The organism is Neolewinella aquimaris (assembly GCF_014197245.1).
In the GTDB taxonomy this organism is placed as follows: domain Bacteria; phylum Bacteroidota; class Bacteroidia; order Chitinophagales; family Saprospiraceae; genus Neolewinella; species Neolewinella aquimaris.
The window spans coordinates 430,148-487,818 of record NZ_JACIFF010000002.1; the positions used below are offsets into that span (position 1 = coordinate 430,148).

Below are 57,671 nucleotides of genomic sequence, written 5' to 3' on the forward strand. Positions count from 1 at the left end.
TCTGCCCGTGGGCAAAGTCGTAGAGGGGATAGATGCACCAGTCTTCGCCCGTGCGGTGGTGTGCCTCGTGCTTGATGCGGTAGAGGACGGGGTCGCGCAGCAGCAGATTCGGGTGCGCCATATCAATTTTTGCCCGCAGGACCCGGCTACCGTCCGGAAATTCGCCCGCGCGCATGCGCTCGAACAGGTCGCGGTTTTCCGCCGGACTGCGATCACGGTAGGGGCTATTGGTGCCCGGTACGCCGATGTCTCCCTTCTGGGCTTCGATCTCCGTGGCAGTCGACTCGTCTACGTAGGCCAGCCCCTTGTCGATCAGTTTGAGGGCAAGCTGGTACAACTCTTCAAAATAGTCGGAGGCATACCGGGTTTCTCCCTCCCATTCGTAGCCGAGCCAACGGATGTCGTGCTGGATGTTGTCGACGAATTGCGTCTCCTCGGTACTCGGATTGGTGTCGTCCATGCGCAGGTTGGTCCTCCCACCAAATTTCTTGGCCGTCTCGAAATTGATCACGATCGCCTTAGCGTGGCCGATGTGCAGGTAGCCGTTCGGCTCGGGAGGGAAGCGGGTATGGATACGACCGCCGTGCTTGCCGTTGTTGAGGTCCTCAATGATGGATTCCTCAATGAAGTTATCGGCGGTGTGAGAAGGGCTGGACATGGGTATAAATAATTGAAGGGGCAAAGGTACTAACCGCCCGGCGTGCAGGCCACCAACCCTACTGCCAACCCTCCCGCTCCAGCCGATTATATTTCACCTCCACCGCGGCCCGCAGCTGCTCCTGGTAATCCGCCATCTTCCGGCGAATGTCCTCGTCCTGGGCCCCGAGAATGCGCGCGGCAAGGAGGCCGGCGTTTTTGGCCCCGTCGAGCGCTACGGTAGCGACGGGAATGCCCCCCGGCATCTGGAGGATGGAGAGTACGGAGTCCCAGCCGTCGATGCTGTTGCGGCTTTTGATGGGTACCCCGATCACGGGCAGTGGAGTCAGGCTGGCCACCATGCCGGGAAGGTGTGCCGCGCCGCCTGCTCCCGCCACGATCACTTGCACCCCGCGCGCCGCCGCCCCCTTGGCATACGCATAGAGCCGGTCTGGGGTACGGTGTGCGGAGACGACGGTCACTTCCACTTCGATCCCGAAATCGGTAAGCACTTCGGCGGCTTCCCGCATCACCGGAAGGTCGGAATCGGAGCCCATAATGATTGATACCATGGCTGAATCTTTAGGCGGGCAAGGTACGCCACGGGCCACTACCCCCCGACCCGGCGCGCCGCTTCCTCCAGCCCCGTATTCCGCTTGCGACTTTTAACCTTTTGGTTGCCAAAGGAATAGCTGAGACTCAGGGCGATCCGGCGGCTGTCCCAGTTCCCGCTGCCCTCACTGTAGAGTCCGTCGAATTCGCTGTAGCCGTCCCAGCCGGCAGTGTAGAAGAGATCGTTGCCGCTGAGCTTCACGTTGAGCTGGTCGTTCAGGAATTTGCGCTGCAAACCGACGTTCAGTGCACCCAGTTCGTTGTAGCGGAACACGCCACCCCACACGCCGGGACCGGAGAAGTAGCCGCCGATCTCCGCAGTGAAATCGCCCGGCAGGTTGATGGTATTCTGTACGTAGAAGTTGTAGCTAAACACCCGGACGTCAATCGTGGCCCCGTCGCCGTAGTCGGCCTGGTTATTGATGTGGCTCGCCGAAGCATTCACGTAGAGGTTCCATTTTTCGGTAAGCTGGGCCGGAACGCTCGCGTTGAAGGAGTAGACCTGCTGGGAAGCCAGGTTGTCCCAGCTCACGAAGCCCGCTCGGGGATCCTCATCGTCGGGCCCGATGAGGCGGGTGATCTGATTTGCCGTATTGCTGTACGCCAGTTTGAAGTTGTAGCGGTACTTGTGGGTGTAGCCGAGTTCAAGATTGTCCACGATCTCGGGATTGAGGAAAGGATTGCCGCGCTCGTAACTCAGCTGACTGATCTGCTGGCGGAAGGGGTTGAGCACGTTGTAGTCCGGCCGGTTGATGCGGCGACCGTAGGCGAGGTTAATGGTGTTTCCCTCCTGAGCATTCAGGCTGTACGTAAGGCCGGCGTTCGGAAACAGGCTGACGTAGTCGATCTCGACCGGAGGCTCCTGCAAATCGGCGCGGAAGGGAGAAAGCAAACCGGTGGCATCGGTGATCTCGGTGCGCAGGCCGGCGGTGTACTTCCAGCGCTCGCCCAGACTTCCGCTGTAACTCACGTAAGCGGCGTAGACGTCCTCTGAGTAGTCGAACTGGTTGCTGCGGCGGTCGTCCAGTATTCGCTCTCCCGCGGCATCGGGTACCACTTCGTAAAAGAGGAAGGTATTGTAGGTGCGCACCCGCGAGAACTTACCTCCGGCGCTCAGGGTACCGCCCGCGAGGGGCTGCTCGTAGTCGGTCTGGGCCGTATAGATATCAATGTCGGTCGGCGTATCGAAGTAGTTGTAAAGACTGGTGAGCGGCGATCCATTGGCGGTGAAGTAGCGGTTGGACTGGTCGGCAAGGTTGTCGTTGCGGAAGCGGCCGTAGTCGAGATCGACGTTCAGGGTCTGCCCCTCGCCGATGACGTAGCGATAATTGAGGTTGACCGTGCTCTGATTACGGCTCCCGTTGCGCAGGCCGCGCGCCCGCAGGGTGCTGTCGAACACTTCCCTACCGGCTTCCTGGTCGTAGATGTCGATGTCGTCGATGGTTCGCGACCGGGAGTCGTTAAACCGCCCACCCACCAAAATGCCCAGCGTATGGTCTTCGTGGAGCGAAACATCGGCGCCCAGGCGGTAGGAAAGCGTGTGGGAATTGCTGATGCCGTGGATGTATTCGTCCATGCGCAGGTCGTTCTGGAAGGCGTTGAGGAGCGTCGTATTGTAGTACGAACCGTCGTTGTAGCCGGCATTGCCGAAGACGTTGAGCCAGCGGTTGCGGTAGTTGCCGTTGGCGTCCAGGCTTCCCCGGAAGTAGCGTCCCTGGCTGCCGTTCAGGCTGACACTGCCGTTGGCCCCCTCATCCTCGGCCTTCTTCAGGCGGATGTCGATGATGCCGGCGTTGCCTTCAGCCTCGTAGCGGGCACCGGGATTGGTGATGATGTCGATGCGGTCGATCTGCTCCGCATTCAGGTTGCGCAGGTAATTGCTGAGGGCGTCGCCGGAAAGGGGCAGGCGGCGGCCGTCGACGTACAGCAGCACGCCGGAGCGACTCAGTACGTTGATGTTGTCGTTGTTGTCCACGGTTACGCCGGGAGCTTTCCTGAGTAGGTCCAGGCCGGTATTGCCCGCGGCATTGATGGTGCCCTCTACGTTGAATACGGTCCGGTCGGGCTTTACCTCCACCAGGGCGCGGCGGGCGGTCACGGTCGCTTCGGCGAGTTCCACCGCGGCGGGAGCCATTTTTAGGATACCAAAGTCGGCGTCCTCATTCAACGACAGCGCGGACCGGCGCAGTTCCGGGGCCCCGAGGAAAGTGACGGACAGGTCGTACGTATCGGACGGGACATTCTCCATGCGAAAAAGTCCGGATTCATCGGTCGTTTCCACCTTCACGAGACTGGAATCGGCGGATAGGTACAGGGCCACGTTAGCAAAACCGACGGGGGCGCCTTCGGCATCCTGCACCTGACCGCGCAGACTGATTTGGGCGGGTACGCAGGTACAAAGAAAAAGGGCAAGTGCAAGGGTAAGTTGGTATTTCATAGATCGATTGTTGGTCAAGTCGTTGATTACCACAAAATTAGAATTACCGTCTACGGCCTGCACAAAGCATTCGATGGACGGCCACCAGCGGTAGATGAGTGTATAATTCAGGGACGATTAAGTGCGGGCATGGTTGCTCGACCCGTTCAATTGGCTGTTCGTCGGACCACCCCGACACGGTCCCCACCGAAGACCGTATCATTGTAGGCATGAACTTCGGGCGCAATTGGCCGTGGCGGGAATTACTACTGGTGGCCGGACTGTATCTGGTCTTCGGAGGCTTCTACATGCTGGCCATTTATTACTCCTCCCCGCCGGAATACCGGGGCACCCTGAGCTACCGGATCCTCTACCTCGATTATCCGCTAAAGGCCCTTTATACCCTGCCGGTGTGGTACCTGACCTTTCGGGTCTTCGCCCGGTGGAGTCTGCTGAGCAAGGTCGCGCTGAACGTGGTCCTGCTACCGGTGTGGGTCAAGGGATGGCAGTGGACCTACTACTGGCTCTGCGATACCTTCTTCGGCGGCGGCCACTTGGTTGGTTCCGGGGAGTGGTGGGACGTCTACATTCCCGCCCTGTTTTACGTGCTGCAGTTCGGCATCTTTCACTCGTGGACGTACTATCAAGACCTGCGGGTAGCGGAGGTTGCCCGGGCGGAGGCTTCGCGCATGGCCCTGCACAGCGAACTCAGCGCGCTGAAGGCCCAGCTCAACCCCCACTTCCTCTACAACGCCTTCAATACCATCAGCGCCTCCACGGGGCCGGGGCAGGAGCGCACCCGCGATATGATCGCCCAGCTGAGCGACCTGTTTCGCTACCAACTGCGCGCCAACCGGGAAAACCAACTGCCGCTACGGTCCGAGCTACAATTCGTGACCGACTACCTGGCCCTCGAACGGGCCCGCTTCGGCGACCGCCTGACCTACGAAATTAGCGTAGGGGACCCCAAGCTTTATGACGCCCTCCTGCCCCCGCTGTTGCTGCAGCCGCTCGTGGAAAATGCCGTACGCCACGGGCTGTTGCCCCTCATGGAGGGAGGTAGCATCCGGATTACTGCACGTATGGAGTCCGACCGACTGAGCCTGTCCGTGACCGACGACGGGGCGGGCTTTATTTTGGAGGAAGTTAGTTACGGCTACGGCATCCAGAATACCCGGCGGCGGCTCGCTTTGCTGTTTGACGCCGATCTGATCATCTCCAGTTCCCCCGGTCGGGGTACCACCTGTACGTTCTCCATCCCCATTGCCCATGCTCCACAAAGCTCTCGTGATCGACGACGAAGCGCCCGCCCGCAAGCTGCTGCAGGAATACCTGAGTGACTTTCCCGAACTGATCGTGGTGGGTGAGGCAGCCAATGGAGTCGATGCCCTCAGGCTGATCGCGGAACACGAACCGGAGATCATCTTCCTCGATATCCAAATGCCCGGATTGACCGGACTGGAAGTACTTGCCCGACTGGACGAACTGCCCATGATCATCTTCACGACGGCCTACGATCAGTATGCACTGGAAGCCTTTGAACTCCACGCGGTGGATTATCTGCTCAAGCCGTACTCCAAATCCCGCTTCGCCCGGGCGGTAAATCGCCTGTCCCTACGTAGCCAGCCGGCGCAACCGAACGTCGCCCGCCTCGCCCAGCAACTGCGCGACGACAGCACCCGCTACCCCGACCGCATCATGGTACCCCGGGCCAATAAGTACGTCGCCCTTCCGGTAGCCGAAATCCTATGTATCCGGGCCGAAGGGGATTACTCCACGATCGTGACGCCGGAGCGCACTTTCCTTAGTCAGTACAGTCTGAAGGAAACCGAGCAGCGGTTGGACCCGGCCCAGTTTTTACGGATTCACCGGTCGACGATCATCAACCGTTCCGCCATCGTAGAAATTTACCGGGAGGGGCACGGGTACGACCTGGTGCTATCAAACGGAGAACTGGTCCGGGCCAGCCGCGGATTCGCGGAGGTAGTGAAGGACCTGCTGTTCTGAATTTGCCCGGACGTTGGCTTACTTTACTCGACCCGCGGCCTCGTCCAGTCCGGTATCGCGGCGACGACTTCTCACCTTCTGATTCCCGAAATCGTAACTGAGGCTGAGACCCGCGCGGCGGCTGTCCCGGCGAATGACTCCCTGGGTGTACAGTCCGTTGAAATCGCTCTCTCCCCGAATGATTGCCGTGTAGAAGATGTCGTTGAGCGTAAGCTTGGCACTGAGCTGATCGCCGAGAAAGCGGCGCTGGAGCCCGACGTTGACCACCCCAAGGTCCTGGTACTTAAAGGTACCGCCCGAGATGCCCGGTCCGAGGTACTGTCCGGTGAGCTCGGCGGTGAACTGACCGGGCAGCGTGAAGGTGTTCTGAAGCACGGCCCGGTAATTGAACTGCTGTACGTCGACCACCCCATCTTCGCCGTAGTCCGCTTGGTTGTTGATGTAGCTGGCCGAAGCGTTGGTGTAGGCGCGCCACCAGGGCGTCACCTGCACCGGAGCACTGGCATTAAGGCTGTACACGACCTGTTCCGCCAAGTTAGCGTAGGTAATGAAGCCGGCCTGGGGGTTGATGGGATCGGGGTTGAACAACTGCGCGATCTGGTCGGTGGTGCGGCTGTAGGCCGCCTTGAAGTTGTAGCGTTTAGCCAGGGTAAAGGCCAGCTCCAGGTTGTTGGCGATCTCGGGCTGCAGGAAGGGGTTGCCGCGCTCGTAACTCAGTTCGTTGAGCTGTACGCGGAAGGGGTTAAGGACGTTGTAGTCCGGGCGGTTGATCCGGCGGCCGTAGCGCAGGCTAAGGGTGTTTCCCGAGGCAAAGGCGTAGGTCAGTCCGGCATTAGGGAACAGACTGAGGTAGTGAAAGGCTACCGGCGTCTCCGGATCGACGTTCGCAAACGGGAACAGCTCCCCGGTGGCGTCGGTCATCTCCATACGCAGCCCGGTGTTGTAGCTCAGGTTTTCGTTGAGGTTACCGGTGAAGGCCAGGTAGGCCGCGGCCACGTTCTCCATGTAACTGAACCGGTTGCTGTTGGGGGAAACGAACTCCCGGTCGCTGCCGAACACATCGTAAAAGAGAAAGGCATTATTGGTGCCTACGTGGGTGAACTTTGCTCCCGCGCTCGCCGCCCCGAAGCTTACGGGAAAATTGTAATCCAGCCGTGCCGTGTAGATGTCGATATCGATTGGGGTGTCGAAGTAGTTGTCGGAGACGCTGAGCAGTTCGCCGTCGGGACTGAAGTAGCGGTTGGGCTGATCGATCAGGTTGTCGTTGCGGTAGCGGCCGTAGTCGAGATCGACGTTGAGGCCGTGGCCGTCCGCGATCGCGAAGTTGTAGTTGAGGTTGAAGGTATTCTGATTGTGGTCTTCCCGGTCGTACACGGAGGCCCGCAGGATGCTGTCGGGGCGAATACTGGCGATCATATTCTGGCGAAGGGTATACACTTCGGTGCTGTTGACCACCCGGCGCCGGCCGTCCTGGTACTGGCCCGTAAAGAGCAGCCCCAGGGTGTGTCGCTTGCCGAGGTAAAAATCAGCACCCGCCCGCAGGGAGGGAGACTGGGTGTAGGGACGGCTCAGCAACGCATCGACGAGGTAAAATCCGTTCTGCGCACTCCGGAAATCGTTGTCGGTATAGCTGTCGTTCGATGTGTAATTGACGCTCCCGAAAATATTCATGCGGCGACTGCGGTAGTTGCCGCTGGCGGTGAGGGAGTAAACCGTATAGCGGCCCTGGCTTCCGGAGGCAGCAAGCGAACCGTTGGTGCCCTCGTTTTCCGCTTTCTTCAGCCGGATGTCGATGATACCGGCATTGCCTTCGGACTCATAGCGCGCGCCCGGACTGGTGATGATCTCAATGCGGTCCACCCGCTCGGCCGTCAGGTTGCGGAGGTAGCTGCTGAGCTCGCTTCCGCTGAGCGGGATGCGCTTGCCGTCAACGTACAGCAGTACACCGTTGCGGCCCAGGACACCGATGTTGTCGTTGATGCCTACGTCTACCCCGGGGGCCTTGCGTAGGAGGTCGAGGGCGTCATTTCCGGCGGCGTTGATCGTGCCCTGGACATTGAAGATGGTGCGGTCCGGCTTCACTTCCACCAGGGTCCGGGTGGCGGTTACGGTAGCTCCACTGAGGTCGATTCCCCCCGCAGTGAGTGACAGTGTGCCCAGGTCCAGGTCCTGGTGGATGGCCAGTCCGGCGCGCCTCAGATCGGCAGATCCCAGGTAGCTGATGACCACGGTGTAGGTATTATCGGGTAGGTTATTGATGCGGAAATCCCCGTCGTTGTCCGTCGTTTCCGCCTTAAACAGACTGGAATCGTTGGCTAAGTAGAGTGCCACGTTGGCGTAGGCTATGGCTTCACCTTCGGCATTCTCTACGTGGCCCGTCAGACTGAATTGGGCGTGGACGCAGGAGCAAAAAAGTATGGCAAAAGCAAAAAAAACGGTGGTTTTCATGTTGGGTTAGGTGTCAACGACCGGCGGCTAGGGGCCTAAAGATAGACGATCCGACGTTGGTGGTGGGTGGCATCAGGGGTGGCAATACAGCGATTTACCTACTTCCCCGATATTTGTTACGCTAACAAACCCGATGATGTCGGTTTCTTGACGAAATGACAAAAAATTGGTATAAACTATTGATTATATAATATGAGGGCGCGGCGCCCGGATCAGGAACAATTACCGACATAGCCCCGGACCGGCGGACAATTACACATCGTTAAAATCGCAAAGTATGATAACGGCAACCTACCTTTAGTTGGTGGACCTTAACACGTTTCTTACCTACTGCCTTGCCAAACCAGGCGTCACCGAAACCCTTCCTTTCGGACCCGATACCCTCGTGATGAAGGTAGCCGGTAAAATGTTTGCCCTTACTGGCCTCGACGAAACCGACTTCCGCCTCAACCTCAAGTGCGACCCCGAACGATCGCTGCAACTGCGCGACCGCTACCCGGACGTCATCATTCCCGGCTGGCACATGAACAAGAAACACTGGAATACGGTGTACGTCGAGCAAGGCGGGCTTCCCGATAGCCTGGTGACCGAGCTGATCGATCACAGCTACGCACTGGTGGTGGCCTCACTCCCCAAAAAGACCAGGGAAAGTCTGGAGTGATGCACCCGCCCCCGCCGCAGTACAACGCTGCCTCCCCGATAGCTATCGGGGCGCTAGCACAAAGCGGCCTCCGGCCGCGCTCATTACCGTCTCACCCCAAACACTTCAATCAGTCTATGTCACACCTCTACACCAAACTCATCGGCGAAGCGCTAAATCCCGACCTGGTGGTGAGATTTCCCGAAATCAAAAAGATATCGAAGTACAAGAACGTAGATAAATACAATGCCAACTGGTCGCCGGTCATAGATAATGCTCCGCATCTACACGCAGCCATCGATCAACACCTTGATGAGTTGCTCAGGGCTCACGATACCCTAACGCAGCTGGGCGTGACCGAGCGCGTTTTATACGTCACGGTGACCGAGAGTCTTCAGGGAAACTTTGAGCTAAGTGAGGAGCAGGTACAAAAGCTTGCCAGCTTGAATGCCGCACTAGCGGTGACGGTGGTTTACCGCAAAGCGTAATCGACCAGATTCGCTCGCTCCTCCCCCATCCACCTTGATCCCGCGCTCCGCCGCCCAAACGTCGCTCTCCTACCCCAGTTTTCCCAACTGCTTTACCATGGCCCGCATGTCCTTCGGCAGTTCCGCTTCGAAGTGCAGCCATTCTTCCGTAACCGGATGGGTGAAGCCGAGGCGGGAAGCGTGGAGGGGTACCCGGGAAAGTAAGGGGCGCTCGACCTCGTGCTTGCCCTTGTTGTAGCGCCTGCCCTTTATCTCGGAGAGCATAAACTCGGTGCGTTTGCCGTAGAAGGGGTCCACGATGAGCGGGTTGCCGATGTAGGCCAGGTGGACGCGGATCTGGTGGGTGCGCCCCGTAAAGATCTGGACGCCGACCAGGCTGAAGCGGCCGAAGGTTTCCATCACCTTGTAGTCGGTGCGGGCGAATTTTCCGTTGCGGTTGGTGACCATCATTTGTCCGACCTTGCTGGGGTGCGGTGCGATGGGTTCATCGATGGTTGCCTCGTCGGGGTCGGGGGTGCCGTCGACCAGGGCCAGGTACACCTTCTCCACGTCCCGCGCCTCAAACTGCATGCTCAGCGACCGGTGGGCCTCCGGGGTACGCGCGAAGACCAGCACCCCGGTCGTCGGCCGGTCGAGGCGGTGAACGGGGATGATGTGGCCGTACTTTTCGGCCAGCATATGCTTCAGGTTCGGCAGTTCGGGGTCGTGGCGATCGGGTACGGTGAGTACGTCGGCGGGCTTGTCGACTACGACGAGGTGGTCGTCCTGGTGGAGGATCGGAAGTTTCATCGGCGCAAGGTACGGTCGGACGGGTATAGCGGTCGGACGGGTATAGCGGTCGGACGGGTTTAGCGGTCGGACGGGGTGACCCCGTCCGGAATTCGAAATCGCCGACGGGGTCACCCCGTCCGACGGCTTAAGCGGTCCCACCGCTAAAGCCGTCGGACCGCTCCCGCAGCAAAGACGATTGGCTTCACCGCTTCGCTCGTCCTGTCACAATTTACCAAGCATCCGCAGCCAGTTCCCCGAAAAGATCTTCTCCCGGTCTGATACAGAGTAACCCCGCCGCTCCAATAAGGGACCAAGCTTCTGCAAATCGGCGATGGTATCGAGGTCACAGGGCGACTGCTCCGTACCAAAGAGGCCATCCAGGTCGCTGCCGATGCCAATGTGGTCGCAATTACCGGCCAGCTGACAGATGTGCTCGAAATGGTCGATGATTTTTTCCAGCCCGATTTTCAACACATGCGGGTCGTCTTTTCCCCGGACAAAGCCGGGTTGCAGCATCCACACATCGAGGGCACCACCGATCACGCCGCCCCGCTCGATGACGCGTTTGAGCTGATCGTCGCTGAACTGCCGCTCCCCGGCGACCAGGGCACGGCAATTTTGGTGACTGGCAATGACCGGCCCGTGAAAAACATCCAGGGCTTCGTAGAATCCCCGATCCGTCAGGTGAGTCAGGTCGAGCAGGATATCGAGGTCGTTCATCTCCCGCAGCAACTCCCGGCCCGCCGAGGTCAGTCCGCTACCGTCGTGGTGGGTACCAGCGGCATAGCGGCCCGGACCGAAGTGCGCCGGCCCGATCGACCGCAATCCCCGCTCATAAAACCAGTGGAGGTGATCGAGCGTGGCAATCGAATCGGCCCCCTCCAGGGCAAGCACGTAACCCACGGGCAGCTGGGTGGTATCTTCCTCACGCCCCCACCGGCTGACGTGGGCAGTCAGCTCCGTGGCGTTTTTAATTTGCACCATCTCTCCCTGCGCCTCCATCTGGCGGTACCACGCCAGCTGCCGCCGGGCGTCGGCGAAGGCCTGAGCGGGAGAATGCCAGCCGGGCAAGCGTACCGTAGAGGGTTTAGAATCCGGCGGCTGCACCCGGGCAATCATGGTGGCAAACACCAGCCCTACCCCACCCCGCCGAAGATCCGGTAACGCAACGGTGCCCCGACCGCGATCGGGGTGGTCGGTCCAGCCGAGGGCGCGCTCCCGTTCCCGGATCGCGTGGACCGGCTGCGTAAGATCCCGGTTGTACGCCATGGCATTGGTGGCCAGATCGAGGTGGGCATCGACGATCATTAATCAGACGGTGATTCTGCGGTTGCGGGCCACTACCGACCAGGGCTCTTCTACCTTACCGTCAATGACCGGTAGCAATTCTTCGTACAGGTTGACGGTAGGACACACGTGCCACGGGATGGCATAAAACGCCTGACCCACCCGGTACCTACGGCTATCGGGCACGGTCAGCACCAGGTGTTCCTCCGACTGCAGCCGAATCTCGTAGTGGTCGATCTTCGGAAAGACCACCCGCGGCTGGGGCGGATCGGCGGCCACCGCCTTCGACCCGAGGTCAAAGCAAATGGTGTGCTCATCGATGATCGAAATGATGCGCGATAAAATAAGCGCAGCCGGCTCGAAGGGCAGCTCCGGAAACTGCTTGCCGTAGCCCGCATCCCATAGATAAAAGGTGCCCGGACTTACCGTCGTATTCGGCTTACCGATGTAGTAAGGAAAGGTAGGAGAGCCGGCCATGACCAATTCCAGATCTCCCAATAATGGTCCCGCCTCTTTGCGCAATGCATCAACTTCCCGGTAGACCGCCGCCGTCCGCACCTCCCGCACTTCGGTCTCCGTATCCCGAATGTGGCCGTCGTAGACGTGCAGTCCGCGCACCCGAATACCGGATAGGGCTACCACCTGTTCGAGCAGTTGCATCACCTCCGCAGGCCTGATGCCCGTACGGTCCATGCCTACGTTGACATCAATGTAAACGGATTGTGGATGGGCGAAAAACAGGTCGGAAAGCATCCTCGCGGTCACCGCATTATCGATCAAGCTGGCAAATTCGGTAGCCGGATAAAGGCTACACAACTCCCGCCACCGCCGCGCCTTCACCGCCGAGAGCTGGTAACTGAGTAAGACTTCCGCCGCCCCCGCCGCGCCGAGCATTTCACCCTCGCTTACGGTACTGCACTTGAAGCGCGTGATGTTCCGGGCCAGCGCCATATCGACAATCTCGCGGCACTTTACCGTTTTGATGTGGGGCCGCAGGCAGTTTCCCTGGGGGGTATCCGTCATGGCGACCGCCCGGTCGATGTTCTGGGCGATGACCTCCGGAAAGACCAGCAGGGCCGGAGAGTCGACTTCATCCAGTACGTCCAGTCGGTAGCGTTCGTCCAGCCCTACGGTCATGATACGTCGAGTTTCGCGATCACGTCGATCTCGACCTTGATGCCGTTCTTGAGTCCCGACTGTACGGTCGTCCGGGCGGGCCGCACACCGGTAAAGTAAGTGGCGTACACCGCATTAAAGCGGTCGAAGTCGTCGCTATCGGCCAGGTGGACGGTGCTCTTCACTACGTTCTCCATCGACGCCCCACCGGCTTCCAGGATGGCTTTGATGTTATTAAGTACCTGCCGGGTTTCCTCCTCGATGGTGCCGAGGGCGTAGGTGGAAGTGGAAAAATCCATCGGCGTCTGTCCACTTACGAAGAGCAGGTCGCCGACGATCAGTCCGTCGGAATACGCGCCGGTACTAAAATCTTCCTTCCGCTGTGGGTGAGTGATGCGTTGCTTATTCATGATTAATTCTTCTGATATGCTTTCACTTCCTGGCGGGAGGTGCCGAGTCCGTCGATGCCCAGTTCGACCACGTCGCCGGCCTTCAGGAAGCGATTTGGTTTCATGCCGAGCCCGACGCCGCTGGGGGTACCGGTACTGATCACGTCACCCGGCAGCAGGGTCATGAAGCGGCTGATGTAGCTGATGCACTGCGGCAGATTGAAGATGAAGTCGGCCGTGGTGCTGTCCTGCACCTTCTCGTCGTTCACCTTCAGCCACAGGCGCAGGCTGTGCGGATCGGAAATTTCGTCGGCCGTCGCGATCCAGGGGCCGAGAGGCGCGAAGGTATCGGCACTTTTGCCCTTCACCCACTGTCCGCCCCGCTCGATCTGGAAGGCGCGTTCGCTCACGTCGTTGTGCAGTACGTAGCCGACCACATGGTCCATGGCTTCTTCCTCCGTCACGTAGCTAGCACGCTTACCGATCACGACGGCCAGCTCGACCTCCCAGTCGGTTTTCGTGCTGTCCTTCGGCAAAACGATCGGATCGTAGGGGCCCGTGATCGCCGAAGTAGCCTTCATAAAGATCACCGGTTCGGTGGGCGGCTGCGCACCGGTCTCGGCGGCGTGGGCGGCGTAATTCATCCCTACGCACACGATCTTCGACGGCCGGGCACAGGGCGCTACCAGGCGGGCCTCGGCGCTTATTTGCGGACAATTTTCCTCGTGGTCGGTCAGCCACTCGGCCAGTCTGCGGGGGCCGTCCGTGCCGAAGAAATGTTCGTTGTAGTCTTCACCGAAGCCGGAAACGTCGATGCGGCTGCCGTCGGCGCGCTGTACGCCTGGTTTCGGCGCCGCGGAGGGTAGTTGGAAGCGAATTAATTTCATGGTGCGAAAGATAGCATTCCCGCGGTAACCCGACTTAGCCCGCTCATCCCCAATTGCCTGGCACCCGCGTCCCCGCCAAACATATGGGAGCATTGGGCGGTAACGCAGGAGCAACGAACGCACTAAAAGCAATGCACCCATGGTAGAAACCCTGATCCACTCCACCCTCAATGCCCTGGCCCAGCCCGCCAACCGTAAAAACGGCATCCAAAAGGCTATCCTCGAATTCCTCCGACCCGCCTTCTCCGACGAAGAAGAATACGCCACCATCTCCGCCGACCCCACCGACGAAGAAGCCGTAGACCTCATCCACGAACGCCTCGACGACTACCTCACCGGTGAGCCCGACCGCATCGAAAAGCTGGAGGATATTTTGGATAGGCAGGATGGGTTGTAGAGGGTTAGTTCGTTGGTCGGTTAGTTCGTTAGGCTTTTAGTACGGAAGGCATACGGAATTAGGATTCACTAAGTGGCCAATCGACTAACGAACTAATTAACTAATGCACTAACCGACTATTCTGTGGATAACTTTTTGTTTGAAAACCTTGTTTTCTGGGTACCTTGCCGGGGCCGAAAAGTCCTACCGAAATGCCCGAATTTTGCCACTTACATTGCCACACTCAGTATTCCTTGCTCGACGGAGCGTCCGAGATCGGGGTGATGATGGACAAGGCGGTGGCGGATGGGCAGAAGGGCGTCGCGCTGACCGATCACGGAAATATGTTCGGGGCGTTCAAGTTTGTGGCCGAGGCCGATAAGCGGGGCATCAAGCCGATGGTGGGGTGCGAGTTTTACCTGGTTGATGATCGGCACAAGAAGGCGTTTAGTCGGGCCAACGGTGAGCGGGACAAGCGGTATCACCAACTCATGCTGGCTAAGAATAAGCAGGGGTACCAGAACCTCGCTAAACTGTGTAGTCTCGGGTACATTGAAGGGCTGTACGGTAAGTATCCGCGCATCGATAAGTCGCTCATCGCACAGTACAGTGAGGGGGTGATCGCCAGCAGTTGCTGCATCGGGGCGGAGCTTCCCCAGTTACTGATGCAGGGGAAGGACGATGAGGCCGAGACCGCCCTGAAGTGGTGGCTCGACATCTTCGGCGAAGATTACTACATCGAGCTGCAGCGTCACCGGGGACTGGACAACATCGACAACCTCGGCGTGAGCCAGGAGGACATCAACCAGAAATTGCTGCGACTGGCCCGTAAGCACAACGTCAAGGTCATCTGCACCAACGACAGCCACTACGTAGAGGAAGAAGATTACCTGCCCCACGACATTTTGCTGTGCGTGAATACGGGTAGCCTCATGGAAGACATGAGCCGCTTCAAGTTTCCGAGCTCCGATTTTTACTTTAAGTCGCAGCGCGAAATGGGTCAGCTGTTCCAGGACGTACCGGAGAGCGTGGCCAACACCATGGAGATCCACGACAAGATCGAGCACCTGAAGTTGACCAGCGACGTACTGCTGCCCAACTTCCCGATGCCGGCCGGATTCAAGACCCAGGACGACTACCTGCGCCACCTCACCTACGAGGGAGCCAAGAAGCGGTACGGAGAACTGACGGCGGTGGTCACGGAGCGACTGGATTTCGAGCTCGAAGTCATTAAAGCCTCCGGTTACCCCGGCTACTTCCTGATCGTGCAGGACTTTACCGATGCTGCCCGGAAAATGGGTGTGAGTGTTGGCCCGGGTCGTGGTTCGGCGGCGGGGTCAGCGGTGGCCTACTGTACCGGAATTACGAACATCGACCCCATTAAGTACGACCTCCTCTTCGAGCGATTCCTGAATCCGGAGCGGGTGTCCATGCCCGATATTGACATCGACTTCGACGACGTGGGCCGCCAGAAGGTGATCGATTACGTGATCGATAAGTACGGCCAACAACAGGTGGCGCAGATCATCACCTACGGCACCATGGCGGCGCGTTCCTCCCTGCGTGACGTGGGCCGGGTAATGGACGTACCATTGGGTGAAGTGGACAAGGTAGCCAAATCCTTCCCCGTCCAACTGGGGGCCACCCTCCGGGACGTGCTTGCGCCCAAAGACATTCACCCCAAGCTAAAGAGCAAGCTCAACGGCGACGACAAGGAGAAGGCCTACCGCTTTCGACAGATGGCGGAACAGGACGACCAGATCGGTGAGATGATCCGTACGGCCGGTAAGCTGGAGGGCAGCATCCGCAACACGGGCGTACACGCCTGCGGCGTAGTGATCACGCCTACCCCGGTGACCGACCACGTACCCGTAACGGCGGACAAGGACACGGGGATGTACATCAGTCAGTTCGACAACTCGGTCGCGGAAACCGCCGGTCTGTTGAAGATGGACTTCCTCGGCCTAAAGACACTCAGCATCATCAAGGATGCGCTGGTGATGGTGAAGGAAAACCACGGCATCGACATCGACATCGATGCCATTCCACTGGACGACGAACTGACCTACGCGCTCTTCCAGCGGGGCGAGACGAACGGCATCTTCCAGTACGAGTCGGGGGGGATGCAGAAGCACATGAAGAACCTCAAGCCGACGACCTTCGACGACTTGATCGCCATGAACGCCCTGTACCGGCCCGGCCCCCTTGAGTACATCCCCGAATTCATCGAACGAAAGCACGGGCGCAAGCCGATCGTGTACACCCTCGAAGCGGAGGAACAGTACCTGAAGGAGACCTTCGGTATTTACGTCTACCAGGAGCAGATCATGCTGCTGTCGCAGTCGATCGCCGGATTCTCCCGCGGACAGGCCGACGTGCTCCGCAAGGCCATGGGTAAGAAGCAGAAGGCGGTACTCGACAAGATGTACCCCACCTTCATCGAGGGCGGAAAGGCCAAGGGCCACCCCGAAGACAAGCTCGGCAAGATCTGGAAGGACTGGGAAGCCTTCGCCTCCTACGCCTTCAACAAATCGCACTCCACCTGCTACGCCTTCGTGGCTTACCAGACTGCCTACCTGAAGGCCCACTACCCCGGCGAGTATATGTCGGCGGTACTGACCCACAACAAGTCGGACATCGGCAAGCTGACCTTCTTCCTCAAGGAATGTAAGCGGATGAACGTACCGGTACTCGGGCCCGACATTAACGAAAGCCAGTCGGAGTTTGCAGTGAATAAGGCCGGCGCCATTCGCATCGGCATGACGGCCCTCCGGGGTGTCGGTGAGGGGCCAGTAGAAGAGATTTTACGCGCCCGGGCGGAGAAAGGCCCGTTTCAATCGGTCTTCCACCTGATGCAGCGCGTAGAGCCCGGCACGGTGAACAAGCGGGTACTGGAAGCCCTGGTCGATGCCGGTGCCTTCGACTGCTTCGCGTCGGTGCACCGCGCCCAGTATTTCGCGCCCAGTGAGAAGTACGACAGCTACCTGGAGCACGTAACGAAGTACGCCAACGCTTACCAGAGTCAGTTGGCTTCGGCAGCCTCGTCGCTCTTCGGCGCGATGCAGGAGGAAGTATTGCCCGACGAACCCTCCCCGCCGGAAGCGCGCGAGTGGAACTTGCCCGAAAAGCTGATGCGGGAAAAGGAGGTGACCGGCATTTACGTCAGCGGTCACCCGCTCGACGGCTACAAGCTCGAGATCGACAACTACGTCACCTGCTCCCTGGGCGAGCTCGACCCGCAGAAGTACGGCAAGATCACCCTCCGACTGGCCGGAATGATCAGCGGCGCCCGCCACATGGTGAGCAAGAACGGCAACGGCTGGGGAATCTTCGAACTGAGCGACTTCGACGAAATGATCGAGTTCAAACTCTTCGGGGAAGATTACGAGAAGTATAAGCACGTCCTCAACCAGGGCAAGGCCGTTTTCGTAAAGGCCAACTACCGTCCTAAATGGAACAGCGACGAAGTAGAAATTAGCGTGAGCGAGGTCAAACTTCTGGAGGGCATCGGTCGGGAAATGACGGAAGCCATTATCCTAAAATTGCCCCTGCGCGACCTCAGCACCGAACTCGTCATCTCCCTCGACGAACTGTGCCAGAAGTACCAGGGCCGGCAAAAGCTGCGGATGGTCTTCTACGACGCCGAAGACGACCTAAAGCTGAAGATGTACAGCCTCAAGCGAATGGTGGATGCGGATACCGAGTTCATCAACGAGATCGAACGGTTGGGGATCAAATACCGGGTCGCGTGACCAACAAATTCGTGCGAAAACTGCCTATCCCAGACTCATCCGGTAATACGGACCGAGCAAGCGATTTGCCCTGCGATTGTTGGTGATTCTCTCCGTCTTCGGATCCCAGACCAGCGGCTTTCCGAGACGGTAGGCGATGTTAGCCAGGGTACACACCGATGCGGTCCGGTGACCCGTTTCGACGGGGCAGTTTACCGTTCCTTCACCGCGTATGGCGGCAAACCATTCGGCAAAATGGGCTTGGTTGGCACCTCCGGGAATGCGCTGGGGTCCGTCGCCGAAGCCGATCAAGCCTTCGATGCTGCTATCCAAAATGCCCCGGCTTACGTCCAGGGTTCCCTCACTTCCCACGAAGCGGACCGCATTGCCACGTCCGAACTGACGGTGGGTGACTTTCACGCCGTCGTCGTAAAAATAGGTGAGCCCCTCTTTTGCATCGCCCGTAGGCACGTAGAACTGGGTGGGTCCCGTGTCGTCTTTTTGGAGGGCCCACTGTACGATGTCGAACATGTGGGCTCCCCAGTCGGTGATCATGCCGCCACCAAACTCGGCGTAATCGCGCCATTTGCCCCAAATATTCATTTCGCGGGTCGGCAGCAGACTGGGATGGTAGGGTCGCGTTACCGTAGGCCCGATCCAGGACGCCCAATCGAGACCGTCGGGCACGTTCTCCCCCTCCAGGTCGAAGGGAACTGGCGGCGGACCGATGCTGACAATGGCCTCACGGATTTCACCAATTTCTCCGGCCTGAATAAGCTTCACGGCATGGCGGAAATTATACATCGAGCGTTGCATGCTACCCGTTTGGAGCACCTTGCCGCTGGTATTTACCGCATCGACCATGGCCCGCCCCTCCTCAATGGTGTGCGCCAGCGGCTTTTCGCAGTAGACGTGAAGACCCTTTTCAAGTGCCGCAATACAGATCGGCGCGTGCTGGTGATCGGGCGTAGCGATCAGTACGGCGTCCAAGCCGGAATGGTCGATCAGCTCCCGGTAATCGGCGTAGGTGGCGATCTCCGGAGCCGCTCCCGCCCCGCTGGCGGCGTGCTCCTCCCGTCGGGCATTAGTGAAGTACCCTAGTTGGGCCGCGTGTACATCACAGGCCGCAACGACCTTTACCCCGTCCATTTTCGACAGTACGCCGCTGAGCCCGTTGGCCTGTCGTCCGCAGCCGATGACCCCGATTTGCAGGTCGGCGTTCGGGCTACCCTTTCCCGGAAGTCCCGCACGCATCCAGGACGGAATCAGGGTGAAGGAAACTACGGCGGCGGCGGTACGGATAACGGTTCGGCGAGTGTGGGTCACGGGTAGTGGTTTATCGCGGAAGATAGCTCGCTCCATCGGAATTTGGAGAGGAAACCGGGGGGCTTTTCCGCCGAAATGATGCGCCTCGCCCCAATCAACGGATGCGGTAGATGACCATCACCCGCACATCCCAGAAGGCGGTAGCGAAGTAGGCATACTCCCGCAATAAATCCCACTGCCGCCCGCCCTGAATTTCGGCGGACCATCGCTGCTTCTGAAGGCCGGCGGCGAGGCCGACCTGATAATTCCACCGCGGTTTGAGGGTGTGGGTGTACGTATCGCCCCCCCGGGTATAGATCACACCGTTGAGAGGTGCCTGGACCATACCCAGCGCGCGAATAGTGGCCGCGGAATGGGTAGACAAATGGATATAGCGCGTAAACCCGAAGGGCACATTGATCAACTGTAGTTGGACGGCCGTCGCTTCCGCAGGCGGAGCCAGGGAGTTGCTGTGAATCCGCTGGTAGTGTGCGCCAAAGTAGACGGCCCACCGCTGTTTGGCCAGGGGAAGGATCCGCTCCACCGTAAGGCCGATCGATTGGGAGTAAGTCGTTCCTACCGGCTTGTCGCTTCCGGCCAGGAGGTGTCGGGTCGGGCCGGTATAAAGTCCTAGCCCCGCGCTGAGCCAAACCCGCAGAGGTGAGGAAGTAGGCGCGGGCCGGTAGGTCACCGAGGGGGATCCGGTACAAGCGTTGTAGGATTGAAAGTAGTCCGTCAGGTCATCCCGCTTATACTTCAGCGTATGTAGGGTACTGTTGCTTTCCGCGCAGTGCACTCCATACTGTAGCTGTCCGCGGTAGTTGTGCTGGGTGATGATCTTGCGTTCCTTAAGATAGCGACGGTCCACGAGCTGCACGGGCGTATCCGATGCCAGCCGGTAAAAGTAGCGTTTGCGGTCACCCGCTTCCCAGTAGAACAGGTCCGCTTCACCATCCACGACGTACTCCAGAAATACCCGTTCGGTTACCCACTGGGGCTTCGGGTGGTGGTCCAGGCCGGCGGTGTGATCGCGCGAAGAGTCGATCTCCACCTTAGCGGTGAGGTAACGCAGGCTTCCGTCGGTAAGGCCGAACTCCGCGACCGTAGTCACGTCACCGGTGCGCAGCTCGTCGGCGGCGGTCCGGTACTTGAACTTTGTCGGATTGTCCACCCAGCCGAAATCATACAATTCGATCTCCTGGCGTAGGCCTCCGTGATCGATGAGGTAACCGGGTTGGTAGGTAGCCTGGCCGGTAAGCAATAAGCACGACCACATAAGCACCGTGAGTAAAACAATTCTAAGCATACAATCAAGTCCGTTTCATGAGAGATAACCATAGGTCACGCGCGACCTGTCTACTTGCCTAACGCTCACTAACCCACCGATCATCTTATCCTCCCGATTTTAGCATTCGTCGTAGGTGGCGGCGGCGCGCGGGAGCAAACAAAAAAGCCAGACCGAGCAATTGCACTCGATCTGGCTTTCATTACAGTAGTAGCCGTCGTGACTCGGCGATCAACTAGTTATTATACCCGGTATTCTGCGGATAGCCGCCCAGTGTCCGGTCAATCTGATTCTGCGGGACCGGGCGGACGACGTGGTAATCCTGGATGTTGGGTCCACCTTCCGGGTTGTACCGCCGCACGCGCTCGACCAGGGTCATGGTACGCGTCAGGTCGAACCAGCGGTGTCCTTCGCCAACGAGCTCGCGGGCACGCTCATCGAGCAGGAAGTCAAGGCTGACGTCTCCGGCGGTGATTTTAATGTCCTCCTCCATGCCTTCGACGGCCGAGCGGACACGGATCACGTTGATGTCTTCCGCTGCTCCTTCCAGGTTCCCCTGCTTAAAGCGTGCTTCGGCACGGATCAGGTAGGCATCACCGAGGCGCATAAGGAGGAAATCACGTTGTCCTTGCGTATGTTGACGGTTTGGGCGGGTGGGGTCCAGCCACTTCTTTAGGGAGGGAAACTTCCGTTCGGTATACTCATCATCGGTGTACACCAGGTACGGGGTTCTGTCCTGCCGCGCCTGCGACCACTCATCATTCATTTGGGGACCGGGGATATAGACGGCCGTATCACCTAGTCCGAATTTAGGTTGTCCTGCAGTGCCGTATCCTTTGGCTGCTTCCTCCTCGCTCCAGGTCGGGATGGTCGATTCGTTATTGGCGTACCAAGTATGCTTGAACGACTTATCGTAGCGAGTATCGATGGAGCGGTCCCAGAGGTTGAGAGTATACTCCGTGGGGCGGAAACGCTTCCAGGGGCGGCCGTTCTCGATATCACGGGTCATGCCGGGCAGGTTGTCGTATTCCATGAGGAAGTAGAGGTGACCGCGGTGACCTTCGCCGTCGATGCCTTCGTCAACCTGCGACTTGGAGTTTTGTATCGCGAAGACCACTTCCGAATTTTGCTCGTTACCGATGTCCCAGAGCGCTTCGAAGTCATCTAGTAGCTCAAAATCATAGTCTTCGATGACCTGGGTCATTAGGCTCTCAGCGCGTGCGGCATCGTTGCCGTCGGCGAAGCTCGTATAACTGCGGCGCAGGAGTACCTTGGCGAGCAGAAACTGAGCGGCCGGCTTGGTTGCCCTGCCGTAGTCGTCCTGAGCATCCGGCAAGTTGGCGATGGCGAACTCCAGATCGGGAATGATGGCCTGAGCGTAGATCTCCGACTGCGGCGTACGGTTGGCTTCGACCTCTACCCCCTGAGTTTCCTCCAGAGTGAGGTGTGCATCGCCGTAGATGCGAACCAGATCAAAGTAATACAGTCCCCGGAGAAAGCGGACCTCCGCGATACGGGCCGTTTTGACTTCTTCGGAAACAACCTCCAATCCCTCGGATCGATTGATCACGGCATTGGCTTGGTTAATGCCCCGGTACAGGTCACGCCAAGTATCGCGAATGAATCCATCCGATCCGTTGAGGCGTCCGTCGTAGGCATTAATTCCCTTAAAACTGCCGTCCGCACCGTTCGTATAGGTATCGGTACCGAAGACGGTCATGGTGAATCCCCGTTCTACCCCGTAGAAGGGTTTCATGAATGAATAAGTGGCCTTTACGGCATCTTCGAATCCGCCGGCGGTGGGATAATAAGTAGCCGCCGAAACGCCGGAGATGAGTTCTTCCTCGAGGTAACTGTCGCAGGAGGTAGTATAGGTGCCCAGTCCAGTGAGGAGCAGCGCGTATAAAAAGTGCTTGATTTTCACGGTTGTGCTATTTTAGAAGGTGGCGCGTACGCCAGCCAGGATGATCTTGGTACTTGGGATAACGTCGTTTTGCGAGGGATCCTGGAGTTCGGGGTCGAAGCTTTCGTACTTCGAGCTGAACCAGAGGTTCTGCCCCGATACGTACAACCGCAGGCGGGAAAGTCCCAGCCGGGTGATCAGGTTATCGGGAAGTTCGTACCCCAGGGTGACGTTGCGCAACTTCATGAAGCTGCCGTCGAAGTAGGTGAGGGTCGACCCGTTACGTGGGCTCTCCTGGTTCTCGTTCGGCCGCGGATTGGCGTTGGTCGGATTGTCGATCGTCCAGTAGTCTACGTCGAGGTTGTTGTAGCGAGCAAACAGGCTGTTGTTACTGCCGTGGAAACGGCTGGAGATCATTTGTCCCTGACGGAAGAACAGGAAGAAGGAAAGGTCAACGCCCCGGTACTCGAAGCGGTTGGTGAGGCCGCCGAAGTAATCGGGTACGTCGGACCCGAGAATGACCCGGTCTGCGGGGGTAATCACACCGTCGCCATCTACGTCGTCGAGCTTGATCTCGCCTGGCACCTTGTTTTCGCGGCTGTCGGCCAGCTCCACTTCTCCGGTCTGGTAGATGCCGGTCTTGCGGTAATCGAAGAAGACATTGATGGGCTGTCCGATAAACCACTGGTTGCCCACGTCGTCGAGCGGCTCGCCATCTTCGTCAAACAGGGCGAGTTCGGTGATTTTTTCCCGGTAGCCCGAGATGTTGAAGTCTATGTCCCAGTTGAGTCCCGTAGCACTGTTGAGGATACCCGCGCCAAGTACCAGTTCGGCACCGGTTGTACGGGTCGCGCCGACATTTTGGAGGATGCTGGAGTAGCCGGAGGTGGGCGGCAGGTTGCGCGCCAGGAGGAGATTCTCGGTGTTCGTCCGGTAAACTTCGAACGACGCATTGAAGCGACCGTTCAGGACGTCAATGTCGAGACCTGCATTTAGGGTTTTGGACACCTCCCAGCCGAGCTCGGAGTTTGGAATGTCGCGCAGCGCGAATCCGAAGGCGGGGCTTTCGTCCCAGGCGTAAACCGTACGCTGTAGTCCACCCTGCGTTTGGTAAGGATCGACGGAAGTGTTACCTACCTCGCCGTAGCTGGCGCGGAGCTTCAGTCCGTTCAACCAGGTGAGGTTCTGCATGAAGGGTTCCGCGCCGACGCGCCAGCCGACCGAGATGCCCGGGAAGTAATTCCACTGGTTGCCGGCGGCAAGGCGGCTGGAGCCATCCGCGCGCAAGCTGGCCTGCAACAGGTACTTACCGTTAACGGCGTAGTTCACGCGGCCCATGAAGGAGGCGAGTTGCCATTCGGTTAGGCCCGAGGCGATGTCGCCCTTGACCTCGCCGGTCGACAGGTTGTAAAACAACTGGCTTTCGTACGGCAGGTTGGATACGCTGGCGAACTCACCCTCCGTCCGAAGGCTCTGGATGGACTGCAGCAACGTAACACCCAATTCATCGTTGGCACCGATCGTGCGGTTGTAATTCAGGATGTTTTCCAGGGTGTAGCCGAAGTCCTGCTCGTACTGCGTACTGGCATCGGCGGGACCACCCCGGTTGTTGTTGGTGAGGCTACCGTTGAAGGCACCCCTGCGGTAGTAGCGGATGTCGGGACCGAAGTTGGTGGTGAAGACCAGTCCTTCCGCAATGTTCGCCTTCAGGTAGATCGGGGCGAAGATCCGGGTGACGCGGCGGTCGTCGACTACGGCATTCGGCACCAGCTCGGAGAGTGGATTGGTACGGATACCGTCGTTGGTGGGTAGGAAGCGCACCGAACCGTCGTCGTTGTAAGCCACACCGAGTGGGTTGTTGGCAAGGGCCTCGAAGATGGTGGCGGTAGATCCGAAGTTCTGGAGCGAGTTAGATACGGTAAAGGAGATACCAGCCTGGAAAATACGGCCGATCTTCTGGTCCAGGTTCACCCGGGCGGTGAAGCGGCGGAAGTCCATGTTGGAGATGATGCCCTTCTCGTCGAAGTAGCCCAGCGACATATTAAATTGGGTATTTTCGGTACCTCCGCGCACGCCGAGCTGGTGGTTGGTCTGCCAACCGTCGCCGATCACCAGGTCCTGAAAGTCGGTGCTGCGGCCCATCGCGATGCTTTCCAGTTCGGTGGGATCCTGGAAAACGTCCTCATCCGCCGGAATGGCTCCGTTCCAGCCGTCGCGCTGACTCTCGCGCTTGAGGTCGGCGAATTCCGAGCCGTTCATCATGTCTACCGTATTCAGGGCACTGGTGCCGCCGTAGTAGCCGTCGTAGCTGACGATGGTACGGCCGGCCGATCCCCGCTTCGTGGTCACGATGATGACGCCGTTGGAACCCCGGCTACCGTAAATGGCAGTGGCCGCAGCATCCTTCAGGATCTCCATCGACTCGATGTCCTGGGGGTTGATGTCCGCAATGGCACTCGTACCCGAGGTCTGGGGGATGCCGTCGATCACGAACAACGGATCGTTGGAAGCGGAGAGCGAGCGCCGGCCGCGCACCCGGATACTTGGGTTAGCACCGGGTCTTCCGCCGGGGCTTACGATGTCTACTCCGCTGACCTGTCCCTGCATGGCGGTAACCCCGCTGGAGGTCGCGATTTTCTTGATCTGCTCGTCGTCAAGACTGGCAATGGCGCCGGTTACGTCGCGCTTTTTCTGGATACCGTAGCCGACGACCACCACTTCGTCCAGTGTTTCGGCGTCTTCCAGCAGCACGATCTCAAAGGACGTTTGGTTTCCGACCTGGATGATCTGGCTTTCGTAGCCGGTGTACGTAACTATAAGGTGTGGATCGTCTCCGGTAACGTTGATGGAAAAGTTGCCGTCGATATCAGTAACGGTACCGGTATTGGTTCCTTCGATGAGTACGGTGGCCCCGATGAGGGCCTCCCCGGCTTCATCGGTGATGACGCCGGTGACCTGAGCGCTGAGCACGGTAATCCAGCCCCAGCAGAGGAGGAGTAAAATTGTTCGCATGATAACGTTAAGCTAGTGTGAGATAGTTGATTCTTTCGAACCTAGTGAAATTCGAGAATAAATATACCCAATATTAAGACATCCGCAAGATAAAACAAGGAAATACACTTATCTCGGTAACTTTCCTTGCTCCTGCGCGCCGCCGCCCCCCGCCCTGCCGGCCCACTTTTTCACCGGACCACGACGCACGGCAGCCGGTACCCCGAACCCTTCCGTTGGCCCCCTCTTCCCCCCGATCGGCGGCATTTTCTCCGGGCGAAAAGATTACCTTAACTACCCTAATCCCCCTTTCTATGACCAAACAAGTCTGGCTCAATCTGCCCGTCGCCGACGTAGCCACCTCCCGCACCTTCTTTCGCGCCATCGGCTTCCGGGAAAGCCCCCGCCACGCCGGCAACCCCCAACTAGCGGGATTCCTGATCGGCGAACACGATTTTATTGTGATGCTCTTCCCGGAAAGTGAGTTCAAGAACTTCACCCAACTGCCGGTAGCCGATACCAAGCAGGCGTCGGAGGTACTGATCAACATCGACGCCGAAAGTCCGGAGGAGGTGGACAAGATGCGGGACCGGGTCGCCGAAGCGGGAGGCCACATTTACACTCCCCCCACCCTGGTGGAGGGCTTCATGTACCTGTTCTGCTTCGCGGACCCCGACGGCCACCGGTGGTGCGTGATGCACATGGACGAGGCGAAGCTCGCGGGCCGGTAATCCGGCCGATCGAACCGGTGACCTAGAACTGCTTCTGTCCCCCAAATTCCATCGCCTCGCCCTTACCGAAGCCGTAGCTCAGTCCTACGGTCACGAAGCGGCCGCGCTGGCGGTAGTTGTAGAGGTAAAAGTCGGGCTGCGTCGCCTCGCTTTCGTCGATCATGGAGGCAAAGGCGTCGCGGACGCTGACGTTAAAGATCATGCGGCCCTTTAGAATTTTCTTCCGGAGGCCGATGTCAGCGTAGGAGAAGCCAGATACGTTGCCCTGCACCGTTCGGTAGCCCGAGCGCACATTACCGGCTACCTCGAAATCGATGTCCAGGGGCAGCTCGAATTTGGTGACCAGCCGGCCGTTGAACTGCTCGGCGCTGAAGTCGTAGCTCACCCCCTCGAGTTCGGCCGTCCGGTCGAAGGCATTGAAGTTGAAGTCGCCGCTCAGGGTCATCCACTTGGCGGGACGGTACTTGCCGTTCAGTTCCACGCCGTTGGTCCGACTGGTACCCAGGTTGATGGGCTGGGTAACGTTGACGTTGTCCTGGAAGAAGGACACCCGCTCCACGACGTCGGTGGTGTAGCGATGGTAGATGCCGGCGTTCAGGCTAAGGTCGCCGACGATCAGGATACCGGTGACCTCGTAGGAGTCGGTAAATTCCGGCTGCAGGTTCGGGTTGCCCGCCCGCACGTTGAAGTTGTTGCGGATGTTGAAGAAGGGGTTCAGGTCCCACAGCCGCGGCCGGAACACCCGCCGGGAGTAGCCCGCCTGCACGGAGGCCGCCTCGCTGAACTTGTAGGAGGTATGCAGGGTCGGAAACAGGTTGGTATAATTCTGGTCGTTCGCCTCCTGTGTATTGACGAGCACGGTGCTGAGGTCGGTCTGCTCCACCCGCAGCCCCGCCTTAACGCCCCACTTATCGCCCTCGTAGGATGAGGTAACGTAAGCACCCAGCACCCCCTGCTGGAATTCGAAGCGATTGGTGAGTTCGGGCACGAGCTGGAAGTCGTCGTCGATGAAGTCACTCACCGCAAAATCGTTGCCTACGTCGTTGAGTACGTACTGCAGGCCGGTTTCCAGGGTTACCGCTTCACTTACGGGCCGGGTGTAGTCTGCTTTAAAGGTGTACTCCGTCTGCCCGAAATCAGTGCGCGTGAGCTGGTCTCCGAAGAGGGCCTCCCCTTCGCTGGTGTTGGTGGTGAATTCGGACGACTGGTCCTTGGTGAAGCTGTTGCCGAGCGCACTTACGATGAGCACGTGGTCCTTGTCCTCCGCGTCGAATTCCCGCTTATAGTTCAGTTCGTACTGCCACTTCGGGTTGGTGGCCTCGGTGGCTTCGGTGCGCCGCCAGGCATCGGTGAGGTTTCCGGCGGAGTTGATTACGCTGAAGTCGGTGATGGCGTTCTCCGTTTCAATCTCGTAGGCCAGGTGGCCGGTTAGGGAGAGGACGTTGCGGTCGTTGATGTGATAGTCGGTACCGAGGATGAGGTTGTAGAATTGCTCGTTCTTATCGGCCTCGCCTTCGCTCAGAATGGTGGTGCCGCTGCTTAGATCACGGTTGATGCCCCGGTTGTCTTCCGGAAAGGTGCGGTACCCTACCCCGAGCTGTCCGAAGAGATTGAACTTGGCGGTACGGCGGTTTACGCTCAGGCCCAGGCTGTGGTTGTTGGGCGTACCCGTGTTTACCGTTACGGAGCCATTGAGGCCGCGCTGCTCTTCCTTTTTCAGCACGATGTTGATGATGCCGGCGGTGCCTTCGGCCTGGTACTTGGCCGAGGGGTTGGTGATCACTTCCACGCTCTCGATCATATCGGCCGTGATGGTACCCAGCGCGTTGCCGTTGTCGGCGGTCAGGACCGAGGGCTTCCCGTCGATCAGGATCTGTACTCCCCCGCTGCCCCGCAGGTTGATCTGCCCCTCGATGCTCACGGTTACGGAGGGGACGTTGTTGAGCACTTCCAGGGCACTGGCGCCGCTGCTGCTCAGGTCCTTCCCCACGTTAAACACCCGCTTATCCAGACGGAATTCGGTGGTAGATCGCTCGCCGGTTACCAGCACTTCGTCGAGGGTCTCCCCGTCGGGCTTGAGGACGATGGTGCCCATATCCGCGCCACGTACATCCTCCACGCGCGTCGGTGCGAAGCCCAGAAAACTGACTTCCAGGGTTATCCCCGGCTGAGGAACAGTCAGCGTAAAGTTTCCGGCCACGTCGGTCGTTGTTCCCGTCAGCATGTCGCCGTTACTGGGGTCAATGGCCTTTACGGTCGCGAATTCTACGGGCAGCTCGCCGCCACTTTCTACCACCCTCCCCTTCAGTTCGAGACCCTGGGCGCGGACGCAGGTGCAGAGCAACATCAGAAAAGCAATGTAAATGGGTCGGCGCGTCAGTGTGGGCATGGGGTACATAATGTTGGGCGGAATCGGCTTAATTGCACCCCTAAGTTGGGGATAATTACTAGGCCGGACCAGGTCATTCTACGCCTCCCTCAGATAAAACGACCGTTCGGTGATCTAGCCCTACGGTATGGAATCAGTGGTTGCGCCTGACCGCCGTGGTATTTAGACTTTAATTCACACCGTTCACGCGACTACGTCGTACTTTGACTGTAAACTATACATTCCTTATGGCCCGACTGCTGCTTATTGTATTTCTAGGATGGCTCGTCGGCTGTGGAGATGCTCCGCCCGCGAACGAACAGACGGATGCTAGCCGGAAAGCCGTGACCGGGCTAAAGGACGTGGCCCCCTTCCCCATCGGCGGTGCCGTCAGTATCCGCAAGCTCGCCGGCGACACTGCGTTGCGGGCAATTGTGACCACGGAATTTAGTAGCCTCACGTCGACCAATGACATGAAGATGTACAGCATCGCCGCGCGGGAGGGGCAGTTGGATTTTGCCCGCGCCGACTCTACCGTAGCCTTTGCCGAGGCGAATGGTATGCGGATGTTCGGTCACGCCCTGGTGTGGCACTACGGTCTGCCCGAGTACATCACATCCAAGGACCGCGCCGGAATGGAGGCCTTCCTCACCGAGTACATAGATACCGTAGTTACCCATTTCCGGGGGCGGGTTGATGGCTGGGACGTGGTCAATGAAGTGTTTGACACCCGGGGTGGAGAGCTGCGCGCTACCCCCTTCTATACGGCCATGGGGGAAGATTATATTGAGCTCGCCTTCCGGACCGCCCACGCGGCCGACCCACAAGCCAAACTTTTCATCAACGACTTCGGCACGGAGCGCGACACGAGCAAACTGAATGCGCTGGTCGATCTCGTCGTTCGGATGCGCCAGACAGGGGTGCCCATTCACGGCATCGGATTCCAGTGGCACCAGCAAATGCGCGACGATACGGCCGTGATCCGGCAGACCCTGCGGCGGGCAGCCGCCACCGGGCTCCTCCTCCACATTTCAGAACTGGACCTGATCTTCAATACCCACAACGACGCGGCGGGGGGTGGCGTGGAAGAGATCTCGCGCATGACCCCGGAATTGCTCGCCGCCCAGGCCGATCGCTACGAGACCCTGGCGCGCATCTACCGGCAAGAGGTTCCCGCCCCCCAGCGCTACGGCATCACCTTCTGGGATTTTACCGACCGGGATACCTGGATCAGGGGCTTCTTCGATATGAACGACTGGCCCACCCTCTACGATGATGACCTGCAACCCAAACCGGCGTACGATGGATTTCGGCGGGGACTTGAGGAACGATGATCCGGAAGGTTGCCGTATCTTATGGATCGCAACGAGACCGTCCAGATTATGCAGCCATCCGCCCCCGACGCCCCCAAGAACCAGCACCGAGACATCCCCGGCAACCCGTCCACCGCCAAGAGCAGTAGCGTAGCATTGCGGGCCGATGCATCCCCCGATTCACTCCGGGTACTTACCGGTGAGCAGTGGGATTTTTGGAAGGAAAACGGATTCGTTGTAATCAAGCGGGCCATCAGCCGAGATCAGGCGCAGCGCAGCGCCGACTTCCTCTGGGAGTTCGAGGACAAAGACCCGAACGATCAGGAAAGCTGGTACACCGCGCCGCGCGCCGAAATGAAAATGAAGGAGTTGGCGGGGACCGGAATGGTGGAAGTGTACAATCACCAAGAGCTTTGGAACAACCGACAATCCCGGCGGGTATACGACGCTTTCGTCGACATCTGGGGCACCGAAAAACTCTGGGTGACCATCGACCGCGCCAACCTCAATTTCCCTATCCGTCCCGGCTACGAATACAAGGGCTTTATTCACTGGGATTATGACCCCGAGACCAAACCACAAAACGTACAGGGGGTACTCGCGCTGGCCGACCAAACGGATCCCAACATGGGCGGCTTCCAGTGCATCCCCTGGCTATACCGTAACTATGATACCTGGAAGCTTACTCAGCCTACGGATCGCGACCGATTCAAACCCGACACCACGGGACTGGAAGATAAACTGGTAAAAGTACCACTGGAAGCCGGCGACCTGCTCATTTTCAATAGCACCCAACCCCACGGCATCCGCCCAAATCTATCGTCCGACAAGGTCAGAATTGCGCAGTACATCGCGATGGCCCCCGCACAGGAGGAAGACGAAGCGCTCCGCCAGTGGCGGATTACGTCATGGAAGGAGCGCAAAGCACCCGAAGGATACGCCTTCCCCGGAGACCCCCGCAATTACGAGCAGACGCGTTACGAATGCGCTGAGTTGTCGGAGCTCGGCGAGCGGTTGCTGGGGCTTAAAAGTTGGTAGCTTCCCGGGCAACGAAAATCCTCCCTACTTAGTCGGGAAGGGCTCTCGGAAGCCGTCCGCAACGTATCCCTTCACCGCCTCCCAGGCAGGGTGCCGAGAAACAGAAAACCTCCTGCCCGACCGCAGTGAATCTGTGCTCCGACGAAGTCGATCCGTGTTTAATTCGTGGCCATCCGTGGTGAGCCTATTGCCCCGACGAAGTCGATCCGTGTTTAAACCGTGGCCATCCGTGGTGAGCCACTATCCAACAAAGCCAATCCCCTGCTTAGTCGCCAGACCTACTTCCCCGCCCCGGTCAGCACCACCCGTGCGTACCGCGTCAACGAAGGCGAACCACCGTCGGTAACTTCCAGAATCAGGTGGATGGTCTGCCCCGGTTCTATATCGCCGGGAACGGTCACCCGAGCCTCCTCTTTGTTCAGGATCACCATCGCTTCCCCCGGATAAGTTCCCACCTCGCCGTACTGCCACCAGTGGTAGTGAAGCTCATCCCCGTCGGGGTCCGAAGCCCTCGCCTGTAGCATCAGTTTTTGACGGGGCGTAACGCTTATTCGTGTTTCTCCCTCCATTGCCACCACGGGCGGGTGATTGGCATCCGCATAGGGCATGACGCACCAGTCGGCGCGCGCGGCAAAGTCACGCTGCAACTCCGGAAGCCAGCGCGTCTGGGCGTATACTGACTCGTAGGTTGCAGTAAACGGATTATAATCCCGGGCGGCGGGGCCGTCCTCCCACCGGCGATTGGTGGAGTCGGTCGCGACCAGTCTGCCGCCCCATCCGCCCCAGCCCGGGTGCTCGAGGTTGTCGAGCCCCACGTCGACCAGGTGCAGGAAGGCGGGTGAGTCGCCCTCGGAAATGAAGTCGTAGGGTTTGAAGCTGCCCCACTGCGCGCTATCCAGGCGGGTGGGATCCCCGTGGATGTGCTCGTCGTCCCCGGCCTGTTTCTTGCCGTCGCCGTAACTATAGTAGCCGGCGGTGAGGGGACCGTGGTTGTTAATGATGTGTTCACCCATGAATGTTCCCTCCAGCCAGGGCTGCAGGGCCGGGGGCACGGTCGACTGCCAACTGTACGCCAGAGCGGCGAATTGACGGTAGTTGTACAGCACCCGAATGTCCTTCCACTGCGAGGCGACGTAGTTCCGGTAGGTAGCATCCTGGTCCATCACCGTGTAAATAATGGCTTTGTCGCTCACGCGTTCGTAGATCGCGGGCCATTCCGGCGTGTCGGCGTAGGTTTCTTCAATCGATTTCAGGGCCCGGGCGATGGTATTCGTCCCGCCCCAAACTTGCAAGTAGATGGGCCGGGGGTCGGCTTCGTCGAGCAGCCTGTCGCGGATGAAGTCGGACCCCTCCGTATCGTGCTCCATTTCTCCCTCGAATTCGATGTTACCCACCTTCACCAGAGAGAGCAGGTGGTCCGCCGTGGGGAAGCCGTCCGCGTGGGTGGAAAGCACCGGATAGACTTCCCCGTAGGCCTGTATCAATTCCTGCATCCACTGCTCGCCGGGCCAGCGCAGGTCGGTGCGTTCGCCGTACATCTCCCGGGTCATTTCCATTTCCGAGGTCATCGTAGTGCCCTTTCCGTCGCCCTTATAGTGCCACATGGAGCTGCTGTACACCAACCCTTCCAGCTCAAATTCATTGGCATAGAGCAACAGGCGGATGAAGGAGTCGACGTCGTCAATCTCGCCGTCGGTCGTCACGATGGTACGTACGGGCGGGGCCGCGGGTGCCAAAGTGGACGCCAAAAGCAAAACGAATAGGTAGAAAAAGCGGTGCATATTTCCTAATGTTTGTGTTGGTCAGGAAAGGTACGCACTGCCCGGGATGCACAATAAAAAGCCCCCGCCTAATCCGGTGAGGGATGGGCGAGGGCCATGTATTGGGGCTGCCTTACCTCTAGGGCGGTGTCGGTTCGTGGCGTCCCGCCGCAGTGTCGGTTCGTGGCGTCCCGCCGCGGTCACCATCGCCACCAGCCCCCAACCCCGCAAAACGCCGGGAACCAGCGAACCTTGCCGGCGTTAAGCCACTATTATTTGCATTGCACCCGCGACCCCGCCCAATACCTAAGCTGCATGAATCGATCCTTCCCCCCACTATTCCTATTCCTTCTCCTCATCGGATGCGCTAGAAACAGCGAACCAACCACAGTGGCCACCGAAACAGCCGACGACGACTGGTGGAAAGAATCTATCGTTTACCAGATCTACCCCCGCAGTTTCCAGGATACGGACGGGGACGGCATAGGTGATCTGAACGGCATAATCGAACGCCTCGATTACATTGAAAGCCTCGGCGTCACGGCCGTCTGGCTCAACCCGATTTACAGCTCGCCCAACGACGACAATGGCTACGACATCAGCGACTACCGTAACATAATGACCGACTTCGGCACCATGGCCGACTTCGACCGCATGCTCGCCGGTATGCACGAACGCGACATTAAACTGATCATGGACGTGGTGGTCAACCACAGCAGCGACGAGCACGAATGGTTCGTACAGAGCAAAAGCTCGCGCGACAACCCCTACCGCGATTACTACCACTGGTGGCCGGCCGAGAAAGGCGACCCGCCCTACCGCTACAGCCTCTTCGATGCGGAGGGGAATGCCTGGAAGTACGACAGCACGACCGATGCCTACTACCTCCACTACTTCAGTCAGAAACAACCCGACCTCAACTGGTCTAATCCGAAATTACGGCAGGAGGTCTACGACATCATGACCTTCTGGGCGGAGAAGGGCGTCGACGGCTTCCGCCTGGATGCGTTTCAGTTCGCGGCAAAGGACACCACCTACCCGGAGTTTCCGGGCCTGACCGACACCACCTTCATCGATTATTACGCCATGCAGGACGGCCTCCACGACTACCTGCGGGAGATGAACGAGCAGATCTTCTCGAAGTACGGCGTAATGAGCGTCGCCGAGGGGGCCGGCCGCAATTTTGAGGACGCCCACGCGCTGGTCGACGCCGACCGCCAGGAACTCAACATGGCCTATGCCTTCGATGGGGTGGACGTGCCCAAATACGGGGGCTACGCACTGACGACCATGAAGGAAGTTTTCAGCCGGTGGGATGCCGAATTCGCGGAAGACGGCTGGCTTTCCATCTTTCTCTCCAACCACGACCAGGCCCGCATGGTGAGTCGATGGGGCAACGATTCTCCGGAATTCCGGGCACCCTCCACCAAACTGCTCAACACCTTCCTGCTGAGCATGCGCGGTACTCCCTACGCCTACTACGGCGACGAGATCGGCATGACCAACATTGACTTCGACGAGATCGAAGATTACCAGGACATTGCGGCCCGCAACGGCTACACCAAGGCCCGGGCGCAGGGGAAGGATATGGAGCAGTTCATGCGGGAGCTCAATTTCCTGAGCCGCGATAACGGCCGCACGCCCATGCAGTGGACGGAAGGTCCGCAGGCCGGCTTTACCACCGGTACCCCCTGGCTTCCCGTCAACGATAATCATGCGCAAATCAACGTCGCCGCCCAGGAAGACGATCCGAACTCCATCCTGAATCACTTCCGGCAGATGACCCGGCTGCGGCAAGACCATCCGGTGCTCGTCCACGGCAGTTACGAACTGCTCCTACCCGACCACGAGGAGCTATACGCCTATACCCGCGAATGGGAGGGCGTACGAATGCTGGTAGTGATGAATTTCTCGGACGAAGGGGTAACCGTAGATCTACCGGAACTGGAAAATGCGGAGGTGGTGATCGATAACTACGAATCCCTCTCCCGGACCGGTAGCTCGGCCGATCTCAACCCCTGGCAGGCGGTAATTTTATCCCTGTAAAAGGATTGCCGTTCCTACGTACGCGATCTTGCCGAAGTGAAGATCACCGGGGCACCCGGTAGCAAATATCGGGCGAATGCCATTCCGGAGCCTACGGGCATATTAAGGTAGAGACATACCGGATCAGCGGCACCTTGTTCATGATTCTGACGGGCGGCGGTCACTGAGGTATAGGTGGAGAACACCCGTAGTAGACGGAATACCACCAACGTCGGCGGGACCTACGGGTAGGGAAATCCAAAATTTATCCAATATCGGGGCGCACCTTCGGGGAGTTTGACGGATCGATCCCTACCTTAATCGCCCCACCCCACCCCATGAAGATCCTCATCATCGAAGACGAGCCCACCCTGGCGGAATCCATGCGCACCTACCTGGAGACGGAGGGTAACCGCTGTGAACTGGCGCGGGATTTTGACGAGGCCTGGGATAAAACGAGTCTTTACGACTACGACTGCATCCTCGTCGACATCACCCTGCCCGGCGGCAGCGGACTGGAGATCATCCGTAAGCTCAAGGAAGACAATCAGCGCGCCGGCATCATCATCGTATCCGCCAAGGACAGCATCGACGATCGCATCAGCGGCCTCGAACTCGGATCCGACGACTACCTCCCCAAACCCTTTCACCTGGCCGAACTGAACGCCCGCATCAAGGCGCTCGTGCGGCGCAACCAGTTCGGCGGCCAGCAGCACATCGACTACCGCGAGATACACGTGGAGCCCCTGCAGCACGCCGTGACCGTCGGCCAGCAAGACGTACACCTAACCCGCTCCGAATACGATCTGCTGATCTACTTCCTGGCCAACCAGAATCGCGTCCTGACCAAGGAGGCCGTTGCCGAACATCTGAGCGGCGACCAGGCCGACCTGCTCGACAGCATCGACTTCATCTATAGCCACATCAAGAACCTGCGCAAAAAACTCACGGGAGCGGGGGCGGCCGACTACATCCAGTCGATCTACGGACTGGGGTACAAATGGGCACCGGCATGAAGCTTCTACAGCGTACTTCCCGCTATTACCTGGCCTTCGCGGTGGTGGCCTTCCTAATCACCGGCATCCTCCTCTTTAACGTGCTGCGCTACTTCATTGACGAGGAGATGGACGAGCAGGTTGCCGACGCGAGCGTACGACTCGACCATTACCTCGCCCAACTGCCCGAGGTGCCGGAGAGCTTTTACCAGCTGGATGCCGTGATTACGACCCGCCCGGTTGATAAAGTCGTGCTGCCCTTTACCTTTTCCGACACCGTATTTTTCGAGCCCATCGAGCAGGAAATGGAACCCTTCCGCAGCGTCACCTACGACCGCGAGATCAACGGACAGCCGTACCGCATCACGATCTCCCAGCTCAAGGTGGAGAACGAGGACCTGATCGAAGTACTGTTCTTGGTCAGTATGGCCTTTTTCGCCCTGTTCCTGCTGGGCTTTTTCTTCCTCAACCGCTACCTGTCCAAGCGGATCTGGCGGCCATTTTATGCGGCGCTGGCGCAGGTGCAGCGTTTCGACCTGAAGAGCAGGGCGCCTACGGTATTCCCCCCGTCGACCACCGAAGAATTCGATCAGCTTAGCCGTTCCCTCAATACGCTAACGACCAAGATCCGCCGCGACTACTTGGCCCTGCGCCAATTTACCGACAACGCCAGTCACGAATTGCAGACGCCCCTGGCCATTATGCGCAATCAGGTGGACCTGATGCTGCAGACCACCGACCGCACCGAGGAGGATTTCACCCGCCTGCAACACTTCAGCGAGGCGCTGGAGCGCCTGAAGAAACTCAACCAGGCCCTGCTGCTCCTGACCCGCATCGAAAACGAGCAGTACCACGACACGGAGGAGATCGAGCTGGCCGCCCTGATCGACACCAAGCTGAGCCAGCTGGAAGGAATGCGCGATGCCAAGTCCCTATTGCTCGAACGGGAGTTACACCGCACCTGCGTCCGCGCCCATCCCGTGCTGATGGACGTGCTGCTCAACAACCTGCTCAGTAACGCCATCAAACATAATGTGACGAACGGCCACCTTCGCGTCATCCTAAAGGACCGGCAGCTGACCGTGGTCAACTCCGGCCCGCCCCACGATGGCGACACCGACCGGCTCTTCAAGCGCTTTACCAAGGGGAGGGCCGACAACCAGTCGTTGGGGCTTGGTCTGGCCATCGTTTCGGAAATTTGCCAGCACTACGGCTTTCGGATCGACTACCACGCCACCGCCGACGGCGTACACTCGGTAACACTTAACTTCGGTGGCAATACCGCCCCGTTATGAAAAAGCAAAAACGGATCACCCAACGGGCCAGTCGCTACGTCACGCGCCGACTTATTCGGGAGTTGCCGCACAACCGCATCTTTCACAACATCCACCATACCCTGACCGTCTGGCGGGGAACGAAGATGATCGGTAAGGCAATGGGACTGTCCAAGGAGGAGCTGGAGATTGTGTGCCTGGCGGCCATTTTTCACGACACCGGCCACATCGAGTGCTACGTGGGCCACGAAGAGGTAAGCGTCCGCATCGCCCGGGAATGGCTGGAAAAACAGGGATACCCCCCCGCGAAGATCGACCGGGTAAGCGATTGCATCCGGGCCACCTCCATGCCCCAGGATCCCCGCAATAAATTGGAGCAGGTACTGTGTGATGCGGACCTGTTGCACCTTTCCTTCGAGGCCTACCCCGACTACCAGGAAATGCTGCGCCGGGAGTGGCAGCTGGAATTCGGCCTCAAGTACACCGACGAGGACTGGGAGCTGACCAACAACACCTTCCTCGCGGACCACAAGTACTTCACCGACTATGCGCGTCAGGAACTGGAGCCCAGAAAACAGCAACTGAAAGTAGATTGAACGCAACTCCAATAATTCTCCAATGTTGGTCTGCATCTTAAGCACCCTAACCCACCCACCCCGCCGGTCATGCGCTATCCTATAGTTTCCTGGATCTTCACGCTGTTGCTGCTCCTCGGCACGGTACCCCTGGCCGGTCAGCAAGACGGCAAAACGGAAGGGGGGCCGTACTACATTTCGCTCAAGCGCGACCTGCTCTACGGCAGCGCGTCCGTCGGCTCGGTAGCCCTCGGCAGTCTCCTGCGCAGCCGGACGCCGGATATCGTGCTGTCGGACCTGCGGCTCGGCAACATCCCGTCCTTTGACCGCATCGCCACGGAATTCAGCTCCGCCTCGGCCCGTACCCTTTCGGATTACTCACTGTACGCCTCCGCTGCTCTACCGGGTTTACTCATGGCCGGTCGGCGGAGTCGTCGTGAAGCGGGAAAAATCAGTCTGCTGTTTTTGGAGACGATGCTGCTTAACCAGGGTCTGACCGACATCATTAAGTCTTCCGCCAAACGACCCCGTCCCTACGTTTTCGACGATGACCTGGACCCCGCTACCATCATTGGCGGCAACGACCGGGCGGCCTTTCTGTCGGGCCACACCAGCAGCTCGGCGGCGGCGGGATTTTTCTTCGCGCGGGCGTTCAGCGATTACTATCCCGCCTCCCGCCTGAAGCCCTACGCCTGGGTACTGGGAGCGGGCGTTCCGGCCCTGACGGGTTACCTGCGCATCCGGGCGGGGCAGCACTACCCCTCCGATGTACTGGCCGGCTACGCCCTCGGGGCGGTCATCGGGTACGTCGTGCCCGCCCTGCACCGGAGGCCTCCGGGAGGACGGCGGCTGACCGTAGCCCCGAGCGGCGGGGGGATGTATGTTTCCTACCGGTTCTAGGTCATTACCCACACCCGAATTCCGGGGGGCCGGCCTACTTTACCGGCTTTTGTCCAATACCTTCCATACGTTCCCCTCCCGTCCGGCTTAACTTCACGGGATGAACCGTAAAGACTTTCTCAACAACTTGGGCATCGGTGCCGCATTCGCCCTTACGGCCACCTGTTTGGGTGGTTGCAGCAAGGAGGAGGATGAGGCTTTTACCCCTACCCCATCCACTGGAATAGATTTCACGCTGGACCTGAATGCCACCGAAAACGCGCCCCTCGCGACCGACGGCGGCTACGTGGTGCGCAATAAGATCGTAGTGGCCCGCACACTCACGGGCGACTACGTAGCGGCCACCCAGCAGTGTAGCCACGAGGGCAATCTGGCCGTGCAGCTGCGCAACGACGAGTGGTACTGCACCGTACACGGCGCCCGCTATACCCTCGCGGGTGACGGCCTGAATCAGTTCGGTTCCAACGGGCTGACCACCTACAAGACCGCCCTGAACGGCACCGATTTGCGGGTATTTAGTTAGTGAACCCCATTCTAACCCGTACGGTCGTCCTGCTCGGCGCCGTGAGCCTCTTCACCGATCTGGCGAGTGAAATGCTCTACCCCATCCTGCCCATCTACCTCGAATCCATCGGATTCGGAGTTATCGGCATCGGTGTGCTGGAGGGTATTGCCGAGGCTACTTCCGGTCTGAGTAAGGGGTACTTCGGTCAGTGGAGCGACCGCCTCGGTCGGCGACGGCCCTTCGTAGTGTGGGGCTACGGACTCAGTGCGGTGGCCAAACCCCTTTTGGTTCTCTTCCTCTCACCGGTTTGGATCCTCTTCACCCGTACCCTCGATCGCTTCGGCAAGGGGATCCGCACCGGCGCGCGCGACGCCCTGCTTTCCGGGGAGGCGGTGCCGGAAACCAAGGCAAGGGTATTCGGATTTCACCGGTCGATGGATACCCTGGGCGCGGCGCTGGGCCCGCTCGTTGCCCTGATGTTCCTGTATTTCTACCCCGGGCAGTACCGCTGGCTGTTTTTCCTGGCCGTTGTCCCCGGTCTGCTGGCCGTCGTAGCCACCCTACTGCTAACGGAAAAGCCAACCGAACGGGTGGTGGGTGCCCGGCCCGGTTTGTTGGAATTTGCGGGCTACTGGCGGCGTGCCACCCCGGCCTACCGTCGCCTGGTGGTCGGACTAGCGGGCTTTGCCCTCATCAATAGTTCGGACATGTTCCTGCTCCTCTACCTGAAGGATGCCGGTCTGACGGACGTTGCCGTGATCGGGTATTATGTCTTCTACAATCTAGTGTACGCCGTGGCAGCCTACCCCTTCGGCAGCCTGGCCGATCGATTCGGTCCGAAGCGGATGTTTCTCTTCGGGCTGCTCTGCTTCGGGCTGGTTTACGCCATCCTTCCATACGCGGTTTCCTTTTTTGCATTCACCTTCCTATTCCTGATCTACGGCCTTTTCGCGGCGGCGACCGACGGTGTAGCCAAGGCCTGGATCACCCACACCTGCGCCCAGGCCGATACGGCCACCGCAATCGGAGCGTATAGTGCCCTGGCCAGTCTGTGCAGCCTGGTAGCCAGCTCCGCCGCCGGTGGTATCTGGTACGGTTTCGGACCCACCGCGATGCTAACCCTTACCGCCGCGGCCACCGTGGGAATCGTGGCTTACTTCCTCGGTACGCGGGCGCGGTGAACCTTCGCTCCCGCCACGCCTTTATCCCTGCATGCTTGACACCATCGCCGAGGGCTCCAACTGGGCCGTTATCAACAAACCCGCCGGCATTGCCACGGAACGCCACTTTCAGTACGATACGGTAGAGGCGCGGGCGCAGGAGCAGTGGAAACGACCAAGTGCCAAGAAACCGGCGTACGTAGGCATCGTTCACCGGCTCGACCGACCCGTCAGCGGTGCCCTCTTACTGGCCCGCAACAAATCGACCCTGGTGGCGCTGAACGAAGCCTTCGCCGCCCGCCGGATCACCAAAGTCTACTGGGCCGTGACCGACAAGCCACTGCCCGCCGTCACCGGTGACCTGGTCCACTACCTCGGTCGGGAACCAACCCGCAAAAAGGCGTTCGCGAGTACCCGGCCCGTCGCCGGCGCCCAGGAGGCAAAACTGAGCTACCGACTCCTCGCCGGGTCAGGAAATAGCTACCTGTACCAGGTCGTTCCCATCACCGGCCGGTTCCACCAGATCCGGTGCCAGTTGGCTGCGGCCGGGGCACCCATCACCGGCGACCACGCTTATGGTTCCCTGCGTCCCCTGGGCGATCACGTCATCGGTCTTCACGCGCGCCAACTCAACTTTACCGACCCGAAGTCGGGGGAGGCAATTGAGGTTACCGCCCCCACCCCCGAATACTGGCCCGTAGCGACCGAGCAACCGTAATTTGTCTATTTTGACGGGGTGAAATCGCACCCCCTTCCTTTCCCATACGGCCTCACCTGCCTGCTTCTACTCTTCGGGCTGAGTGCCTGTACCGATCCGGTCGTACCGACCTATCGTTACGAAACCGGTTTTCTGTTGGTCGACGGTCGCATTACGGACCAGCCCGGATACAGCCAGGTTGCCATTCGGCGCAATACGGTGCTGTTCGGCCAGTATACCCTTGGTCCGGTAACCGGCGCGGTGGTGAGCAGCCTGGATGACCAAGGTCAGCGCACCGAATGGGTCGCGGTAGACAGCGGTGGCCTCTACGTCCCACCTAATGATTTCGTGGCCCAGCCGGGGCGCACCTATAGCCTGAGCATCGCGACACCGGAGGGGGAAGTCGTCGAATCCGACCCGCAGCAACTTCCACCGGCGGTGCCGTTCCTTAATCCGCGCTACCGCTTCGAGCAGGAGGGTTACTTCAGTACGTCGCGTAACCGTTTCGTGCCCACCTTTACGTTTCTGGTCGACGTCGAGGACCCACCGGGAGAGGAGAATTTTTACAAGTATCGCTACCGTACCTGGGAGTCCATCGCGGTTTGCGCAACCTGCCGCAGGTCGCGGTACCGCAACGGGGAATGCATCGAGGGGCCGGGAACGAACTTCGTCAACCGGTGGGACTACCTCTGCGACCTGCCCTGCTGGATCAGCACCCTGGGTCAGGGAAGTAGCATCATGAGTGATGCCCTCAGCGACGGTCGGCGCATGACCGGAGTGGAAGCCGGTCGACTGGATTACGAGCGGCCCGGGGGATTGCTCTTCGAGATCGAGCAGGCCAACATTTCCAGGGACGCGTACGAGTTTGGACAGGTCGTCGAGAACCTGTCGGAAAACAGCGGAGGGCTTAACGCTCCCCTACCCGCCCCCCTGATCGGCAACCTGAGGGACCGGAGTGACCAGCGCACCGATGTCCTGGGATTCGTCAGCGTGGAGGCCGTTACGGTCGACCGCGTCTACTTTAATCGCGACACGGTAGACGGAACCTCACTGCCCTACGACGGGCAGATCATCCTCGAGCCGGTGCTGCCGAGCCCACCCGCCGCCCCCTGCACCGGCGGCAATCGGACCCCGGTGCGCCCCTTCGGTTGGCCCGGCTAGCTACTGGGTTCGTTCCCTGCTCCTGCGCGCCGCCGCCCCCTTTGTTCCCCTTATTTCCTACCCTATGCGCTTATTCCTTTCGGTTCTACTTCCGCTCCTGAGTGTCTGCACGGTCCACGCCCAGCTCCATCCGGTGGTGGTACATACCGTGGAGGAGGGACGACCCCTCACCTACATCAATGTGCGCGTAGTAGAAACGAACACCGGAGGGACCACCGACGCCGCGGGAAATTTACGGCTGGAACTGCCCCGTGGCCGCTATACCCTGGAGGCCAGTTTTCTGGGCTACGAGACTACCCAAACCGGCATCAACGTACCTACCGAGGCAGCGATCACCCTGAACATGCGCGCGGAAATTTCCCAGCTTGAGACGGTGACCGTAAAAGCAAGCGACATCAGTCAGCGACTGGACCAGCCCCAGATGGGAGTGGAACGACTTACTATCAAGGACATCGAGGTGCTGCCCGTAGCCCTGGGAGAAGTGGACGTGTTCCGGGGGCTGCAACTCATATCCGGCGTCAACTCGGCGGGGGAGGCAAGCAACGGCCTGAGCATCCGCGGCGGCACCATCGACCAGAACCTGATCCTGCTGGATGGGGCGCCGATCTTCACGCCCACCCACCTGTTCGGCTTGTTTTCGGTCTTTACCCCGGATGCCATCGGGGGGGTGGACCTGTACCGGGGGAACATACCCGCGCGATTCGGAGGGAGGGTTTCTTCCATACTAGACGTTCGATCGAGAACACCCAGTGCCGAAAAGCTGCGCCTACAGGGGGGAGTCGGTCTGGTATCGAGTCACCTGAGCGTGGAAACCCCAGTGACCAAGGACCGGAAACTGGCGGTGCTGGTAGCCGGGCGGGCGGGATTCAATGATTTTGCCTTTAAACTCGTCGAGCGGCTTAAGCGAACGCGCAGCAACTTTGTGGACGGAACCCTGCGACTGCGGTACGTGGCCAGTGAGAAAAACATCTATTCCCTGTCGACTTTTTACAGCAAGGACTTTTACGAGGTAAACCTACTGACGGCCTTCAGTGGAATCGTGGCGGAAAGCAACCAGAACGACTACTATACCTTCAATAATACCCTTGACTGGCTTCGGATCGTGAGCGATCGCACCAGTCTTCAACTGCGCCTGGTGGCTTCCGACCACCGTCCGAAGGTGATCTTCCCACAGCGTGCATCCGAAAACGTGGTGGAGTATGCCTCCCGCATCCGGTACAAGAGCGGGCAGCTCACCCTCGATTATCGCTCCGGAGGTGATCACCATCTTTCCGGCGGGCTCCAATTGATCCATTACGACCTGAATCCCGGCCAACTGGATCCGGGGGGATCGAGCTCCGTACAGGCCATTAGTCTGCCCGGTGAGCAGTCCGCTGAGTTGAGCTTGTTTGCCGAAGATGTATGGGAAATCAGTGACCGACTGACCTTTTCCGCCGGCCTGCGCTACACCCAGTTCCTGCAGCTCGGTCCGGGAGAACAACGGTTTTACAGCGATCCCGAGGACGTGCGTCGACAAACCCGGACGGGGGCGGTGGAATACGGCGGCGGGTCGGTCATGCAAACGTACGGGGGGCTCGAACCCCGCCTCGGAATGAACCTAAAGGTGACGCCCACTCTAAGTCTGAAGGCGGCTTACGCCCGGAGTAGCCAGTACCTGCACAATATTTATAACTCCACTACACCCCTCCCCTCCAGTCGCTGGAAGGTGTCGGATGAGCTCATCCGTCCCCAGCGTTCGGCACTGTACAGTGGCGGATTATTTTGGTTGCCGGGTGAGGGGAAGTACGGGTTCAACCTGGAAACGTATTACCGCTATACCGACAACATGCTGGAGTACCGTCCGGGAGCCGACTTCTTCCTCAACCCCGCCGTAGAAACCGCCCTTCTGCAGGGGGTAAACAAAGCCTACGGCGTTGAGATTGGCATATCGCGCGAGCATGGCTACCTCAAGGGGATGGTCAACTACGCCTACGCGCGCACCCTGAACCGGGTCGATGGCAGCAGCTTTGCGACCAGCGTCAACCGGGGCGAGTGGTACAGCGGATACTTCGACCAACCCCATACGCTGAACCTAAACCTAACGCTGGACGATGAGCGGACGAACCGCTTGAGTTTCAACTTCGTGGCCCAGAGCAACCGGCCGTATACCGTGCCCAACGGCTTTCTTACCGTCGACCAGCAGACCCTGCCCATCTTTCTGGAGCGGAACAACGACCGGCTGCCGGTGTATCACCGCCTGGACTTCAGTTGGACCATCCACAACCCTAAGATGGTGAAGAAGCGGTGGGTGGGCGACTGGACCTTTACCGTCTACAATCTGTACGGCCGCAAGAATGCCTATAACATCTACTACACCCCACGCGACGCCGGCAGCCCCAGTGACGTGTTCGGCTCCAGTCCGCTGGGCAGTTATCGGTTGACGATCTTCGGTGCACCGATCGTCAGTTTAACCTATAATTTTAAGTTCGAGTAGACAGCGAATACGGGGTGCCGCTCGTTTGGCATATACAATTTAATAGAGCCTGCCTAACGTATGACAAAATTTATGTTCGAATGCTTTGCGCTTTCCACTATAATTCCCAAATTGTTGCTGCCAAGAAGATTGTCTGCGAAATCGTTGGTTGCTAGTATTGAAATTTAACGTCACCAAACCCATTCTCCGGTATTTTCATCTCCGACCACTCCCGTGGAGCAGTCGGTGCGTACGCCTGGAGGAATAACCCGTGCTTTTACGACATTCGGCACCTGCGCTTTACGACACTCATCTGCTTACGGTCATCCACCGATCGACAAATTCGGTTGCTGCCGTTCGCCAGCACTCTTAATTATCTTTGATCAATCACTAATTATGAGAGTTTTATACCCTGATTTACAAAGGGACAACTGGAGACGCTTCAGAATCCTTGGTATCGGCTTACTGAGCCTCGTCTGCTCGGGATGGCTTGCCGCCCAGACCGTTACCGGAACGGTTTACGATGAAACCGGTGTCGGTCTGGTGGGTGCCACCGTGCTCGTAGAAGGCACCACCACCGGCACCGTCACGGACATCGACGGCAGCTATTCGGTCAACGCTAATGGCGGAAGCGCGCTGGTCTTCTCGTTCACCGGCTATCTCTCCCAGCGTGTGCCGATAGGTACCCAAAGCGTGGTGGACATCACGATGGAACCTGACGTAGCCATTCTGGACCAGGTGGTTGTGACCGGCTATAGCCAGCAACGCAAGGGCGACATTACGGGAGCCGTGGCGGTGTTGGACACCGACGAGCTGACCGGTATTGCGGCTTCCTCCGTCAACCAGCAGTTGGAGGGGCGCGCTACGGGGGTGCAGACCTCGACTTCCGGACAGGCCGGAGCGGGCACCAACATCCGCATTCGCGGCATTTCCTCCTTCACCAGCAACGATCCACTGATCGTAGTGGATGGAGTACCCCAGTTGAACAACTACCTCAACAACATCAACCCCCAGGACATTGCCAGTCTGCAGATTTTGAAAGATGCTTCAGCCGCTTCGATCTACGGTACCCGCGCCTCCAACGGGGTAATCATCATCACCACCAAGAAGGGGGTATCCGGTAAGCCAAAGATCACCTACGATGCCTACTTCGGCGTTCAGGGCCACGAGCGCGGATTCAATGACTTCCTTATTCAGAATACCCAGGACTACGCAAACGTGTTCTGGGATCAGTACGCCAATGTTGGTTCTACCCCGCCCTCCAACATATACGGTATGGGAAGTCGCCCGGAGATTCCCAACTACATTTTCCCGGATCGCGAGGACGACGGCAGCCAGCCCAACATCGACGAATCGACCTACAGCTTTCCCAATAACCTGATCGTTCGCGCCAACCCCAATGGCACGGACTGGTGGGATGCCGTTTTCGATCCGGCTCCCATTACCGACCACACGCTGGCGATCTCCGGAGGAACGGACGCCGGCACCTACCGCATCTCGGCCAACTACCTCAACCAGCAGGGAACGATGATCGAGACGTACTTCAAGCGTTACTCCATCCGCGCAAACTCCCAGTGGACGCTCGGTAAGGTGACCATCGGCGAGACCCTCAACCTTTCCCGGGTCGAGTCGGTCGGTGTACCGGGGGGTACCCAGAACGAGCAGGGCACCCTGATGCAGATCGTGAAGGAGCAGCCCATCATTCCGGTCTACGACGTAGGAGGGAATTTCGCCAGCGGTAAGGCCAACGGCCTCTCCAACGGTACCAACCCCGTCGCCCGCCTGGTCCGTAACCGGGACAACGTGGGAGAATACGACGCTGCCATCGGTTCCCTCTTTGCGAGCATTGAAGTCATCGACGGGCTGACGCTGAAAACCAACTTCGGATTGAACTACTCCGTCGGCGGAGCTCCCAACTTTCAGTTTCCCACCTTCGAAAACTCCGAGCCGACCACCATCAACAGCTTCTCCGAAAACCTGAACCGCAGCTTTAATTGGGTGTGGACCAATACGGCGAGCTACAATAAGATCTTCGACGAGCGCCACAACTTGAACTTACTGGTGGGTTATGAGTCGCTCAACGAGCGTTTCCGCAGCATCAGTGGATCCTACGCCCAGTACTTCCTCACCGACCCCAGCGTACGCTACCTCAGCGGCGGGCTGGCCAATCCCGATACCCGGCAGTCCAACTCGGGGGGCAGCGAACACACCCTACTCTCCACCTTCGGTCAGGCCAGCTACACCCTCGACGGAAAGTACCTGGTCACCGCAACCATCCGCCGCGACGGATCCAGCCGTTTCGCGGAAGACAATCGCTACGGGGTGTTCCCCTCCGCCAGCATCGGCTGGCGCATCTCCGGGGAATCGTTCCTCAGTGACGTCAACTGGTTGTCTGACCTGAAACTGCGCGTTGGCTACGGTACGGTCGGCAACGAAAACATCGGCAACTACCGTTTCGTCAACCAGTTCGGTGGCAGTACCGCGACCACGTTCTACGCCATCAACGGAGGGAATACCCTGCGGACGGGATACACCGCCACGGCACTGGGTGACCCGACGATCGGGTGGGAAGAGAAGCAGACGACCAACGTCGGCGTTGACCTATCCATTCTCGACGACAAGTTGAACGTGGTGCTGGACCTTTACCAGTCTACGACCAACGACCTCCTGTTCAACCCCGCCCTGCCCCTCACCGCGGGCACGGTCAATCCTCCCTTCGTGAACATCGCCGAAATGGAGAACAACGGTTTCGACCTGGCCGTAAACTGGCGCCCGGACGTCGGCCCAGTTAAGTTCGACATCGGACTTAATCTTTCACAGTACCGCAATCAAATCGTGCGGATCGACGGAGACTCCGACGTGTTTTCTCCCCGCGGCGCACCCGAGGTCCGCACCGCTACCGGTGACTACATCGTCAACCGCGTCGGTTCCAGCATTGGCACCTTTTACGGACTACAGTGGGACGGCATCTGGCAGAGCCAGGCGGAGATCGATGCTGCCAACGCCATTGATGGCGACCCGTCTACCGACTTTATGGCCAACGCCGCACCCGGACGCTTCCGGTGGGCCGACGTCAACAGCTACGACCCGGAAACCGGTGAACTCACCGGTCGGCCCGACGGCCTGATCAACGACGCCGACCTGACCGCCATCGGCAATCCCCACCCCGACTTTACGGCCGGACTGAACCTGGGTGCCCGCTACGGCAATTTCGACTTAAGTGCCTTTTTCTTCGGCAGCTTCGGAAACGATATCCTGAATACCACCAAGCAGTTTACGATTTTCCGCCAGTTCAACACCAACGCCGACGTGCGAGTAGTGACCGACAGCTGGACGCCCCAGAACATGGACACCGACATTCCCCGCCTGGACATCAACGACGCCGAAAGTCGGCGCCTGTCTTCTTACTACGTAGAGGACGGCTCCTACATCCGCCTCAAACAGCTGCAGCTTGGCTACACCCTGCCCGGCTCCGTGGGGGGCAACATCCTGAGCAAACTGCGGGTCTACGTTCAGGCCCAGAACCTATTTACTATTACCGACTACTCCGGACTCGATCCGGCCCTGTCTAGCTTCGACGTAAGCGGTCAGGATGCCGATGACCTTTATATGGGAATAGACTACGGCAACTATCCATCGACCCGCATCATCATGTTCGGAATCAATGCCGGCTTCTAATCCCAAAACTATCCACGCAATGAAAATTATTAGCTATTTATCCGCGTTGTGCTGTCTGGTTCTACTGGCCTGGTCGTGCAGTGAGGATTTTCTGGACACTCCCCCGCAGGGCGTGCTGGCGGAATCCAACCTGACGGCCCAGGAGGGTATCGAGGCGGCGCTCATCTCCGCCTACACCCGCCTCGACGGCTGGAACAACGACTGGGGCAACAACGCCTGGGGCGGTGCCGCGAGCAATTATCTGTTTGCCAGCGTCCCGTCCGACGACACCCACAAGGGCAGTGAACCCGCCGACGGCGTAGAAGCCCAGCAGGTCGAACTTTACCAGTGGAATCCGAGCAACCCGGACTTTCAGTCTAAGTTCCTCTTCATGTACGACGGCGTGCGGCGGGCGAATGAGACCCTCTCCCTCCTCGCCGGCAACACCGACATCAGTGATTCCGACCGCAACCGCATCGCCGGGGAAGCTCGCTTCCTGCGCGGTCACTACCACATGGAGCTCTGGAAAATATGGAAGAACGTTCCGTATTTCTCCGAAGCGGACGAAGACCTGCGTAAGCCCAACGACCAGGACATCTTCCCCCTCATCGAGGCAGACCTGACGGAGGCCGCCAACTTACTACCCACCAGTCAGAGCGACGTCGGGCGCGCCAACTCCCGTGCGGCCAACGCACTGCTGGGCAGACTGTACATGCTGAACAACGACTACAGCTCCGCGGAACAAGCCTTCAACAAGCTGAGTGGTTTCAGCCTCAATGACTGCTTCCACGATATGTTCACCCTGGAAGGGGAGAACGGTCCGGAGATGATCTTCAGCGTACAGGCCTCGGTCAACGACGGCACTTCCGACGGCGCCAACGCCAACTTTTCCGAACGCCTCACCTTCCCCCACGCCGGCTCGCCCTTCGGTTGCTGCGGCTTCAACCAGCCCACCCAGAACCTGGTGAACGCTTACCGGGTAGACGGCAACGGCCTGCCGCTGCGAGACAATACCTTCGATACCAATCCTACCCCCGACCAGCCCGTCGATCCCCGCCTCGACTGGACGGTGGGTCGCGACGATGTCCCATTCCTGAACTGGGGCAAGCACGCTCCTTCCTGGATTCGGGACCGCGAGTACTCCAGCGAGTACAGCGGCAAGAAGTTCAGCCACGACCTGGGAGAGGAATCTAGCGTAGGCTGGACCTCCAACCAGCTTACGGCCGTGAATATCCCCATCATCCGGTACGCCGACGTGCTGCTCTACCAGGCAGAGATCGATGTTTCCGCCGGCCGCTTAGAGGATGCCCGGGCAAAGGTGAACATGATTCGTGAACGCGCCGGCAACTGCGCTCAGGGAAGCGACAACATTCCCGTACCGCTCGACGATCCCGTCATCACCTGGGCCACCTACAGCGTAGAACCCTACACCCAGCCGTGGACGGACGCCGTCGCAGCGCGTGAGGCAGTTCGTCTGGAACGCCGCCTCGAGTTGGCCCTGGAGGGTCGCCGCCTGTTCGACCTTCGCCGCTACGCCATTCACGACAACTCCAACTACTTCGTGGAAACCCTCACGGACTATCTGGCGGTGGAAAAGACGCGGCGCCCGTTCCTGCAACAGGCAAATACACCTACCACGGATAACTACTACTTCCCCATCCCCTCCACTGCGATCTTGCGCAGCCAGGTTGACGGGGTACCGACCCTGCGCCAGAACCCGGGGTACTAAACCCGCACATCTTTTCGCCACGGCCTCCCTTCGGGATCGTCGACAACTACTTACAAAGCCCTCCGATACCGCATCGGGGGGCTTGTAATTGTCCCCATGAGCAACCGCCTAATCCTTTCGTTTGGCCTACTCGTCCTTTGCGTGTTGTTGTTCGGAAGGTGCCAGCGTGATACTCCCCCGCCCCACCCCGGCCAGTTGCTGGCCACGACTTACTGCGCGTCCTGCCATCAGTTGCCCACCCCCGATCAGCTGACCCGGGAAATCTGGACCGATGAGGTGCTGCCGAAAATGGGGGCCTTTTACGGCATCTACGAAAGTTACCCTCGCCGGTACTTCCTGGAAAACCCAGACAATGCTCCCTACGTAGATCACCTCTACCCGGAGCAGCCCGTGATGGACACCGCCGACTGGCACCAAATCGTCGATTATTTCGTGGGCCAGGCGCCGGACCGCCTGTTGGGAAGCAAAGCCCCCCAGGACCTGCTCCAGCTCAGGCTATTCCGGCCGGTACCCATATACGACTCTACGACCACCACCGCTCCCTACACTACTCTGCTCCAATTCGACACCCTTCACCGTCACATTATCACCGGCGGCCCCGGCAGAGGGTTGCGCACCTTTACGGCCGACCACAACCTGCTATCGACGAATCCCCTCACTTCAACCCCCAGCGATCTTGACGTCGCTACGGGCCAAGTTTTGCTGATGGGTAGTCTACTACCCTCCGATATACCCCGCGGCAGTCTAACCGATCTTGCTGGCACCCGCGTCCCCGCCTTCCCGGATTCCCTGGCACGCCCGGTACAGATGGTGCAGTTGGACCTGGATCAGAACGGACGCTTAGAGACCGTTGTGGCGGAGTACGGCAATATGGTCGGCTATCTGAACAGCTACGAACTCACGGAGGAAACCGGCACTTACCGGAAATGTACCCTACAAAACCAAGCCGGGGCGTTACGGCTGCGGGTAGCCGACCTCGACCGGGACGGACACGACGACCTGCTGGTGCTCTACGCCCAGGGCAACGAATCGGTGATCGCCTACCTCAGTAAGCCCGGAACCTTTGAACGCAGGGAACTCCTCAGTTTCCCGGCGGTTTACGGCTCCTCCGACCTGGAAGTAGTGGATTTCGACGGGGATGGCGACCTGGACCTGCTGTGTACCAACGGCGACAATTTTGACTACCAGCCCATTCCCAAACCCTATCACGGAATCCGCATCTACCTGAACGACGGCGAAGGCCACTTTTCCGAAGCCTACTTCTACCCCATGGATGGTGCCTACGACCTTGCCGTCGATGACTTCGACCTTGATGGGGACATGGACATCGCCGCCATTGCTTACTTTATCCCCCCCAGTCTCCGTGCCACGCGCAGTTTCGTTTTTCTTGAGCAACAGGATCGTGGGGGCAGCGAGCTGTCCTTCACCGCGGCATCCTTCGTCAAGGAATCCGACCAACACTACCTGACCATGGCGGCGGGGGACGTAGACGCCGACGGAGATACCGATCTGCTGATCGGCAGCTTTGCCGCTTACCTGCCCGACGGATTACGGGGGCAGCCGTCTACCGTCACCCAGGCCCCCGTGTACATCTACCTGGAGAACCTCGCCCGCTAACGGACCTTGTACGCTGCATGACCACTCCTTCAGAATTAGTGGTGTGCCTTCAATCAGCCGGTGCTTTTTGTTAATTTACCCCGACAACCTTTTTACATGCCTATTCTACGTAGTTGGTCGATTGTCCCGTTGGTCCTTGCTGTAAGTGCAATCGGCTTATACACGGGTTGTCGGCCGTCGTCGGATGCATACACAAGCCCCGAGGCCCCACTGTTCTCCACCCTCACCGCCCGGGAGACCGGCATCGATTTCATCAACGAGGTCACCGATGGCGAGGGCTACAACGTCCTGTCCTACCGCAACTTTTACAACGGTGCCGGGGTGGCCATCGCCGACCTGAACGGGGACGGTATGAATGACCTCTACTTCACCGCCAATCAGGGCCCAAACCGGCTCTACCTCAATCGCGGCGACTGGAAGTTCGAGGAAGTGGAGGGCGGGGCCGCAGGAGCAATGTCCTGGAGTACCGGGGTGAGTGCAGTGGACGTGAATGCCGACGGGCGCATTGATCTGTATGTCTGTAATTCCGGTGATCCGGCGGGGCAGCATCGCTCTAACGAACTCTTCATCAACCAGGGCAACGACGATCGCGGGATACCGATCTTCCGGGAAGCAGCTGTGGAATATGGCCTCGACGATCAGGGGTTCAGCACCCACGCCGCCTGGTTCGATTACGACAAAGACGGTGACCTGGACGTCTACCTGCTCAACAACTCCTACCTGAATCCGCAGGTTATCGACCCCAGTGGGGACAACCGCAGTCGGCGCGATCCCGAAGGGGGGGACAAACTCTTCCGCAACGACTCCGCCCCCGGGGGCCAGCCGCACTTCACCGACGTATCCGAGGAAGCCGGCATCTATGGATCCCGCATCGGGTTCGGTCTCGGCTCCGGACTGGGCGACTTCAACGGCGACAACTGGACCGACCTGTACATCAGCAACGATTTTTGGGAGCGCGACTACCTCTACATCAACCAACGGGACGGCACCTTTCGCGAAGAACTCATCGACCGAATCGACCATGTATCCATCTCCTCCATGGGTTCCGACGTCGGCGACCTCGACAACGACGGGGACATGGACATCTTCAGTACGGACATGCTGGCCGCCGACAACCAACGCCTGAAGGCTTCGACCGTATTCGACACCTACACCTCCGCCGGCATCCGCTACGAAGCAAACTACCACCACCAGATCCTGCAAAACTGCCTGCAGGTCAACGACGGCACCGCCAACTTTAGCGAGGTGGCCCACTTCGCCGGAGTAAGTGCAACCGACTGGAGCTGGGGGGCGCTGATTTTCGACATGGACCTGGATGGACGGAAGGACATCTTCGTGGCCAACGGCATCTACCGCGATATCATGGACCTCGACTTCAGCGACTTCATTGACGATAAGGATCGCGTGAAACAGATGGTGATCGACAAGGGCCGCTACGACTGGCGGGATTTTGTCAACCTGATGCCCCACAATGATCAACCGAACTATGCTTTCCTCAACCGGGGCGACCTACGATTTGAGAATAGGTCCTACGAACTGGGCCTGGGCGAACCCTCCTTCAGCAACGGGGCCGCCTACGGCGACCTGGATGGAGACGGCGATCTGGACCTGATCGTAAACAACTTGAATCAGCCCCCGCTGGTGTACCGCAACGGTGCCCGGGAGGCCGGTCAGCATAGCCTGGTGGTACGCCTGCAGGGACCCTCCACGAATCCCCTGGGTATCGGGGCGACCGCAAGACTCATCACTGCCAATCAAACCCAGGTGCTCGAGCAGTATCCTACCCGGGGCTTCCTCAGCACCGTGGGTCCGGAGCTCATTTTCGGTGTCGGAGCCGACGAAAACCCCACCCAGTTGGAAGTTCGCTGGCCCGACGGACGTGTTTCCCGGGTAGACCACCCCACCGTTGATGGCGTGACGGTGGTCGATCATGCCGGGTCAATTGATGCAGAGATAGTCCCCCCTGCCGTCGAAGATCAGACGCTCTTCGTCGCCGCCGACGCTTTCGACGTTCCGCCCACGCACGAGGAACCCTTCTTCAACGACTTCGACCACGAGCGGCTGTTGCTGCGTAAGCTTTCGGATCCCGGGCCCAAGATCGTGAAGGGCGACGTCAACGGAGACGGGCGGGAAGACTTCCTGCTGCTCGGCTCCGCCAACGATCCGGATAAGCTATATTTTCAGGAGGCGGACGGCAGTTTCCGGCGCGTAGCCAACGCCAGCCTCGAGCAGTCGGCCCCCTTCGAAAGCAGTTGCGGGGCGTTTTTCGATGCCGACGGGGATGGCGACGTCGACCTCCTGGTGGGTAACGGGGGCAACGAACTGGCCCGTGGCTTCGACGCTTACGTAGTCCGCTACTACGAAAACCTCGACGGCACCCTCGTATACAATCCCGTAATGGCTCCCCAGGCCGGCGGCGAGATAAGCTGCATCGTTCCGGAGGATATCGACCTGGACGGTGACATCGACCTGTTTATCGGCGGGCGGGCCGTACCGGGCAATTACGGACTGGTGCCCCAGTCGTTTCTCTTCATTCGGGAGGGGTCGCAGTGGGTAAACAGTACGCCCCGCGACATCGCTACCGCCGGTATGGTGACCGATGCCGTATGGAGCGACCTCAATTCAGACGGGCGACCCGACCTGATCATGGTAGGCGACTGGATGCCGGTTACGGTAGCCTTTATGCTGAATGACGCCAAGATCAGCAGCATCTTCGAAGTACCTAATTCTTCCGGCTGGTACAACGCAATCGCGGCGGCGGACCTGGACGGTGACGGATTGGAAGATCTCGTTGTCGGAAACTGGGGGTTGAACAGCAAATTTCGTGCCTCCGCCGAGCGTCCGCTGCGCTTGCTGACTAAGGATTTCGACCAGAACGACAAGTCGGAATTCATCATCGAGTGGTACCCTCCGGCCGACGCAAGGCGTTATCCCTTCGCCCAGAAGAAGCAACTTCACGAACAACTTCCCGGTCTCCGCAAGAAGACCCTGAAGTACGAGGATTACGCCCGGGCGACCTACGAGACCCTCTTTACCGAAGAAGAACGGCAGGGTGTAATTGAGCGCGGAGCGCAGCAACTGCAGAGCTGTGTAATCTGGAACAAGGGGGAGGGCAAGGTCATCACCGAACCCCTACCCTGGCAAGCTCAGCTGAATCCACAGTTTACCATCGCGATCGGTGACGTAAATGGCGACGACCGGCCCGACCTCTGGCTCGGGGGCAACATTTACGGCCTATCCCCCCAGGTGGGACGTGCCGATGCCGGCCGTGGGACTCTTCTGCTGAATGCCGGCGACCGCCAGTGGGAATACGTCGAACCCACCCGGGCGGGCATCAACCTGCAGGGCCAGGTACGGGATGCCCAGTGGCTCGACTTGGCCAACGGTGGACAAACGCTGCTCATCGCCCGTAACGATGCCGAGCTCAAAGCCTTCCGGATCAACAAACAGACGAGCCGTTGACCCAAATTGCTCCTTGCCACAATCTCCCTGCACCTGCGCGCCGCCGCCCGAACTAAGTGTTGTGGCGCGACCAAAAGTGTGTACCAACTGGACGGGAACGGTGGCCGCAGTACCTTTACTCTTGTGGGAGAGGAACGTCGCACCAACCGGCTGAGCTTTTAGCGGAACAAGTCGGCCCCACTGACATTGTTATCAAACGTATGCGTTACCCCATTTTTATTACTCTTCTGCTGAGTATGCTTGGCTGTCAGGAGCCGGTTCCCGTGGCATCACTGGGTGATATTATCGCTCCGTCGGTCGCGGGGGAGGAATCCCTTCCCATTGTCTACCAGCACTATGATGAAATTGCTCCCATATTTAGCCAGCGTAACGACACGACCTACGTCATCAATTTTTGGGCTACCTGGTGCAAACCGTGCCTGGAGGAACTCCCCCTGCTGAACAGTCTGCAACGGCAGTACGACGATGCCGCGCTGCGGGTTGTTTTGGTAAGTTTGGACACCGAGACTCGCGCTATCGCCCGCATCCCGGAGTACCTCAATCGGCGTGGCATCGACCTGCCCACTATAGTGCTGACCGACGAGCGGCCAAGCTGGATGCGCGACCTCGACGGGAACTGGAACGGGGCGCTGCCCACCACTTTCATATACCGGAACGACTTGCGCTACATCTATCGCCGCAATTTCCGTACGCTGCCCGATGTGCAGGAAGCCGTCGCTCCCCTAATTGGCCTGTAGCCGACTTTTCCCCCTGGCTACGGCAAATTACATGGGTGAATTTGCTATTTTGGAGGAATAATCGCAACGAATATGCGGCACCTCTACCTCCTCTTTCTATTTTGTCTGCCCTGTCTCCTTCCCGCCGAATCCTACCGAGGGTTTCTGCTCACCAAGGACGGGCATCAGCTCACGGGCTACCTCAACGTACTGCAGTATTCGCCGGGGGGCAATCTCATCACCTTTACCAACGACTTCGGCGACGAGTACCAGATACACCCCTTCCTCGTCAGTGGGTTTGGGTTTAACTACAACGGCGAGGCCATGCGGTTCGTAAGCCGGCGGCACGAGGGCATGTGGTATTTCCTGCAGGAAGAGGTTCGCGGTCGGGTCATCAGCCTTTTCCGCCTCCCTAGGGGCACCGGTCGTTGGGTAGACGACAGTATGCTGCGGATGTTTCGGGAGCAGCCCCCCGAATACTACCTGGAGTACGGCCAGGGGCAGTTCCTGCCGATTCCCCGCACCGGCTATAAGCGTAGCCTGCGCGACTTCTTTCGCCAGGCCAGTCCGGACTTGGCCGAAAAGATCGGTTCTCGCGGTTACCGCTACCGGAACATGAATAGCATCGTTTTGGAATTTAATGAGCGCAGTGCCCGGAGGCGGCGCAGGCTTTAAGCAGACTCAACCACGCGCCAACCCTTCCGGAGGAAAGGCGTTAGCATAGGGTCGGGTCTACCAACCGGCCGGTTACACCATTCGTCAGGCAGCGCATGTTAAAAAAAGACCTCGCGGGTTTCTTCGCCTTCTTCCTCGGCGTTTTCGGCGTGCACCGCTTCTACCTCGGGCAGTGGTGGCGGGGCGCAGCCCAGTTTGTCGGTTTTTGGGCTATTATCGCTTTTCTGGCGGAAGAGGGCCCCGAAATGCCGGCCCCGTTCATCCTGGTCGGATTCGTGCTCGCGCCCATTATAACCGCTATCGTATTTTGGGCTACCCCCTACGAACGGTGGGCGGCGAAGTATGACCCTGAAGCGTTGGTGGCCCAGGGGTATGCCCCCCCGACTACCACCGGCCGTTACCCTACGGTAGCCACCGCACAGGCTCCGAAACCAAGCCTAAAGTCCCTAAAGGCCGAGGGCGTCAAATATTACCGATCCGGGGATTTTGACCTGGCCATAGAGGCGTTTCAGGAGGCCATCGAACTAGCCCCGTCGGATCCGGCCGCCCACTTTAACGTCGCGTGCTGCTACGCTCTACTGGGTCAGTATCCCGCCGCCCTCCGCCACCTGGAACTTGCCGTCACCTACCGCCTTCCCAAGCCGGAACGGATCGAATCCCATCCGGCCCTGAAGGAGCTGCGTGCCTCGACGGCCTACCGCTGCTTCCGCAGCAACAACTACCGCGAACTCAATCTCGTGTCCCTCACGCAATCCGCCCAACCGGCACCCGCCGATGAAGCCGAGGACGTGCTGGAAGACTTTGCGGCCCCGCCCCGCAGCGATGCCTCCAACCGGCGCATGCTGGATGATGACCTGTTAGTCCAGATCAACCGGCTGCGGGAATTGCACGATGCCGGCGTACTTACCCAACAAGAATATCGCAAGCAGCGGGAAAAGCTTCTTGGCTGATGTGGCAACTACTCCTCTTGCTAATCTGCTGGACGGGCACCCTGACGGCCCAGGGCCTGGCCGGCGTGCGCAACCTGGACCCGGCGTTTCTCGTCAGCCTGGGGTACGGTCCCTTCGCCCCGGCGGGCGACCTTTTTGACCGGTTCGGTGCCGGCTTCTCTTTAGATGCCGGTCTTTCCTACACTCCGACCGATTCGCGGTGGCAGATCGGGGGGATGGCGCAGTACGGCTTCGGAAGCGAGGTAAAGGAAGATGTGCTCGCCGGCTTTCGCACGGATGCCGGCTTCATCATCGGCAATCAGCGACAACCCGCGACGGTAGAACTACGGCAACGGCAATTTTTCGCGGGGGCCCGTCTCGGCTATACCATTCCGCTTGGCGACAACCCACGTGCCGGCCTTCAGCTTACTACCGGGGCCGGCTACTTTTTCAGTCGGATCCGTTTCCAGCAAGATCCCGCCCAGTACGTTCCCCAGATCGACAAACTCGCTCAGGCCGGTTACGACCGGTTGGCGGGTGGGCCGGCTATTTATCAATTTATCGGCTATCAGCAACTCGGTCAGGATCGGCGACTAAATTTCTATGCCGGCGGAGAAATTATGGCAGGGTTCACGAAGCAACTC

At 59.1% G+C, this 57,671-nt stretch carries 42 protein-coding genes (2 of these 42 running past the window's edge); 27 read left to right on the forward strand and 15 right to left on the reverse strand.

Annotation, left to right across the window (positions count from 1 at the left end; translation table 11 throughout):
• The 3 genes in view from GGR28_RS06330 to GGR28_RS06340 are tightly spaced (at most 58 nt apart) and all read right to left on the reverse strand, a layout consistent with a single transcriptional unit that may run on beyond the window.
• On the reverse strand, positions 1–658 hold the beginning of the coding sequence (locus GGR28_RS06330; protein ID WP_183494898.1) for a glutamine--tRNA ligase/YqeY domain fusion protein. It extends 1,007 nt beyond the left edge of the window; 658 of the gene's 1,665 nt are visible here — the first part of the coding sequence; its start codon is at positions 656–658; its stop codon lies off the left edge, out of view.
• A gap of 58 nt (positions 659–716) precedes the next feature.
• Entirely contained in the window at positions 717–1,208 is a 492-nt protein-coding gene (gene purE / locus GGR28_RS06335) for a 5-(carboxyamino)imidazole ribonucleotide mutase (RefSeq protein WP_183494899.1), read from the reverse strand.
• A 38-nt stretch (positions 1,209–1,246) separates the two neighbouring features.
• Entirely contained in the window at positions 1,247–3,685 is a 2,439-nt protein-coding gene (locus GGR28_RS06340; protein ID WP_183494900.1) for a TonB-dependent receptor domain-containing protein, read from the reverse strand.
• Between the two features lie 209 nt (positions 3,686–3,894).
• Here GGR28_RS06340 and GGR28_RS06345 point away from each other — a divergent pair, with 209 nt between their 5' ends.
• Together GGR28_RS06345 and GGR28_RS06350 are read left to right on the forward strand one after the other, a co-directional pair.
• On the forward strand, positions 3,895–5,004 hold the full coding sequence (locus tag GGR28_RS06345; RefSeq protein WP_183494901.1) for a sensor histidine kinase: 1,110 nt from the start codon (positions 3,895–3,897) through the stop codon (positions 5,002–5,004).
• The gene (locus GGR28_RS06350; protein WP_183494902.1) at positions 4,934–5,671 is read left to right on the forward strand and encodes a LytR/AlgR family response regulator transcription factor; all 738 of its coding nucleotides are present in this window, start codon (positions 4,934–4,936) and stop codon (positions 5,669–5,671) included. Before GGR28_RS06345 ends, GGR28_RS06350 begins: the two co-directional genes overlap by 71 nt.
• Positions 5,672–5,689: 18 nt before the next feature.
• Here GGR28_RS06350 and GGR28_RS06355 read toward each other — a convergent pair whose 3' ends face one another.
• On the reverse strand, positions 5,690–8,119 hold the full coding sequence (locus GGR28_RS06355) for a TonB-dependent receptor domain-containing protein (RefSeq protein WP_183494903.1): 2,430 nt from the start codon (positions 8,117–8,119) through the stop codon (positions 5,690–5,692).
• A gap of 304 nt (positions 8,120–8,423) precedes the next feature.
• On the opposite strand from GGR28_RS06355, the gene GGR28_RS06360 reads away from it, so the two are divergent.
• Together GGR28_RS06360 and GGR28_RS06365 are read left to right on the forward strand one after the other, a co-directional pair.
• A complete protein-coding gene (locus GGR28_RS06360) occupies positions 8,424–8,780 on the forward strand; it encodes an MmcQ/YjbR family DNA-binding protein (RefSeq protein WP_183494904.1) in 357 nt (118 codons plus the stop codon).
• 116 nt (positions 8,781–8,896) lie between these two features.
• On the forward strand, positions 8,897–9,247 hold the full coding sequence (locus GGR28_RS06365; RefSeq protein ID WP_183494905.1) for a hypothetical protein: 351 nt from the start codon (positions 8,897–8,899) through the stop codon (positions 9,245–9,247).
• A 69-nt stretch (positions 9,248–9,316) separates the two neighbouring features.
• Here the strand turns inward: GGR28_RS06365 and GGR28_RS06370 are convergent, their stop codons facing one another.
• The 5 genes from GGR28_RS06370 to GGR28_RS06390 all read right to left on the reverse strand — a co-directional run bounded on the left by GGR28_RS06370 (position 9,317) and on the right by GGR28_RS06390 (position 13,697).
• Positions 9,317–10,036, reverse strand: coding sequence for an RluA family pseudouridine synthase (locus tag GGR28_RS06370; RefSeq protein WP_183494906.1), 720 nt, complete (start codon positions 10,034–10,036; stop codon positions 9,317–9,319).
• Between the two features lie 204 nt (positions 10,037–10,240).
• Complete coding sequence (locus GGR28_RS06375) at positions 10,241–11,326, reverse strand: dipeptidase (RefSeq protein WP_183494907.1); 1,086 nt, start codon at positions 11,324–11,326, stop codon at positions 10,241–10,243.
• 3 nt (positions 11,327–11,329) lie between these two features.
• Positions 11,330–12,442 carry an alanine racemase gene (locus GGR28_RS06380; RefSeq protein WP_183494908.1) on the reverse strand — a complete coding sequence of 371 codons (1,113 nt, stop codon included), beginning with the start codon at positions 12,440–12,442 and terminating at the stop codon, positions 11,330–11,332.
• Positions 12,439–12,831, reverse strand: coding sequence for a RidA family protein (locus GGR28_RS06385; protein ID WP_183494909.1), 393 nt, complete (start codon positions 12,829–12,831; stop codon positions 12,439–12,441). The genes GGR28_RS06380 and GGR28_RS06385 overlap by 4 nt, the downstream gene beginning before the upstream one ends.
• 2 nt (positions 12,832–12,833) lie before the next feature.
• Positions 12,834–13,697, reverse strand: coding sequence for a fumarylacetoacetate hydrolase family protein (locus GGR28_RS06390; protein ID WP_183494910.1), 864 nt, complete (start codon positions 13,695–13,697; stop codon positions 12,834–12,836).
• A gap of 139 nt (positions 13,698–13,836) precedes the next feature.
• Between GGR28_RS06390 and GGR28_RS06395 the strand changes: the two genes are divergently transcribed.
• Both GGR28_RS06395 and dnaE read left to right on the forward strand, forming a co-directional pair.
• Entirely contained in the window at positions 13,837–14,094 is a 258-nt protein-coding gene (locus GGR28_RS06395) for a hypothetical protein (protein ID WP_183494911.1), read from the forward strand.
• A gap of 191 nt (positions 14,095–14,285) precedes the next feature.
• Entirely contained in the window at positions 14,286–17,825 is a 3,540-nt protein-coding gene (gene dnaE, locus GGR28_RS06400; protein WP_183494912.1) for a DNA polymerase III subunit alpha, read from the forward strand.
• Positions 17,826–17,849: 24 nt separating this feature from the next.
• On the opposite strand, the gene GGR28_RS06405 is transcribed toward dnaE, so the two are convergent.
• The 4 genes from GGR28_RS06405 to GGR28_RS06420 form a co-directional block, all read right to left on the reverse strand.
• A complete protein-coding gene (locus tag GGR28_RS06405) occupies positions 17,850–19,130 on the reverse strand; it encodes a Gfo/Idh/MocA family protein (protein ID WP_183494913.1) in 1,281 nt (426 codons plus the stop codon).
• A gap of 94 nt (positions 19,131–19,224) precedes the next feature.
• The gene (locus tag GGR28_RS06410) at positions 19,225–20,385 is read right to left on the reverse strand and encodes a hypothetical protein (RefSeq protein ID WP_183494914.1); all 1,161 of its coding nucleotides are present in this window, start codon (positions 20,383–20,385) and stop codon (positions 19,225–19,227) included.
• Between the two features lie 244 nt (positions 20,386–20,629).
• Positions 20,630–22,318: a RagB/SusD family nutrient uptake outer membrane protein gene (locus GGR28_RS06415; protein WP_221233817.1), complete on the reverse strand. Its 1,689-nt coding sequence runs from the start codon at positions 22,316–22,318 to the stop codon at positions 20,630–20,632.
• Positions 22,319–22,330: 12 nt separating this feature from the next.
• Positions 22,331–25,309 carry a SusC/RagA family TonB-linked outer membrane protein gene (locus GGR28_RS06420; RefSeq protein ID WP_183494915.1) on the reverse strand — a complete coding sequence of 993 codons (2,979 nt, stop codon included), beginning with the start codon at positions 25,307–25,309 and terminating at the stop codon, positions 22,331–22,333.
• 293 nt (positions 25,310–25,602) lie between these two features.
• Here GGR28_RS06420 and GGR28_RS06425 point away from each other — a divergent pair, with 293 nt between their 5' ends.
• Positions 25,603–26,019, forward strand: a complete 417-nt coding sequence (locus GGR28_RS06425) for a VOC family protein (RefSeq protein ID WP_183494916.1) — start codon at positions 25,603–25,605, stop codon at positions 26,017–26,019.
• 22 nt (positions 26,020–26,041) lie between these two features.
• On the opposite strand, the gene GGR28_RS06430 is transcribed toward GGR28_RS06425, so the two are convergent.
• Positions 26,042–28,408, reverse strand: a complete 2,367-nt coding sequence (locus tag GGR28_RS06430; RefSeq protein ID WP_183494917.1) for an outer membrane beta-barrel family protein — start codon at positions 28,406–28,408, stop codon at positions 26,042–26,044.
• A gap of 227 nt (positions 28,409–28,635) precedes the next feature.
• Between GGR28_RS06430 and GGR28_RS06435 the strand changes: the two genes are divergently transcribed.
• Together GGR28_RS06435 and GGR28_RS06440 are read left to right on the forward strand one after the other, a co-directional pair.
• Positions 28,636–29,721: an endo-1,4-beta-xylanase gene (locus GGR28_RS06435; RefSeq protein WP_183494918.1), complete on the forward strand. Its 1,086-nt coding sequence runs from the start codon at positions 28,636–28,638 to the stop codon at positions 29,719–29,721.
• Between the two features lie 21 nt (positions 29,722–29,742).
• Positions 29,743–30,738, forward strand: coding sequence for a phytanoyl-CoA dioxygenase family protein (locus GGR28_RS06440; RefSeq protein ID WP_246416376.1), 996 nt, complete (start codon positions 29,743–29,745; stop codon positions 30,736–30,738).
• Between the two features lie 278 nt (positions 30,739–31,016).
• Here GGR28_RS06440 and GGR28_RS06445 read toward each other — a convergent pair whose 3' ends face one another.
• Positions 31,017–32,519: a DUF1593 domain-containing protein gene (locus tag GGR28_RS06445; protein ID WP_183494919.1), complete on the reverse strand. Its 1,503-nt coding sequence runs from the start codon at positions 32,517–32,519 to the stop codon at positions 31,017–31,019.
• A gap of 294 nt (positions 32,520–32,813) precedes the next feature.
• Here GGR28_RS06445 and GGR28_RS06450 point away from each other — a divergent pair, with 294 nt between their 5' ends.
• From GGR28_RS06450 to GGR28_RS06535, 18 genes are all read left to right on the forward strand, one after another.
• A complete protein-coding gene (locus tag GGR28_RS06450) occupies positions 32,814–34,544 on the forward strand; it encodes a glycoside hydrolase family 13 protein (protein ID WP_183494920.1) in 1,731 nt (576 codons plus the stop codon).
• 317 nt (positions 34,545–34,861) lie between these two features.
• On the forward strand, positions 34,862–35,539 hold the full coding sequence (locus tag GGR28_RS06455; RefSeq protein ID WP_183494921.1) for a response regulator transcription factor: 678 nt from the start codon (positions 34,862–34,864) through the stop codon (positions 35,537–35,539).
• A complete protein-coding gene (locus GGR28_RS06460; protein WP_183494922.1) occupies positions 35,536–36,813 on the forward strand; it encodes a sensor histidine kinase in 1,278 nt (425 codons plus the stop codon). The genes GGR28_RS06455 and GGR28_RS06460 overlap by 4 nt, the downstream gene beginning before the upstream one ends.
• The gene (locus tag GGR28_RS06465) at positions 36,810–37,388 is read left to right on the forward strand and encodes an HD domain-containing protein (RefSeq protein ID WP_183494923.1); all 579 of its coding nucleotides are present in this window, start codon (positions 36,810–36,812) and stop codon (positions 37,386–37,388) included. Before GGR28_RS06460 ends, GGR28_RS06465 begins: the two co-directional genes overlap by 4 nt.
• A gap of 69 nt (positions 37,389–37,457) precedes the next feature.
• On the forward strand, positions 37,458–38,267 hold the full coding sequence (locus GGR28_RS06470) for a phosphatase PAP2 family protein (protein WP_183494924.1): 810 nt from the start codon (positions 37,458–37,460) through the stop codon (positions 38,265–38,267).
• A gap of 100 nt (positions 38,268–38,367) precedes the next feature.
• Positions 38,368–38,790, forward strand: coding sequence for a Rieske 2Fe-2S domain-containing protein (locus GGR28_RS06475; protein WP_183494925.1), 423 nt, complete (start codon positions 38,368–38,370; stop codon positions 38,788–38,790).
• Positions 38,790–39,953 carry an MFS transporter gene (locus GGR28_RS06480; protein WP_319936708.1) on the forward strand — a complete coding sequence of 388 codons (1,164 nt, stop codon included), beginning with the start codon at positions 38,790–38,792 and terminating at the stop codon, positions 39,951–39,953. The genes GGR28_RS06475 and GGR28_RS06480 overlap by 1 nt, the downstream gene beginning before the upstream one ends.
• 31 nt (positions 39,954–39,984) lie before the next feature.
• A complete protein-coding gene (locus tag GGR28_RS06485; protein WP_183494926.1) occupies positions 39,985–40,650 on the forward strand; it encodes an RluA family pseudouridine synthase in 666 nt (221 codons plus the stop codon).
• Positions 40,651–40,668: 18 nt separating this feature from the next.
• Positions 40,669–41,790: a DUF4249 family protein gene (locus GGR28_RS06490; protein ID WP_183494927.1), complete on the forward strand. Its 1,122-nt coding sequence runs from the start codon at positions 40,669–40,671 to the stop codon at positions 41,788–41,790.
• 64 nt (positions 41,791–41,854) lie between these two features.
• A complete protein-coding gene (locus tag GGR28_RS06495; protein WP_183494928.1) occupies positions 41,855–44,263 on the forward strand; it encodes a TonB-dependent receptor in 2,409 nt (802 codons plus the stop codon).
• A 375-nt stretch (positions 44,264–44,638) separates the two neighbouring features.
• The gene (locus GGR28_RS06500) at positions 44,639–47,920 is read left to right on the forward strand and encodes a SusC/RagA family TonB-linked outer membrane protein (protein WP_183494929.1); all 3,282 of its coding nucleotides are present in this window, start codon (positions 44,639–44,641) and stop codon (positions 47,918–47,920) included.
• A 19-nt stretch (positions 47,921–47,939) separates the two neighbouring features.
• Positions 47,940–49,628, forward strand: a complete 1,689-nt coding sequence (locus tag GGR28_RS06505; RefSeq protein ID WP_183494930.1) for a RagB/SusD family nutrient uptake outer membrane protein — start codon at positions 47,940–47,942, stop codon at positions 49,626–49,628.
• A gap of 96 nt (positions 49,629–49,724) precedes the next feature.
• Positions 49,725–51,245, forward strand: coding sequence for an FG-GAP repeat domain-containing protein (locus tag GGR28_RS06510; RefSeq protein WP_183494931.1), 1,521 nt, complete (start codon positions 49,725–49,727; stop codon positions 51,243–51,245).
• 96 nt (positions 51,246–51,341) lie between these two features.
• Positions 51,342–54,707, forward strand: a complete 3,366-nt coding sequence (locus GGR28_RS06515; protein ID WP_183494932.1) for a VCBS repeat-containing protein — start codon at positions 51,342–51,344, stop codon at positions 54,705–54,707.
• Positions 54,708–54,907: 200 nt separating this feature from the next.
• A complete protein-coding gene (locus tag GGR28_RS06520) occupies positions 54,908–55,444 on the forward strand; it encodes a TlpA disulfide reductase family protein (RefSeq protein ID WP_183494933.1) in 537 nt (178 codons plus the stop codon).
• A gap of 72 nt (positions 55,445–55,516) precedes the next feature.
• Entirely contained in the window at positions 55,517–56,098 is a 582-nt protein-coding gene (locus GGR28_RS06525) for a hypothetical protein (RefSeq protein WP_183494934.1), read from the forward strand.
• Positions 56,099–56,193: 95 nt separating this feature from the next.
• Positions 56,194–57,048 carry a tetratricopeptide repeat protein gene (locus GGR28_RS06530; RefSeq protein ID WP_183494935.1) on the forward strand — a complete coding sequence of 285 codons (855 nt, stop codon included), beginning with the start codon at positions 56,194–56,196 and terminating at the stop codon, positions 57,046–57,048.
• Positions 57,048–57,671, forward strand: partial view of a hypothetical protein gene (locus GGR28_RS06535; RefSeq protein ID WP_183494936.1) — the 5' portion only. The gene runs 126 nt beyond the window's last position; the window shows 624 of its 750 coding nt (coding positions 1–624); its start codon is at positions 57,048–57,050; its stop codon lies beyond the right edge, outside the window. The genes GGR28_RS06530 and GGR28_RS06535 overlap by 1 nt, the downstream gene beginning before the upstream one ends.

Coding starts and splice junctions, on each gene's coding strand:
- purE (WP_183494899.1), bottom strand. CDS start 1,208: ATGGTATCAATCATTATGGGCTCCGATTCCGACCTTCCGGTGATGCGG.
- GGR28_RS06340 (WP_183494900.1), bottom strand. CDS start 3,685: ATGAAATACCAACTTACCCTTGCACTTGCCCTTTTTCTTTGTACCTGC.
- GGR28_RS06345 (WP_183494901.1), top strand. CDS start 3,895: ATGAACTTCGGGCGCAATTGGCCGTGGCGGGAATTACTACTGGTGGCC.
- GGR28_RS06350 (WP_183494902.1), top strand. CDS start 4,934: ATGCTCCACAAAGCTCTCGTGATCGACGACGAAGCGCCCGCCCGCAAG.
- GGR28_RS06355 (WP_183494903.1), bottom strand. CDS start 8,119: ATGAAAACCACCGTTTTTTTTGCTTTTGCCATACTTTTTTGCTCCTGC.
- GGR28_RS06365 (WP_183494905.1), top strand. CDS start 8,897: ATGTCACACCTCTACACCAAACTCATCGGCGAAGCGCTAAATCCCGAC.
- GGR28_RS06370 (WP_183494906.1), bottom strand. CDS start 10,036: ATGAAACTTCCGATCCTCCACCAGGACGACCACCTCGTCGTAGTCGAC.
- GGR28_RS06375 (WP_183494907.1), bottom strand. CDS start 11,326: ATGATCGTCGATGCCCACCTCGATCTGGCCACCAATGCCATGGCGTAC.
- GGR28_RS06380 (WP_183494908.1), bottom strand. CDS start 12,442: ATGACCGTAGGGCTGGACGAACGCTACCGACTGGACGTACTGGATGAA.
- GGR28_RS06385 (WP_183494909.1), bottom strand. CDS start 12,831: ATGAATAAGCAACGCATCACTCACCCACAGCGGAAGGAAGATTTTAGT.
- GGR28_RS06390 (WP_183494910.1), bottom strand. CDS start 13,697: ATGAAATTAATTCGCTTCCAACTACCCTCCGCGGCGCCGAAACCAGGC.
- GGR28_RS06395 (WP_183494911.1), top strand. CDS start 13,837: ATGGTAGAAACCCTGATCCACTCCACCCTCAATGCCCTGGCCCAGCCC.
- dnaE (WP_183494912.1), top strand. CDS start 14,286: ATGCCCGAATTTTGCCACTTACATTGCCACACTCAGTATTCCTTGCTC.
- GGR28_RS06410 (WP_183494914.1), bottom strand. CDS start 20,385: ATGTGGTCGTGCTTATTGCTTACCGGCCAGGCTACCTACCAACCCGGT.
- GGR28_RS06420 (WP_183494915.1), bottom strand. CDS start 25,309: ATGCGAACAATTTTACTCCTCCTCTGCTGGGGCTGGATTACCGTGCTC.
- GGR28_RS06425 (WP_183494916.1), top strand. CDS start 25,603: ATGACCAAACAAGTCTGGCTCAATCTGCCCGTCGCCGACGTAGCCACC.
- GGR28_RS06430 (WP_183494917.1), bottom strand. CDS start 28,408: ATGCCCACACTGACGCGCCGACCCATTTACATTGCTTTTCTGATGTTG.
- GGR28_RS06435 (WP_183494918.1), top strand. CDS start 28,636: ATGGCCCGACTGCTGCTTATTGTATTTCTAGGATGGCTCGTCGGCTGT.
- GGR28_RS06440 (WP_246416376.1), top strand. CDS start 29,743: ATGGATCGCAACGAGACCGTCCAGATTATGCAGCCATCCGCCCCCGAC.
- GGR28_RS06445 (WP_183494919.1), bottom strand. CDS start 32,519: ATGCACCGCTTTTTCTACCTATTCGTTTTGCTTTTGGCGTCCACTTTG.
- GGR28_RS06450 (WP_183494920.1), top strand. CDS start 32,814: ATGAATCGATCCTTCCCCCCACTATTCCTATTCCTTCTCCTCATCGGA.
- GGR28_RS06455 (WP_183494921.1), top strand. CDS start 34,862: ATGAAGATCCTCATCATCGAAGACGAGCCCACCCTGGCGGAATCCATG.
- GGR28_RS06460 (WP_183494922.1), top strand. CDS start 35,536: ATGAAGCTTCTACAGCGTACTTCCCGCTATTACCTGGCCTTCGCGGTG.
- GGR28_RS06465 (WP_183494923.1), top strand. CDS start 36,810: ATGAAAAAGCAAAAACGGATCACCCAACGGGCCAGTCGCTACGTCACG.
- GGR28_RS06470 (WP_183494924.1), top strand. CDS start 37,458: ATGCGCTATCCTATAGTTTCCTGGATCTTCACGCTGTTGCTGCTCCTC.
- GGR28_RS06475 (WP_183494925.1), top strand. CDS start 38,368: ATGAACCGTAAAGACTTTCTCAACAACTTGGGCATCGGTGCCGCATTC.
- GGR28_RS06485 (WP_183494926.1), top strand. CDS start 39,985: ATGCTTGACACCATCGCCGAGGGCTCCAACTGGGCCGTTATCAACAAA.
- GGR28_RS06495 (WP_183494928.1), top strand. CDS start 41,855: ATGCGCTTATTCCTTTCGGTTCTACTTCCGCTCCTGAGTGTCTGCACG.
- GGR28_RS06500 (WP_183494929.1), top strand. CDS start 44,639: ATGAGAGTTTTATACCCTGATTTACAAAGGGACAACTGGAGACGCTTC.
- GGR28_RS06505 (WP_183494930.1), top strand. CDS start 47,940: ATGAAAATTATTAGCTATTTATCCGCGTTGTGCTGTCTGGTTCTACTG.
- GGR28_RS06510 (WP_183494931.1), top strand. CDS start 49,725: ATGAGCAACCGCCTAATCCTTTCGTTTGGCCTACTCGTCCTTTGCGTG.
- GGR28_RS06515 (WP_183494932.1), top strand. CDS start 51,342: ATGCCTATTCTACGTAGTTGGTCGATTGTCCCGTTGGTCCTTGCTGTA.
- GGR28_RS06520 (WP_183494933.1), top strand. CDS start 54,908: ATGCGTTACCCCATTTTTATTACTCTTCTGCTGAGTATGCTTGGCTGT.
- GGR28_RS06525 (WP_183494934.1), top strand. CDS start 55,517: ATGCGGCACCTCTACCTCCTCTTTCTATTTTGTCTGCCCTGTCTCCTT.
- GGR28_RS06530 (WP_183494935.1), top strand. CDS start 56,194: ATGTTAAAAAAAGACCTCGCGGGTTTCTTCGCCTTCTTCCTCGGCGTT.